General features: G+C 54.1%; 59 protein-coding genes and 1 other annotated feature (2 of these 60 running past the window's edge). Of the genes, 30 read left to right on the forward strand and 29 right to left on the reverse strand.

Translation table 11 applies throughout. From position 1 onward, the window contains the following. On the forward strand, window positions 1-316 hold the final stretch of the coding sequence (locus tag IM294_RS03285) for an ATP-grasp fold amidoligase family protein (RefSeq protein ID WP_126818523.1). The gene continues 599 nt to the left of window position 1, outside the view; the window shows 316 of its 915 coding nt (coding positions 600-915); its start codon lies off the left edge, out of view; the stop codon is at window positions 314-316. 14 nt (window positions 317-330) lie between these two features. Here the strand turns inward: IM294_RS03285 and IM294_RS03290 are convergent, their stop codons facing one another. Continuing rightward, window positions 331-1,395: an ATP-binding protein gene (locus IM294_RS03290; RefSeq protein ID WP_048959144.1), complete on the reverse strand. Its 1,065-nt coding sequence runs from the start codon at window positions 1,393-1,395 to the stop codon at window positions 331-333. Next, the gene (locus IM294_RS03295) at window positions 1,392-2,096 is read right to left on the reverse strand and encodes a response regulator (protein WP_028013388.1); all 705 of its coding nucleotides are present in this window, start codon (window positions 2,094-2,096) and stop codon (window positions 1,392-1,394) included. The genes IM294_RS03290 and IM294_RS03295 overlap by 4 nt, the downstream gene beginning before the upstream one ends. 271 nt (window positions 2,097-2,367) lie before the next feature. On the opposite strand from IM294_RS03295, the gene IM294_RS03300 reads away from it, so the two are divergent. From IM294_RS03300 to osmB, 9 genes are all read left to right on the forward strand, one after another. Continuing rightward, on the forward strand, window positions 2,368-2,754 hold the full coding sequence (locus IM294_RS03300; RefSeq protein WP_041909660.1) for a hypothetical protein: 387 nt from the start codon (window positions 2,368-2,370) through the stop codon (window positions 2,752-2,754). A gap of 136 nt (window positions 2,755-2,890) precedes the next feature. After that, window positions 2,891-5,986 carry a multidrug efflux RND transporter permease subunit gene (locus IM294_RS03305; RefSeq protein ID WP_126818524.1) on the forward strand — a complete coding sequence of 1,032 codons (3,096 nt, stop codon included), beginning with the start codon at window positions 2,891-2,893 and terminating at the stop codon, window positions 5,984-5,986. 270 nt (window positions 5,987-6,256) lie between these two features. Further along, window positions 6,257-7,045: an enoyl-ACP reductase FabI gene (gene fabI, locus IM294_RS03310; protein WP_003856831.1), complete on the forward strand. Its 789-nt coding sequence runs from the start codon at window positions 6,257-6,259 to the stop codon at window positions 7,043-7,045. Between the two features lie 154 nt (window positions 7,046-7,199). After that, window positions 7,200-8,186 (forward strand): CMD domain-containing protein, encoded by a 987-nt coding sequence (locus tag IM294_RS03315; RefSeq protein WP_126818525.1) that lies wholly within the window; start codon window positions 7,200-7,202, stop codon window positions 8,184-8,186. A gap of 88 nt (window positions 8,187-8,274) precedes the next feature. Next, window positions 8,275-10,209, forward strand: a complete 1,935-nt coding sequence (locus IM294_RS03320) for an exoribonuclease II (protein WP_045260657.1) — start codon at window positions 8,275-8,277, stop codon at window positions 10,207-10,209. Window positions 10,210-10,529: 320 nt separating this feature from the next. After that, entirely contained in the window at window positions 10,530-12,521 is a 1,992-nt protein-coding gene (pdeR, locus tag IM294_RS03325; protein WP_028013393.1) for a cyclic di-GMP phosphodiesterase, read from the forward strand. Window positions 12,522-12,639: 118 nt separating this feature from the next. Further along, window positions 12,640-12,822, forward strand: coding sequence for a hypothetical protein (locus IM294_RS03330; RefSeq protein WP_126818572.1), 183 nt, complete (start codon window positions 12,640-12,642; stop codon window positions 12,820-12,822). Window positions 12,823-12,865: 43 nt separating this feature from the next. Then, complete coding sequence (locus IM294_RS03335) at window positions 12,866-13,618, forward strand: DNA-binding transcriptional regulator YciT (protein ID WP_041909650.1); 753 nt, start codon at window positions 12,866-12,868, stop codon at window positions 13,616-13,618. 260 nt (window positions 13,619-13,878) lie between these two features. Then, window positions 13,879-14,097, forward strand: coding sequence for an osmotically-inducible lipoprotein OsmB (osmB, locus tag IM294_RS03340; RefSeq protein WP_008501216.1), 219 nt, complete (start codon window positions 13,879-13,881; stop codon window positions 14,095-14,097). Between the two features lie 104 nt (window positions 14,098-14,201). On the opposite strand, the gene yciH is transcribed toward osmB, so the two are convergent. From yciH to pgpB, 5 genes are all read right to left on the reverse strand, one after another. Further along, the gene (yciH, locus tag IM294_RS03345) at window positions 14,202-14,528 is read right to left on the reverse strand and encodes a stress response translation initiation inhibitor YciH (protein ID WP_048959157.1); all 327 of its coding nucleotides are present in this window, start codon (window positions 14,526-14,528) and stop codon (window positions 14,202-14,204) included. Then, complete coding sequence (pyrF, locus tag IM294_RS03350; protein ID WP_045260660.1) at window positions 14,525-15,265, reverse strand: orotidine-5'-phosphate decarboxylase; 741 nt, start codon at window positions 15,263-15,265, stop codon at window positions 14,525-14,527. Before pyrF ends, yciH begins: the two co-directional genes overlap by 4 nt. A 186-nt stretch (window positions 15,266-15,451) precedes the next feature. Continuing rightward, window positions 15,452-16,621, reverse strand: coding sequence for a lipopolysaccharide assembly protein LapB (gene lapB, locus IM294_RS03355; protein WP_041909646.1), 1,170 nt, complete (start codon window positions 16,619-16,621; stop codon window positions 15,452-15,454). Between the two features lie 6 nt (window positions 16,622-16,627). Beyond that, on the reverse strand, window positions 16,628-16,936 hold the full coding sequence (locus tag IM294_RS03360) for a LapA family protein (protein ID WP_028013399.1): 309 nt from the start codon (window positions 16,934-16,936) through the stop codon (window positions 16,628-16,630). Window positions 16,937-17,084: 148 nt separating this feature from the next. Then, window positions 17,085-17,852: a phosphatidylglycerophosphatase B gene (gene pgpB / locus IM294_RS03365; RefSeq protein ID WP_063942362.1), complete on the reverse strand. Its 768-nt coding sequence runs from the start codon at window positions 17,850-17,852 to the stop codon at window positions 17,085-17,087. Between the two features lie 197 nt (window positions 17,853-18,049). Here pgpB and ribA point away from each other — a divergent pair, with 197 nt between their 5' ends. Next, window positions 18,050-18,640 carry a GTP cyclohydrolase II gene (gene ribA / locus IM294_RS03370; protein ID WP_028013401.1) on the forward strand — a complete coding sequence of 197 codons (591 nt, stop codon included), beginning with the start codon at window positions 18,050-18,052 and terminating at the stop codon, window positions 18,638-18,640. A gap of 37 nt (window positions 18,641-18,677) precedes the next feature. On the opposite strand, the gene acnA is transcribed toward ribA, so the two are convergent. From acnA to topA, 6 genes are all read right to left on the reverse strand, one after another. Next, complete coding sequence (gene acnA, locus IM294_RS03375; RefSeq protein ID WP_126818527.1) at window positions 18,678-21,353, reverse strand: aconitate hydratase AcnA; 2,676 nt, start codon at window positions 21,351-21,353, stop codon at window positions 18,678-18,680. 163 nt (window positions 21,354-21,516) lie between these two features. Then, window positions 21,517-21,615 carry a small membrane protein YmiC gene (ymiC, locus tag IM294_RS22045; RefSeq protein ID WP_032644994.1) on the reverse strand — a complete coding sequence of 33 codons (99 nt, stop codon included), beginning with the start codon at window positions 21,613-21,615 and terminating at the stop codon, window positions 21,517-21,519. Window positions 21,616-21,752: 137 nt separating this feature from the next. Beyond that, window positions 21,753-21,923, reverse strand: a complete 171-nt coding sequence (locus tag IM294_RS03380; protein ID WP_032644881.1) for a hypothetical protein — start codon at window positions 21,921-21,923, stop codon at window positions 21,753-21,755. A 2-nt stretch (window positions 21,924-21,925) separates the two neighbouring features. Continuing rightward, window positions 21,926-22,066: a YmiA family putative membrane protein gene (locus IM294_RS03385; RefSeq protein WP_213743510.1), complete on the reverse strand. Its 141-nt coding sequence runs from the start codon at window positions 22,064-22,066 to the stop codon at window positions 21,926-21,928. 338 nt (window positions 22,067-22,404) lie between these two features. Next, the gene (cysB, locus tag IM294_RS03390) at window positions 22,405-23,379 is read right to left on the reverse strand and encodes an HTH-type transcriptional regulator CysB (protein ID WP_028013403.1); all 975 of its coding nucleotides are present in this window, start codon (window positions 23,377-23,379) and stop codon (window positions 22,405-22,407) included. A 187-nt stretch (window positions 23,380-23,566) separates the two neighbouring features. After that, window positions 23,567-26,164: a type I DNA topoisomerase gene (gene topA / locus IM294_RS03395; RefSeq protein WP_041909639.1), complete on the reverse strand. Its 2,598-nt coding sequence runs from the start codon at window positions 26,162-26,164 to the stop codon at window positions 23,567-23,569. A gap of 399 nt (window positions 26,165-26,563) precedes the next feature. On the opposite strand from topA, the gene IM294_RS03400 reads away from it, so the two are divergent. Further along, entirely contained in the window at window positions 26,564-26,815 is a 252-nt protein-coding gene (locus IM294_RS03400; RefSeq protein WP_003856804.1) for a YciN family protein, read from the forward strand. Window positions 26,816-26,849: 34 nt separating this feature from the next. Here the strand turns inward: IM294_RS03400 and sohB are convergent, their stop codons facing one another. Then, window positions 26,850-27,896, reverse strand: coding sequence for a protease SohB (gene sohB, locus IM294_RS03405; protein ID WP_041909637.1), 1,047 nt, complete (start codon window positions 27,894-27,896; stop codon window positions 26,850-26,852). Window positions 27,897-28,147: 251 nt separating this feature from the next. Here sohB and IM294_RS03410 point away from each other — a divergent pair, with 251 nt between their 5' ends. Beyond that, complete coding sequence (locus IM294_RS03410; protein WP_028013406.1) at window positions 28,148-28,909, forward strand: YciK family oxidoreductase; 762 nt, start codon at window positions 28,148-28,150, stop codon at window positions 28,907-28,909. After that, on the forward strand, window positions 28,906-29,496 hold the full coding sequence (cobO, locus tag IM294_RS03415) for a cob(I)yrinic acid a,c-diamide adenosyltransferase (RefSeq protein ID WP_045630540.1): 591 nt from the start codon (window positions 28,906-28,908) through the stop codon (window positions 29,494-29,496). Before IM294_RS03410 ends, cobO begins: the two co-directional genes overlap by 4 nt. Before the next feature lie 35 nt (window positions 29,497-29,531). Here cobO and rluB read toward each other — a convergent pair whose 3' ends face one another. From rluB to rnm, 3 genes are all read right to left on the reverse strand, one after another. Then, window positions 29,532-30,407, reverse strand: a complete 876-nt coding sequence (rluB, locus tag IM294_RS03420) for a 23S rRNA pseudouridine(2605) synthase RluB (RefSeq protein ID WP_028013408.1) — start codon at window positions 30,405-30,407, stop codon at window positions 29,532-29,534. A gap of 97 nt (window positions 30,408-30,504) precedes the next feature. Then, window positions 30,505-31,125 (reverse strand): L-threonylcarbamoyladenylate synthase, encoded by a 621-nt coding sequence (locus IM294_RS03425; protein ID WP_003856793.1) that lies wholly within the window; start codon window positions 31,123-31,125, stop codon window positions 30,505-30,507. Beyond that, window positions 31,122-32,003: an RNase AM gene (gene rnm / locus IM294_RS03430; protein WP_028013409.1), complete on the reverse strand. Its 882-nt coding sequence runs from the start codon at window positions 32,001-32,003 to the stop codon at window positions 31,122-31,124. Before rnm ends, IM294_RS03425 begins: the two co-directional genes overlap by 4 nt. Window positions 32,004-32,142: 139 nt before the next feature. Between rnm and trpL the strand changes: the two genes are divergently transcribed. The 8 genes from trpL to yedF all read left to right on the forward strand — a co-directional run bounded on the left by trpL (window position 32,143) and on the right by yedF (window position 40,437). Next, the gene (gene trpL, locus IM294_RS22215) at window positions 32,143-32,187 is read left to right on the forward strand and encodes a trp operon leader peptide (RefSeq protein WP_106993556.1); all 45 of its coding nucleotides are present in this window, start codon (window positions 32,143-32,145) and stop codon (window positions 32,185-32,187) included. Continuing rightward, window positions 32,164-32,257: a sequence feature (Trp leader region), on the forward strand. (Overlaps the previous gene by 24 nt.) Window positions 32,258-32,282: 25 nt before the next feature. After that, a complete protein-coding gene (locus IM294_RS03440) occupies window positions 32,283-33,845 on the forward strand; it encodes an anthranilate synthase component 1 (protein WP_126818528.1) in 1,563 nt (520 codons plus the stop codon). Continuing rightward, a complete protein-coding gene (gene trpD / locus IM294_RS03445) occupies window positions 33,845-35,440 on the forward strand; it encodes a bifunctional anthranilate synthase glutamate amidotransferase component TrpG/anthranilate phosphoribosyltransferase TrpD (protein WP_028013411.1) in 1,596 nt (531 codons plus the stop codon). The genes IM294_RS03440 and trpD overlap by 1 nt, the downstream gene beginning before the upstream one ends. 3 nt (window positions 35,441-35,443) lie before the next feature. Further along, window positions 35,444-36,802 (forward strand): bifunctional indole-3-glycerol-phosphate synthase TrpC/phosphoribosylanthranilate isomerase TrpF, encoded by a 1,359-nt coding sequence (trpCF, locus tag IM294_RS03450; protein ID WP_047368706.1) that lies wholly within the window; start codon window positions 35,444-35,446, stop codon window positions 36,800-36,802. 10 nt (window positions 36,803-36,812) lie between these two features. Then, window positions 36,813-38,006, forward strand: a complete 1,194-nt coding sequence (gene trpB, locus IM294_RS03455; RefSeq protein ID WP_028013413.1) for a tryptophan synthase subunit beta — start codon at window positions 36,813-36,815, stop codon at window positions 38,004-38,006. Then, on the forward strand, window positions 38,006-38,815 hold the full coding sequence (trpA, locus tag IM294_RS03460; RefSeq protein WP_063437440.1) for a tryptophan synthase subunit alpha: 810 nt from the start codon (window positions 38,006-38,008) through the stop codon (window positions 38,813-38,815). The genes trpB and trpA overlap by 1 nt, the downstream gene beginning before the upstream one ends. A 180-nt stretch (window positions 38,816-38,995) precedes the next feature. Continuing rightward, window positions 38,996-40,207: a selenium metabolism membrane protein YedE/FdhT gene (gene yedE, locus IM294_RS03465; protein ID WP_126818529.1), complete on the forward strand. Its 1,212-nt coding sequence runs from the start codon at window positions 38,996-38,998 to the stop codon at window positions 40,205-40,207. Continuing rightward, window positions 40,204-40,437, forward strand: a complete 234-nt coding sequence (yedF, locus tag IM294_RS03470; protein ID WP_003856774.1) for a sulfurtransferase-like selenium metabolism protein YedF — start codon at window positions 40,204-40,206, stop codon at window positions 40,435-40,437. Before yedE ends, yedF begins: the two co-directional genes overlap by 4 nt. Before the next feature lie 156 nt (window positions 40,438-40,593). Here the strand turns inward: yedF and IM294_RS03475 are convergent, their stop codons facing one another. Together IM294_RS03475 and ompW are read right to left on the reverse strand one after the other, a co-directional pair. Next, window positions 40,594-40,803: a hypothetical protein gene (locus tag IM294_RS03475; protein WP_028013416.1), complete on the reverse strand. Its 210-nt coding sequence runs from the start codon at window positions 40,801-40,803 to the stop codon at window positions 40,594-40,596. 144 nt (window positions 40,804-40,947) lie between these two features. Next, window positions 40,948-41,580, reverse strand: a complete 633-nt coding sequence (ompW, locus tag IM294_RS03480) for an outer membrane protein OmpW (RefSeq protein ID WP_045260668.1) — start codon at window positions 41,578-41,580, stop codon at window positions 40,948-40,950. A 280-nt stretch (window positions 41,581-41,860) separates the two neighbouring features. Between ompW and IM294_RS03485 the strand changes: the two genes are divergently transcribed. The 4 genes from IM294_RS03485 to yciA all read left to right on the forward strand — a co-directional run bounded on the left by IM294_RS03485 (window position 41,861) and on the right by yciA (window position 44,130). After that, window positions 41,861-42,265 (forward strand): YkgJ family cysteine cluster protein, encoded by a 405-nt coding sequence (locus IM294_RS03485; RefSeq protein WP_126818530.1) that lies wholly within the window; start codon window positions 41,861-41,863, stop codon window positions 42,263-42,265. A 25-nt stretch (window positions 42,266-42,290) separates the two neighbouring features. After that, window positions 42,291-43,034, forward strand: a complete 744-nt coding sequence (locus IM294_RS03490; RefSeq protein ID WP_088205591.1) for a YciC family protein — start codon at window positions 42,291-42,293, stop codon at window positions 43,032-43,034. 56 nt (window positions 43,035-43,090) lie between these two features. Next, window positions 43,091-43,630 (forward strand): septation protein A, encoded by a 540-nt coding sequence (locus tag IM294_RS03495; RefSeq protein ID WP_028013419.1) that lies wholly within the window; start codon window positions 43,091-43,093, stop codon window positions 43,628-43,630. A gap of 104 nt (window positions 43,631-43,734) precedes the next feature. Continuing rightward, a complete protein-coding gene (yciA, locus tag IM294_RS03500) occupies window positions 43,735-44,130 on the forward strand; it encodes an acyl-CoA thioester hydrolase YciA (RefSeq protein WP_028013420.1) in 396 nt (131 codons plus the stop codon). Between the two features lie 37 nt (window positions 44,131-44,167). Here yciA and tonB read toward each other — a convergent pair whose 3' ends face one another. Beyond that, the gene (gene tonB, locus IM294_RS03505) at window positions 44,168-44,890 is read right to left on the reverse strand and encodes a TonB system transport protein TonB (RefSeq protein ID WP_049138284.1); all 723 of its coding nucleotides are present in this window, start codon (window positions 44,888-44,890) and stop codon (window positions 44,168-44,170) included. Between the two features lie 222 nt (window positions 44,891-45,112). Between tonB and IM294_RS03510 the strand changes: the two genes are divergently transcribed. Continuing rightward, the gene (locus IM294_RS03510; RefSeq protein ID WP_045260670.1) at window positions 45,113-45,409 is read left to right on the forward strand and encodes a YciI family protein; all 297 of its coding nucleotides are present in this window, start codon (window positions 45,113-45,115) and stop codon (window positions 45,407-45,409) included. 34 nt (window positions 45,410-45,443) lie between these two features. Here the strand turns inward: IM294_RS03510 and leuE are convergent, their stop codons facing one another. Both leuE and IM294_RS03520 read right to left on the reverse strand, forming a co-directional pair. Beyond that, a complete protein-coding gene (gene leuE, locus IM294_RS03515) occupies window positions 45,444-46,079 on the reverse strand; it encodes a leucine efflux protein LeuE (RefSeq protein WP_028013423.1) in 636 nt (211 codons plus the stop codon). A gap of 106 nt (window positions 46,080-46,185) precedes the next feature. Beyond that, on the reverse strand, window positions 46,186-46,359 hold the full coding sequence (locus IM294_RS03520) for a YciY family protein (RefSeq protein ID WP_086379783.1): 174 nt from the start codon (window positions 46,357-46,359) through the stop codon (window positions 46,186-46,188). Between the two features lie 144 nt (window positions 46,360-46,503). Between IM294_RS03520 and cls the strand changes: the two genes are divergently transcribed. Together cls and IM294_RS03530 are read left to right on the forward strand one after the other, a co-directional pair. Continuing rightward, complete coding sequence (cls, locus tag IM294_RS03525; protein WP_028013424.1) at window positions 46,504-47,964, forward strand: cardiolipin synthase; 1,461 nt, start codon at window positions 46,504-46,506, stop codon at window positions 47,962-47,964. Between the two features lie 33 nt (window positions 47,965-47,997). Next, a complete protein-coding gene (locus tag IM294_RS03530) occupies window positions 47,998-48,327 on the forward strand; it encodes an HI1450 family dsDNA-mimic protein (protein ID WP_006810881.1) in 330 nt (109 codons plus the stop codon). Between the two features lie 31 nt (window positions 48,328-48,358). Here IM294_RS03530 and IM294_RS03535 read toward each other — a convergent pair whose 3' ends face one another. The 7 genes from IM294_RS03535 to IM294_RS03565 form a co-directional block, all read right to left on the reverse strand. Continuing rightward, window positions 48,359-49,195: an ion transporter gene (locus IM294_RS03535; RefSeq protein WP_045260682.1), complete on the reverse strand. Its 837-nt coding sequence runs from the start codon at window positions 49,193-49,195 to the stop codon at window positions 48,359-48,361. A gap of 48 nt (window positions 49,196-49,243) precedes the next feature. Then, window positions 49,244-50,248: a murein tripeptide/oligopeptide ABC transporter ATP-binding protein OppF gene (gene oppF / locus IM294_RS03540; protein WP_041909608.1), complete on the reverse strand. Its 1,005-nt coding sequence runs from the start codon at window positions 50,246-50,248 to the stop codon at window positions 49,244-49,246. Next, the gene (locus IM294_RS03545; protein ID WP_028013427.1) at window positions 50,245-51,258 is read right to left on the reverse strand and encodes an ABC transporter ATP-binding protein; all 1,014 of its coding nucleotides are present in this window, start codon (window positions 51,256-51,258) and stop codon (window positions 50,245-50,247) included. The genes oppF and IM294_RS03545 overlap by 4 nt, the downstream gene beginning before the upstream one ends. Window positions 51,259-51,269: 11 nt before the next feature. Beyond that, the gene (gene oppC / locus IM294_RS03550; protein WP_028013428.1) at window positions 51,270-52,178 is read right to left on the reverse strand and encodes an oligopeptide ABC transporter permease OppC; all 909 of its coding nucleotides are present in this window, start codon (window positions 52,176-52,178) and stop codon (window positions 51,270-51,272) included. A gap of 14 nt (window positions 52,179-52,192) precedes the next feature. After that, window positions 52,193-53,113: an oligopeptide ABC transporter permease OppB gene (gene oppB / locus IM294_RS03555; protein ID WP_028013429.1), complete on the reverse strand. Its 921-nt coding sequence runs from the start codon at window positions 53,111-53,113 to the stop codon at window positions 52,193-52,195. 83 nt (window positions 53,114-53,196) lie between these two features. Continuing rightward, on the reverse strand, window positions 53,197-54,828 hold the full coding sequence (gene oppA / locus IM294_RS03560; protein WP_193360302.1) for an oligopeptide ABC transporter substrate-binding protein OppA: 1,632 nt from the start codon (window positions 54,826-54,828) through the stop codon (window positions 53,197-53,199). A 770-nt stretch (window positions 54,829-55,598) separates the two neighbouring features. Then, the gene (locus IM294_RS03565) at window positions 55,599-56,246 is read right to left on the reverse strand and encodes a YchE family NAAT transporter (RefSeq protein ID WP_047368710.1); all 648 of its coding nucleotides are present in this window, start codon (window positions 56,244-56,246) and stop codon (window positions 55,599-55,601) included. Between the two features lie 478 nt (window positions 56,247-56,724). Here IM294_RS03565 and adhE point away from each other — a divergent pair, with 478 nt between their 5' ends. Further along, window positions 56,725-56,928: the start of a bifunctional acetaldehyde-CoA/alcohol dehydrogenase gene (gene adhE, locus IM294_RS03570; protein WP_028013432.1), read on the forward strand. 2,475 nt of this gene lie beyond the right edge of the window; only the first 204 of its 2,679 coding nucleotides appear in the window; its start codon is at window positions 56,725-56,727; the stop codon falls past the right edge of the window.

Raw genomic sequence — 56,928 nt, forward strand, 5'->3', positions numbered from 1 at the left:
AGATGACCGCGGCAGAGAGTTTATCAACGTTTACGACCGACACTGGAATTTACAGCCCTTCCAGATGGAATATTCTAATACGCCGGTCGCGCCCGGCGAGCCGAAATTGTTCCGTGAGGCTCTGCTCGCCGCTCAGGAGCTGGCGAAGGGACTTGACTACTGCCGCATTGACCTCATGTTGAAAAGCGATGAAATTTACTTCAGTGAAATAACCTTAAGCCCAAAACGGGGCAAATTGCGAATTTCCCCTCTGGAATGGGATACAAAGTTAGGCGATATATGGCAGTTGCCGCTATCGGCAGGCAGGCCAGGCTGACCTGCCGCCAGGGCTCAGGCATCGGGCCAGGTCAGTTTGAATAGGGAGTGGTTTTGCTTCGATAAGGTATACGTTACATCGCCACCATGAGCCAGCATGATGGCTTTTACCACCGATAAGCCTAAACCACATCCTTCAGGATTCACATCTCTGGCACCATTATCCCGCTGGAAGGGTTGAAATAAGAAATCATGAAATTCCCTGGGGATGCCCGGCCCGCCATCCTCAATAAGGATATAATTGCCTTTATCAGAGACGCCATTTTTTACGATGAGTTTCCGCGAAGTTGAATAATGTAATGCGTTGTCAAACAGAACGGCCAGACACTGATTAATGCGCAACGGATCGAACACGCATCGCTGTTCCCTCAACTCTGTTTTAATTACAAACTGATTGTGCTTGAACTCGGGCATGAAAGTATCAAGCGCATCCTGGATTGTGCCTTTGAGGTCCGTTCTGGATTTATACAGCGTATAACCCGCCCCGCCGTCAGAGCTGATCACCCGAAGATCTTCAATCAAACGGGTTAACCCCTCAGTCTGCTTGAGAAGATTATTAAAAAGTAGCGGATCCGGCTCAAAAACGCCGTCAACCAGCCCCTGAAGCCGCCCGCGTAAAATCGTGACCGGGGTTCTCAGCTCATGGGCAATGGCGGCGTTCCAGGATTTCCTCTGAATATCCAGCGTCTGGAGTTTTTCCGCCATTTCATTGAAATCCGTGACCAGATGATTGACCTCTCCCAGACGGGAGCTGGCGCAATAAGCACGGGCATCCAGCTGGCCCTGAGAAATTTTTCTCAGGCTGGACGCTACCGCGTTTAACGGGGTGAGTATTCGTGAAGAAAGTTTTATCGTTAAAAATATCGCGATTATCAGACTGATTGTTGTCGCGGTCCCGATCCACACCCAGTCCCACATCGTCATTTGCTCGTCATCGCCCTCAACGGCACCGCCGGGGAGGTGATCGAGAATAAAAGAGTAAAAAAACCAGGAGCCCAGTACCGCAATGGCAATGATCATAAACGTCAGCAGCAGCATATACGTTAAGATCTGCCGACTCAGGACAGAATCTCTGTTCATTTTTTCTCCCCGAGTCGATAGCCCATCCCCCTGATGCTCTCAGGAACGCCATAAAGGCCTGCAAGCTCCAGCTTTTTACGCAGCTTGCTCATATGGCTGTCTACCGTTCTGTCGAGCGTATCGCCTTCCGGCAGACACGCGTTAAGTAACTCTTCCCGGGAACAGACCTTTCGCGGGTATCTCACCAGGTAAGTAAGAAGTTTAAATTCCGTCGTCGTTAATACTGGGGAGACTACCTCTTCGCCCACGGTGACCTCAACGTAGAAATCGTCCGGGTAGACCGTAATAAAAGGCGTCCTGAGAGGCACAGCACCCGCCTGCTGAAGAGCGGGTCTGGTTCTGCGCAGCACGGCTTCAACCCGCGCGACCACTTCGGAAGGGTTGAAAGGTTTGATGACGTAATCATCCGCGCCAAGCCTAAGCCCCATCAGCTTATCCACGTCCTGATCGAGTGCGGACACCATAATGACGGGCACAGAACTTTCCTGACGGAGCGTCGTGAGTACGCTCCAGCCATCGCATACGGGCAGATGGATATCCAGCAATATAAGATCCGGTTTATGGAGCCGATTAAGCGCTATCGCCTGCTCGCCCTGCCGGGCTCTCAGCGTTTTCATCCCAGAACGCTCTAAGTAACTCATCAGTATATCGGCAATTTCGTTTTCATCTTCAACAACAAGGATTAGAGTATTTTTGTTCATTTTATCTCCGCGGGTGAAATCCCTTTGAGCACGCTATCAGATATCTTTAGCACAATAAGACACAGGCTCCGGGAAAAAGTGCCGTGGCCGCGAAAATTTCCTGAATTAATTTAAGTGCCCGGCAATTTCTCCATACAGCCTACACATTCAGTCAATAAAGACTCGACAATGTCAGTCCACAATAGTTATTCGGAGTTAAACCGTCTTTCGTTTAACGTGGTAAATAACCCTGTCGCTTAAAGGCTTTCTGAATTTGGCTGAGATAATGAACATGGAACTTTCGAAATACTTCTCTCCTAAAAAAATCGGCATATTTTCTCTCTTCCTGCTGCTATCGTGGGGATTACTTTATACCTGGCTGGTATTGATGCATAAAATGGATGAGAAAGTCGCCGCAACGCTACTCTCTTCCCCCATGATCTATGGCTGCATTGCCTTGTCGGTTGTCTCTCTGATAATACAAAACAAAGCAGGCGCGTTCACTGAATTACTTCTCATCGCCTTCTGGCTAATGGTGATTTTTGTTTATCTCATTATTACGTTCACTGTGCTGCTGAACGCTACGCCAGATTTTAACGATTTGGTGTTTTACTATGAGTGTTATTTAATTCTCTTTTTTGGCGGTTCACCGTTGTACCTCATCGTGAGAATGATTTAAACAACCGTGTTGTTTCGCTCCACACTCTCTCCATAAACCGCCCATGTCCGCTAAACAGGCGAGTTGTAGACTTTCCATCACACCATCTTGAACAAAATAACTCACTGAAAGAGTCACGTATCTGGAAGTTAAATTAATGCCTCATTTCTTTATTGAACGTCCCATTTTCGCCTGGGTCGTGGCGCTTTTTATCGTCCTGTCGGGTGTATTGTCTATTCCCCGGCTGCCGGTTGCGCAGTATCCGGCGGTGGCACCGCCTGGGATTATTATTTCTGTCTCCTACCCGGGCGCCAGCCCCGATATTATGAATACGTCGGTAGTGTCGTTACTTGAGCGCGAAATATCTGGCGTCGATAATTTGCTTTACTTCGAATCATCCAGTGACACAACCGGTTCTGCGTCTATTACCGTGACGTTTAAGCCCGGCACGGACATCAAGCTGGCGCAGATGGACCTTCAGAACCAGATTAAAATTGTGGAGCCGCGTTTGCCACAGGCGGTCAGGCAAAATGGCATCAACGTCGAGGCGGCCAATTCCGGTTTTTTAATGATGGTGGGGCTGAAGTCCACAACCGGTAAATTTGAGGAAGCCGATTTAAGCGATTACTTTGCCCGGCATGTCAGCGACGAGCTTCGCCGCGTACCTGGAGTAGGGAAAATTCAGCTGTTTGGTGGCGAAAAAGCGCTGCGCATCTGGCTGGACCCGATGAAGCTTCATAGCTACGGACTTTCGGTGAGCGATGTGCTTACCGCCGTTGGCCAGCAAAATGCCCTGGTTTCGCCCGGCAAAACGGGAGATGAACCGGCATCTGAAGGGCAAGGCGTAACGTATCCGATCACCGTGAAGGGGCAACTCACTTCCGTAGAGGCTTTCAGGAATATTACTCTGAAATCAGAGGCGTCCGGCGCAAGGCTGAAGCTGTCCGACGTCGCGCGCATTGAGTCCGGCCTGCAAAGCTATGCTTTCGGTATCCGCGAAAATGGGGTTCCCGCAACGGCTGCGGCAGTCCAGCTATCGCCTGGCGCCAATGCGATGAGCACGGCTGCAGGCGTACGCGCACGCATCGACGAACTTTCTCAGGTGTTGCCGGAAGGAATGACGTTTACAGTTCCCTTCGATACCGCGCCTTTTGTGAAGCTCTCCATCATGAAAGTGGTGCAGACCTTTGTGGAAGCGATGGTTCTGGTCTTCCTCGTAATGCTGCTGTTTCTGCATAAGATACGCTGTACGCTTATCCCGGCGATTGTTGCCCCCGTCGCACTGCTTGGCACCTTCACGGTGATGCTATTGAGTGGATACTCCATCAATATTCTGACCATGTTCGGCATGGTTCTGGCGATAGGGATTATCGTAGATGACGCCATTGTGGTCGTGGAGAACGTTGAGCGCCTGATGGAAGAAAAACAACTCTCTCCGCGCGACGCGACCCGGGAGGCCATGAAAGAAATCACGCCGGCAATTATCGGGATCACGCTGGTGCTTACCGCCGTCTTTATTCCCATGGGTTTCGCCGAAGGATCCGTCGGGATTATTTATCGACAATTTTGTATTTCCATGGCGGTCTCCATACTGTTGTCGGCATTTCTTGCCCTCACGCTTACCCCCGCGCTATGCGCGACGCTACTTAAGCCTCACAGCGCAGCAAAGCACGTTGGTGGCAGGTTCGCGGCAGGGTTTAACGCCCGCTTTCGTACCCTCACGACGTGGTACGAATCCGGGCTGGGCGCGGTGCTGAGACGTACCGGGCGAATGCTGCTGTTGTACGTTGCGCTATGTGCTGCGCTATGTTTGGGGCTTTCTTCGCTGCCCTCGTCCTTTCTTCCGGATGAAGATCAGGGCTATTTTATGTCCTCAATTCAGCTGCCTTCCGATGCCACAATGCAGCGCACCCTGAAAGTGGTTAAAAAATTTGAAGAGGAAATTGCGGCCCGGCCGGATATTGAAAGCAACATTATGATTCTGGGATTTGGGTTTTCAGGCTCGGGACCGAATTCGGCCATGGCCTTCACCACGCTGAAGGACTGGAAAGATCAGCAGGGTACGACCGCACAGAATGAAGCCGACCATATACAGGCCAGCATGGCTAACGTCTCTGATGCCGTCACGATGAGCCTTCTCCCGCCGGCCATTTCGGATATGGGCACCTCCTCGGGCTTCACCTGGTACGTGCAGGACAGGGCGGGACTGGGCTACGAGGCGTTAAAGAGAGCGGCCGATGCGCTGGTTATGAAAGCTAATCAACGTCCTGAACTGAGTGACGTGTATATAGACGGTCTGCCGGAAGGAACAAGCCTGGCCCTTCAGATTGACCGGGAAAAAGCGGAAGCGCTGGGCGTCTCATTTGATGAAATCAACCAGACGCTCTCGGTCACCATGGGGTCGAACTACGTTAATGATTACACGAACAAGGGCCGCGTTCAGCAGGTCATTATTCAGGCCGACGCCCCTTACCGCATGCAGCCTGAGCAGATCCTGAAATTATCGGTAAAAAACCGTATGGGGCAGATGGTGCCAGTATCTACGTTTGCGACGCTTTCCTGGAACGTTGCGCCGCAGCAGTTGACGCGTTATCAGGGATATTCTGCTATCCGCATTACCGGCAGTGCGGCCCCAGGCAAATCCAGCGGCACTGCAATGAAAGCCATGGAGACGTTGTCACGGGATTTACCGCAGGGGATGGCCGGCGAGTGGGCCGGGAGCTCATTGCAGGAGAGAAAATCCGAATCTCAGCTCCCGGGTCTGATCGTTCTGTCGATACTGGTTGTGTTCATGGTGCTCGCCGCCCTGTATGAGAGCTGGTCAATTCCCTTTGCGGTCATGCTGGTCGTTCCCCTGGGGCTTATCGGTGCGGTGGTTGCCGTCTCCGTTGCGGGCATGACGAATGATGTTTTCTTTAAGGTCGGTCTTATCACCCTGATAGGCCTTTCCGCCAAGAACGCCATTCTGATTGTCGAGTTTGCAAGGCAGCTCCACCGGGAAGGACAACCCCTGCTTGCGGCCACGATACAGGCCGCAAGCCAGCGTCTGCGCCCTATTCTGATGACATCGTTAGCCTTTACGTTAGGCGTGGTGCCACTGATGCTGGCGCGTGGCGCGAGTGACAGCACGCAGCACGCTATCGGCACCGGGGTGTTTGGCGGCATGATCAGCGGCACGCTTCTCGCGATCTTTTTCGTCCCGGTATTCTTTATTGTCGTTGCGCGTTTCGTTGAGAACGCCAGGAAAGTGTGAATACCGCTGATGGATCGCGGAACCTTGCTGGTTGGATGAGGCGAAGCTGCTGCCGGGTGATATACTGGACGAATGCTGAAATTTTGAGCCCCCGCCAGCCCGCGCCTCACCTTTTGGGGCATTCCTCTTCGGAGATCGACGAGAAATATCGTGACACAAGGGGCCGTGAGTGGGCTATAATTTCGAGCTAATTTCGAATGATTTTGAAATACTGCCTGTAACGCTATGAATTACAAGGCAAAATAAGCAATGAATATAAGGATTAAAGCTATGGGTTTTCTTTCCGGTAAGCGCATTCTGGTGACTGGCGTTGCCAGCAAACTGTCCATCGCATACGGCATCGCACAGGCAATGCATCGCGAAGGCGCTGAGCTGGCGTTCACCTACCAGAACGACAAGCTGAAAGGCCGTGTTGAAGAGTTTGCCGCGCAGCTGGGTTCCAGCATTGTTCTGGAATGTGACGTTGCACAAGACGAAAGCATCGACGGCATGTTTGCTGAACTGGCAAAAGCATGGCCGAAATTCGACGGTTTCGTTCACTCCATCGGCTTCGCTCCTGGCGACCAGCTGGACGGCGACTACGTGAACGCGGTAACCCGTGATGGCTTTAAAATCGCGCACGACATCAGCTCCTACAGCTTCGTTGCAATGGCGAAATCTTGCCGCGCAATGCTGAATCCGGGCGCAGCGCTGCTGACCCTGTCCTACCTGGGCGCAGAGCGTGCTATCCCTAACTACAACGTTATGGGCCTGGCGAAAGCATCTCTGGAAGCCAACGTCCGCTACATGGCGAACGCAATGGGTCCAGAAGGCGTGCGCGTTAACGCCATCTCTGCTGGCCCTATCCGCACCCTGGCGGCGTCCGGCATCAAAGATTTCCGTAAAATGCTGGCACACTGCGAAGCGGTTACCCCGATTCGTCGTACCGTTACCATTGAAGATGTGGGTAACTCTGCTGCATTCCTGTGCTCTGACCTTTCCGCAGGTATCTCCGGCGAAGTGGTTCACGTTGACGGCGGCTTCAACATCGCTGCAATGAACGAGCTGGAAATTAAATAAGCTGTGGCTCTCTTCCCGCATGGGAAGAGAGCTTTCCCCCTCCGCACTCCTCTTCGTTATTCCGTTCTGCTATTTGTTATCACCTAACAATATTTTTCCCTTTATCTGCCTTACGCCAGGATATTGATCGCCATTTTGAGATCAAGGAACGCCCATGGAACAACGCCGTTTTTCCGGCAAAGGCCACTGGTATCACGAAACCCAGTCAAACCACGCGCAGCCGGATGTGCTGCCCCTGGTGCCCGAAGCCGCTAACGTCGACGATCGTTTTTTGCTCGATTTAGCCCTGCCAGATGAGATTGTCGCCGCCTGTACCGGCTGGCTCGCTCCTGCCAGATCCTTATGTCACCAGCTGTTCCCGCTCTCACTTCCCGTAAACCGCCTGCGAACGCTTAGCGCCTACGATCGGTTAAGTACCGCGCTGACCGTGGCGCAGGCCTGCGGCGTTCAGCGGCTGTGCAACCACTACGCCGCCCTCCTCGCCCCGCTGCCGGGCCCTGACTCCTCCCGCGAAAGTAACCGACGGCTGGCGCAAATCACGCAGTACGCCCGCCAGCTCGCCAGCTCACCTGACGTCATTGATGATAAGGCGCGTAACCAGCTTGATGAGGTAGGTCTGTCTATCTATGACGTTGTGGTAATTAACCAGATAATCGGCTTTATCGGTTTTCAGGCGCGCGTGGTCGCCGTCTTTCAGGCACTGCTCGGCCATCCCGTCCGCTGGCTGCCGGGCCATCATATTCAGCCGCACACCCTGCCAACGTCCTCCGACGCGTGGATCTCGCTTCTGCCCGTGGTCGAGCTTCGCTATGCCAGTGCGCATCAGCTTGAGTCCCTCTCCCGCTGGCAGGCAGAGCCCGCGCTTGACGCGCTGACGCCGGTCCTGTGCCATGAACCGACCTTGCTCGACCTGATGGGGGAGATCCTGATAAACAGCCGGGAAACCATTTCGCTGTCTCCTCCGGCGCTTTCGGCAGCGGCCGAATTGCTGACACGCTCGCCGGACCGCTTCAGCGCCGCACAATTTACCCCGCTCACTGAAGAAGGACTTACTGCCGTTCAGGCGATCAACCTGCTCAGCCAATGCGCGCTGGAGGGCTGGCTCAATCGACTAAAAGTCGCGTCCGGCAAAGCGGAATAACCACACTCTTTCCCCAAAGAGCGCTTGCTGTAGCAGTGAGAATCGCGTAAAACTGTCAGCCGCTCAATGGCTACGAAAATAGAACATTATGTTTCAGGACAACCCGCTGCTAGCGCAGCTTAAACAGCAACTGCATTCCCAGACGCCGCGTGCAGAAGGGGTCGTGAAAGCCACGGAAAAGGGCTTTGGCTTCCTTGAAGTTGACGCGCAGAAAAGCTACTTCATTCCGCCACCGCAGATGAAGAAAGTGATGCATGGCGATCGCGTCATGGCCGTCATCCATACCGAGAAGGAACGTGAATCCGCCGAGCCGGAAGAACTGATCGAGCCGTTCCTGACCCGCTTTGTGGGCAAAGTGCAGAGAAAGGACGATCGTCTTTCTGTCGTGCCGGATCACCCCCTGCTGAAAGATGCCATTCCCTGCCGCGCCGCCCGCGGCGTTGAGCATGATTTTAAAGAAGGTGACTGGGCCGTGGCAGAAATGCGCCGTCATCCTCTGAAAGGCGACCGCGGTTTCTATGCTGAACTGACCCAGTTCATCACCTTTGGCGACGACCATTTCGTCCCGTGGTGGGTCACGCTGGCGCGCCATAATCTTGAAAAAGAAGCGCCGAACGGCGTGGCAACTGAGATGCAGGACGAAGGCCTGGCGCGCCGCGATCTTACCGCGCTGGAGTTTGTCACCATCGACAGCGCCAGCACAGAAGATATGGACGATGCGCTCTACGCTGAAGAGAGCGCCGATGGCAAACTGCATTTGACCGTCGCCATTGCCGATCCAACCGCCTGGATTGTGGAAGGCAGCAAGCTGGACGAAACGGCGAAAATCCGCGCGTTCACCAACTACCTGCCGGGCTTTAACATCCCGATGCTGCCGCGCGAACTGTCTGACGACCTCTGCTCGCTGCGCCCAAATGAGGTGCGCCCGGTTCTCGCCTGCCGCATGACCATTGCCGCAGATGGCACGATTGAAGACGATATCGAATTCTTTGCCGCCACCATCGAATCCAAAGCCAAGCTGGCCTATGACAATGTCTCCGACTGGCTGGAAAACACCGGCAGCTGGAAACCTGAATCCGATGCTATCGCGGCACAGATTCGTCTGCTGCACCGCATCTGCCTGAACCGCGGCGAGTGGCGTAAGACTCACGCCCTGGTCTTCAAAGATCGTCCGGATTATCGTTTTGTTCTCGGTGAAAAAGGCGAAGTGCTGGATATCGTGGCCGAGCCGCGACGCATTGCTAACCGCATCGTCGAAGAAGCGATGATTTCCGCCAACATCTGTGCCGCGCGCGTGCTGCGCGACAGGCTGGGCTTCGGTATTTACAACGTTCATACCGGATTCGATCCGGCCAATACCGAAGCGCTCGCGGCCCTGCTGAAGAATCACGATGTGCATGTTGATCCGGAAGAAGTGCTGACACTGCCGGGCTTCTGCAAGCTTCGCCGCGAGCTGGACGCTCAGCCGTCCGGTTTCCTGGATAGCCGTATTCGCCGCTTCCAGTCCTTCGCGGAAATCAGCACCGAGCCAGGCCCGCACTTTGGCCTCGGTCTGGAAGCCTACGCCACCTGGACCTCCCCGATCCGTAAGTATGGCGATATGGTTAACCACCGCCTGCTGAAAGCGATTATTAAGGGCGAAACCATTGCCCGTCCTCAGGACGACACGACCCTACAGATGGCCGAGCGACGCCGTCTGAACCGCATGGCGGAACGTGACGTCGGAGACTGGCTATACGCGCGCTTCCTGCAGGATAAAGCCGGTACCGATACCCGCTTCGCGGCAGAAATTATTGATATCAGCCGCGGGGGAATGCGCGTACGTCTGGTGGATAACGGTGCGGTCGCCTTTATCCCTGCCCCGTTCCTGCACGCCGTTCGTGACGAACTGGTCTGCAGTCAGGAAAGCGGCACCGTGCAAATTAAAGGCGAGACGGTTTACAAAGTCACTGACGTGATTGATGTAACTATCGCTGAAGTTCGCATGGAAACCCGCAGTATTATTGCGCGCCCTGTCGCCTGATAACCTGCTCAATTGTCGGTCATTTCCGTTCAGAAAGGCCGACAATTTTCTCCCTGTCTTTCCCCTCGCAAAAGCATCATTTTTCTTACTTTTTCCGCCCCAGCCCGCCCAAAACAGCCATAATTATCTACAGTTAAAGAGTGCTGCCCTGTTCGGGCACGTGGATTTTATACGCTCAGCATTTTTATATGCCTGATGCGTTTCATTATAAAAAAGCTCAGAAAAACAATACTTTAAATGCGGCTTTGCCGCTATTTTCAACGGAAAAGTCGACGACTAATGAATAATTTGTTCGCTAATGCGTCGCGGCGGGAGAAATCATGATCGACGAACTTGAGCAAAATTTGCTGTTTCGTTACATGGGTACTCACAGCCCGTGGTGGCGATTGTCGGCTGACAGCAACGCTCTGCACCTTGCCGCCAGCGAAAATGCTGACGTGACTCAGGAGATCGTACTGGATGATGAACAGGCCGCACAGATCCGTCAGCTAACGGTAATGACCACCAGCATTTCCCTGAACCTCTCTCTTTACGGCGAGCAAGTTCCCGTCCATCTTGTCGGACGCAAAATCACCCGAAACGAGTGGGCCGGAACGGCTTCCGCCTGGAACGATACGCCCTCCGTGGCACGCGATCTGGCTCAGGGACTCTCCTTTGCGGAACAGGTTGTTTCTGAAGCGAATTCCGTCATTGTCATTCTCGATCAAAACGGCAATATCCAGCGCTTTAACCGCCTGAGCGAAGAGTATACCGGTCTGAAAGAACATGAAGTCATTGGTCAAAACGTGTTTGAACTGTTCATGAGCCGCAGCGAAGCGGCAGCCTCGAAGCGCAACATTGCGGGTTTCTTTCGCAACGGCAGCTCCTACGAAGTCGAACGCTGGATTAAAACGCGAAAAGGGCAACGCTTGTTTCTGTTCAGAAATAAATTCGTTCACAGCGGCAGCGGTAAAAATGAAATTTTCCTTATCTGCTCCGGGACCGACATTACCGAAGAACGACGGGCACAGGAGCGCCTGCGCGTGCTGGCCAATACCGATACCATCACCGGCCTGCCCAACCGCAATGCGATCCATGAGCTGATTTCAGACGCCATCAATAGCCGCGGCGACACGCAGGTTGGCGTGGTGTACCTCGACCTCGATAACTTCAAAAAGGTTAACGATGCCTACGGGCATATGTTCGGCGATCAGCTCCTGCAGGCGGTTGCACTTGCCCTTCTGAGTTGTCTGGATGAGGGGCAGGTTTTAGCGCGGCTCGGCGGCGATGAGTTTATCGTTATGGCCACCAATACCTCTCAGGGCTCGCTGGAAGCGATGGCGTCGCGTATTCTGACCCGCCTGCGCCAGCCGTTCAGAATCGGTCTCATTGAGGTTTACACCGGTTGCTCCCTGGGGATCGCCCTCGCGCCGCAGCACGGGAACGATAGGGAAAGCGTGATTCGCAATGCCGACATCGCCATGTACACCGCCAAGGAGAATGGCCGTGGCAAATTCTGCGTCTTCTCCCCCGAGATGAACCAGCGCGTGTTTGAGTACCTGTGGCTGGACACCAACCTGCGTAAAGCGCTGGATAACGATCAGCTCCTGATCCACTACCAGCCGAAAATGACCTGGCGCGGCGAAGTCCGAAGCCTTGAAGCGCTGGTCCGCTGGCAGTCGCCCGAGCGCGGGCTGATCCCCCCTCTGGAATTTATCTCTTATGCCGAGGAGTCCGGTTTGATTGTGCCGCTGGGTCGCTGGGTGATGCTTGATGTGGTTCGCCAGGTGGCAAAATGGCGTGACAAGGGAATTAACCTGCGCGTGGCCGTGAACGTCTCTGCACGTCAGTTGGCCGACCAGACGATTTTCAGCGAGCTAAAGCAGGCGCTTAAGGATCTGCATTTTGAGTACTGCCCTATCGACGTTGAATTAACCGAAAGCTGTCTTATCGAAAACGAAGAGCTGGCGCTCTCGGTGATCCAGCAATTCAGTCGGCTCGGGGCACAAATTCATCTGGACGATTTCGGTACCGGCTACTCTTCCCTTTCCCAGCTGGCGCGTTTTCCTATTGATGCCATTAAACTCGATCAGGCTTTTGTCAGAGATATTCATAAGCACTCTGTCTCCCAGTCTTTGGTACGCGCCATTGTCGCAGTGGCGCAGGCGTTAAACCTGCAGGTGATTGCCGAAGGGGTGGAGAACGCAAAAGAAGATGCCTTTCTGACCAAAAACGGCGTCAACGAACGGCAGGGTTTTCTTTTCGCTAAGCCGATGCCCGCTGCCGCATTCGAGCGCTGGCTAAAACGATATCAAGCGCGACAACAACGTTAACGTCATACAGAGGTTCACTTTCGTATAGGTAATTTCGTTATGGCGTTTTTTCCCTTCTCTTTTGAACCTATTTTCTGCATCATTGAAATTATTAACTTTTCGCTCCTGGGGAGAGATGATGTCTACTATTGATCCACAAGCTGTAGCACAACGTATTGATACCGTGCTGGATATCCTGGTGGCGGGTGATTATCACTCTGCAATCCGTAATCTCGAGATCCTGAAGTCTGAACTTCTCGCTCAGGATGGCTCTGACAATGCCCCCGAAAACCGACAGCCTAAAGCGCCGTGGGAAGTCTAATCCCACTGTCTCAGACCTCGTTTCGCTTTATTAATTGGATGCTATGAATTCCCGACAACAACTCATTTTGCAGATGGTCATCGATCAGGGGCGCGTAAGCGTCGTTGAGCTGGCTAAAACCACCGGCGTTTCAGAAGTGACCATCCGTCAGGATCTTAATCTGCTGGAAAAACAGAGCTACCTGCGCCGTGCGCATGGCTATGCCGTGCCGCTGGACAGCGACGACGTTGAGACGCGCATGATGAATAACTACGCGCTTAAACGAGAACTGGCAGAATTTGCCGCATCGCTGGTAAACCCTGGCGAGACGGTCTTTATTGAAAACGGCAGCAGCAACGCTCTTCTGGCACGTACGCTTGCCGAACAAAAAGACGTTACCATCATCACCGTCAGCAGCTATATCGCCCATTTGCTCAAAGAGACGCGCTGTGAGGTGATTTTGCTGGGCGGCATTTACCAGAAAAAAAGTGAGAGCATGGTAGGCCCGCTAACCCGGCAGTATGTCCAGCAGGTTCATTTCAGTAAGGCGTTTATCGGTATTGACGGCTGGCAGCCGGAGACAGGCTTCACCGGCCGGGATATGATGCGATCTGACGTTGTGAATGCCGTTCTGGAAAAAGAGTGTGAAGCCATTGTGCTGACCGACAGCTCTAAATTTGGCGCCGTCCATCCTTACACCATGGGTCCAGCCTCACGCTTTAGCCGCGTAATTACCGATGAAAGGTTAAGCGACGAACATCGTAATAAACTGGAAGATGACGGTCTCATTGTCGATATTATTAAAACGCCCGCCTGAGTCCATTTGCGCCCGTATTCCGGGCGCATATGCCCCTTCGTCTGAGAGGATTCCTATCCATCCTTTAAGAGTTTTTACCTGTTTAACCTGCCGTAAAGTCGTAAAATTAATGTTAGCGATATAACAGGAAGTGACTATCACCTGCGTGATTACGTAACGCCTGCGCGACCAGCTTTCACGGAAAAAAGAATTGAGTATTCATTTTGACTATACTTAATGTGTACATCTTTCCGTGAATCGATAATTCAGGAGAAAGTATTATGACCTTAACCAGCAAAAAATTAGCCGCCGCTGTTCTGGCAATCACTGTAGCAATGTCCCTGAGCGCGTGCTCTAACTGGTCTAAACGTGACCGTAACACCGCAATTGGCGCCGGTGCTGGTGCGCTCGGTGGTGCAGTATTAACGGATGGTAGTACGCTGGGTACATTAGGCGGCGCTGCTGTCGGTGGTATTATCGGTCACCAGGTTGGCAAATAATTATTCTATCAGCCTTCCCGTTAAGGCGATTTAGCATCGCATTTCAGGTCTGACTAACGCACGTATATAACACGAGCCACGGCATTTGCCGTGGCTTATTTATTTTAGCCGCCTGCCAGTTTAACTTTCATGCCTTTGGCTTCAAGGAGCGTTTTAATTAAATCGCGTTTATCACCCTGAATTTCGATAATGCCGTCCTTCACGGCGCCGCCGCAGCCACATTTTTTCTTCAACTCTGCTGCCAGCTTGTTCAGCTCCGCATCATCCAGATCAATCCCGGAGATCAGGCAGACCCCCTTTCCTTTTCGCCCGCTGGTCTGACGCTGGATACGAACAATACCGTCACCTTTCGGACGTTCTGCTTTCGTTTTCGGTTCGTCTATGCGCCCGCTTTCCGTCGAGTAGACCAGCCGACTGTTGGAATCAGTCATTGCGCCCCCTTTTTCAGTGATGCGTTGATAGCCTTAAGCGTCTCCGCCGGGTTCGCAGACTGCGTCACCGGCCGGCCGATAACCATGTAGTCAACGCCTGCTGCCAACGCCTGCTCAGGCGTCATAATGCGTCGCTGATCGCCCACGTCGCTGCCAGCAGGACGAATGCCTGGCGTGACCAGTTTAAAATCTTTGCCCAACTCTGACTTAAAGCGTACCGCTTCCTGCGCGGAGCAAACGACGCCATCGAGACCACAGCTCTGCGTCAGACGCGCGAGACGCTCGGCGTGCCCGGCAGGTGACAACGTCACGCCAAGGTCGCGCAAGTCGCTGTCGTCCATGCTGGTCAGCACGGTAACCGCAATCAGTAATGGCGCATCGTTGCCGAACGGCAGGAGTGCTTCGCGAGCGGCTGTCATCATTCTCGCCCCGCCCGACGCGTGGACGTTGACCATCCATACACCCAGTTCCGCAGCGGCGGCAACCGCGTGCGCCGTGGTGTTCGGGATATCATGGAATTTGAGATCGAGGAAGACATCGAAACCGCGCTGCTGCAGATCGCGGACGATTTGCGGTCCAAACAGCGTGAACATCTCTTTACCAACTTTCAGACGACAATCGCGAGGATCGATACCGTCGACAAAGGCCAGCGCTGCGTCACGCTTATTGTAATCAAGCGCAACAACAACAGGAGAATCCGTAATAACGCGGGAAGTGGAGGAAGTAACAGACGTCATGACCAGCCCTTTTCGTCTATGGGCGCGCAGCGGCGCGGAACAGATAAACGGCCTGCATTCTACCTGCCGTCGCCGCAAATTGACAGGATCCATTTATGCCCCTGCCAGGCCAGCAAGCCGCACGGTGTTGAGAAAGCGGTAAAAGCCATCAGTATGTTGTAACTAAAATGAAGGCTTTTTAAAAAATTACTGCCCATCCAGGCCGCGAATTGGCTTGATGGTGGACCAGGCCCGGCAGGACGGACAATGCCAGTAGAGCGTGTAGGCGGTAAAACCACACTTCTGGCAACGGTAGCGCGGCTTGCTGCGCACCTGCTCGCCAACCATGTCGCGCAGCACCATCAGGCTCTCTTTCGCGCGCCCTTCTTCCGCATCGTTCAGATGGTAGTCCATCAGCTTGTGGAATACGCGCATCGTGGGATGACGTTGCAACTGACGGGTAATATAAACCTGTGCGGTGTCGCTCCCCTCATACTGCTCAACCACGTCAGAGAGCATCAGCTCAGCGGTCGCGCCGGTATTCTCTTCCACGCAACGGCGCAGAAATGCCACCCACTCTTCCTGCTTGTCCAGCTGCTGATAGCAGGTTTGCAGCATTTCAAGCGTTTCGCTGACCAGCTCTTTGTCCTGGTCAATCACCCGCATCAGGCTTTCAACGGCTTTAGCGTAGTCGCCGCTGGCCATAAAAACGCGCCCCATCATGATAGAGATACGCGCACTATTGCGGTCTGCGGCGGCGCCTTTCTTGAGCAACGCCATGGCTTTATCCATGTCGTCGTTGCCCATCTGCTGAAGGGCAAGCTCGCAGTAGAAATGCGCAATTTCAACGCGCTGCTTGTCTTTGCCCAGCTTCACCAGACGCTCTGCCGTATCAATGGCTTTCTGCCAGTCGCTGGTGGCCTGGTAAATCTGCAGTAACTGCTGCAACGCGCCGATACGGAAATCCGTTTCATCCACCAGCTGTGTGAACATATCTTCAGCGCGATCGTACAGCCCCGCGGCCATATAGTCTCGGCCCAGCTGTTGTACCGCCAGGAGACGTTGTTCGTAGGTCAGGGAGGCGCTTTCCATCAGGGTCTGGTGGATACGGATAGCGCGGTCAACCTCGCCGCGTGAGCGGAACAGGTTACCGAGAGTGAGGTGGGCTTCGACGGTCCCCGTATCCTCTTTCAGCATATCGAGGAACAGGTCTACCGCTTTGTCCTGCTGATTGCTCAGGAGGAAGTTCACCCCCGCAACGTAGTCGCGGGAGAGTCGGTTAGCCTCATCCTGTTTCGTTTGTTGCGCACTTCTGCGGCCCATATACCAGCCATAGGCTGCGGCTACAGGCAAAAGCAGAAACAACAACTCCAGCATAGTCGATTATTCCTTCACGACCGGCACACCTGAACTTTCCGGCATGTCGGACGCAGGCGCAATGTGCTGTTCAAGTCGTTTAATTTTACGTTCAGCGCGCGCAAGAGAAACACGAACTTTCAACCAGAAAAGACCGCAAACCAGCCAGCCGATGGCAAAGCCTGCAGCAAATAAGACCGCCAGCAGGCTGGAGACCCGATACTCACCCTGCGCCAGCAGATAGTTAAACGTCACCTGTTGATCGTTTTGTGCACCCAATGTGACTGAAATGACAAAAATCGCCAATACCAGTAAGAAAATGAGTAAATATTTCACATTACTTCCCGTTATGTGGTTCAAGCGAATAAAGTGTGTTCAACTCACCGCAATCAGCCTTATAAACTACCATTTTAGCGACGGGCGCGAAACGGAAAAAGTAACGCGCACGTCATGGATTTATGGGCAAAATGCACAATATCAACCGTCAGGCGTCGCTTTGCTCCCTTTCGGCGATCTCTTCTTTCTCTTCAGGTGGTGGCGTGAGCGGGCCGCAGAACCGTTCTGCAAGCCAGGTTGCCAGCGTCACCAGCATCCAGGAGATCAGCGTAGCGACCACCAGATCCCGCGGCCAGTGCATTCCCAGCAGCAAGCGGCTGCCCATCACCCCTGTCGCCCAAACCAGTAAAATCGCGATGGTCATGGTGCGACGTCGAGGCCAAAGCAGCCCAACGCCCAGCAACGCCCAACTGGCTGCAAACATCGTATGGCCGGAAGGAAACGCGAATCCCGTCTCTTTTTGCCAGTGCTTACGCAGGAACTTTGGAATATCTTCCTGTTCTGAAAGCTGTTCTTTCACCAGCGCGCCGCGATCTTTACGCTTTAAATTGTAGAACTCATCCACCGGAACATGGTGCGCTTTTTCCAGCCAGACGACAAAAGGTCTTGGCTCCTGAACGTGATCCTTCACCCAGGACTTCACGCCCTGTCCAATAACGATCGCGCCACCGAGGATAGCAAAGAGCATCAACGCCGCGCGCAGTCGAAAGCGCAGGCACCACAAGAACCAGCCGCAGAGGATAACGTGGGTAATAATTCCCCACGGCTGCGTGACCGTCTCCGTTACCCAGTATAACGTTTTCAGCAACGTGGCATTCTGCCCCGGCTGCCACATCCAGCCGGAGACCCACACGGCCAAAGGCATAATCAGTAAAATGGCCGCGCCTGCTGCCGTACGTCTGGCGATTGAAAGCATGTCTTCTCCTTTTTCGCTAAGCCTCACAATCATAACTGAAATTCATTCGATGGGTGGATATGTCGGATCGTGCGTTTAACGTTCATATAGCATGGCGCCCATTAGGCGAACGTGCTGAGCTTGTGGCAAAATGGACAAATACAGAAAGCAAAACAGGCGCAAGGCACGAAACGTGTCAGCCTACTCTGGAGAATCACATGCAGCTTAAACGTGTGGCAGAAGCCAAACTGCCAACCCCATGGGGCGATTTCCTGATGGTGGGGTTTGAAGAACTGGCAACCGGACAGGATCATGTCGCGCTGGTCTACGGCGACATTTCAGGGCAGACGCCGGTGCTGTCCCGCGTCCATTCGGAGTGTCTGACCGGCGACGCGTTGTTCAGCCTGCGCTGTGATTGCGGTTTCCAGCTCGAAGCTGCCCTTACCCATATTGCCGAAGAAGGCCGCGGCGTGCTGCTCTATCACCGTCAGGAAGGTCGTAACATTGGTCTGCTGAATAAAATCCGCGCTTACGCGCTGCAGGATCAGGGCTACGATACGGTGGAAGCCAACCACCAGCTCGGTTTTGCCGCCGATGAACGTGATTTCACCCTCTGCGCCGATATGTTCAAGCTGCTGGGCGTGGACGAGGTTCGCCTGCTGACCAATAATCCCAAAAAGGTGGAAATCCTCACCGAAGCCGGGATCAACATCGTCGAGCGTGTACCGCTGATTGTCGGCCGCAACCCGAAAAATGCCCACTATCTTGATACCAAGGCGGCCAAAATGGGCCATCTTCTGAAAGAGTGAAAGTAAAAAGCCCGGCACAGATGCCGGGCTTTTTTTATCAATCCAGCATTTTACGAATCACATAATGTAAAATGCCGTCGTTCTGGTAGTAGGTCAGTTCGGTTGCCGTATCAATACGACACCGGCATTCCAGTACCTCGCTTTTCCCGTCTGCTCGCGTAAGCTTCACCGGCACCGTTTTGCCCGGCTGCAGGTTTTGCAGGCCGCTAATATCAATCTGCTCTTCCCCCGTCAGGCCCAGCGTTTTGCGCGTGACGCCCTGCGGGAACTCAAGCGGCAGGATCCCCATGCCAATCAGGTTCGAGCGGTGAATACGTTCAAACGACTCGGCGATGACCACGCGAACGCCAAGCAGTCGCGGACCTTTCGCCGCCCAGTCACGACTGGAGCCGGAACCGTACTCTTTCCCGGCGATCACCGCCAGCGGCGTACCTTCCTGCTGATATTTGACGGCTGCGTCATAAATCGACACGACTTCCGTCCCCGGAAGATGGCGCGTCATCCCCCCTTCCACGCCCGGAACCATTTCGTTACGAATGCGGATGTTGGCAAACGTCCCGCGCATCATCACTTCATGGTTACCGCGGCGCGATCCGTAGGAGTTAAAATCGCGGCGCTCCACGCCCCGGCTTTGCAGATAACGGCCCGCCGGGCTGTCGGCTTTGATGCTCCCCGCCGGAGAGATATGGTCAGTGGTGACGGAATCTCCCAGCATCGCCAGTATGCGCGCCCCGTGAATATCCTGAAGCGGTGCAGGCTCGGCCAGCATTTCATCAAAGAACGGCGACAGGCGGATATAGGTGGAATCGTCCTGCCAGTCATAGGTGTCCGAGCCCACAACGTTGATGGCTTTCCATTCCGGCGTGCCTTCAAACACTTCCGCATACTCTTTGCGGAACATCTCGGTGGAGACCTTTTCAACGGCCATCGCAATTTCACGTGAGGACGGCCAGATATCTTTCAGATAGACCGGCTCATTCTTGCGGTCGTGACCAATAGGATCGGTAGCCAGGTTGATATTCATGTTCCCGGCGAGCGCGTAGGCCACCACCAGTGGCGGCGAAGCGAGCCAGTTGGTTTTCACCAGCGGATGAATGCGTCCTTCAAAGTTACGGTTACCGGAAAGGACTGCGCCAACCGTCAGATCGCCCTGCTTGATCGCCGTTTCAATAGGTTCAGGCAGCGGGCCGGAGTTACCGATGCAGGTGGTACAGCCATAGCCCACGAGGTTAAAGCCCAGCTCGTCAAGATACGGCGTTAGCCTGGCCTGCGCCAGGTAATCCGAGACCACTTTGGAGCCCGGTGCCAGAGAGGCTTTGACCCAGGGCTGTGGTTTCAGCCCCAGCTCAACCGCTTTTTTAGCCAGCAGGCCGGCCGCCATTAATACGCTGGGGTTTGAGGTGTTGGTGCAGGAGGTAATGGCGGCTATGACAACCGCGCCGTCCGGGAGCTGATACTGATGTCCGTTCAGAACATAGTCGATTGGGCGATGGTCCTTCTTCGCCACGTTAACTTCCAGCTCGTTGCTTGCGGCAAACGCTTTTGGCACGTCGCTTAACGCTACGCGATCCTGCGGACGTTTCGGACCGGCGAGGCTCGCCTCAACGTTTCCCATGTCAAGCGCAAGCGTACTGGTAAATACCGGCTCATCCCCCGGATTGCGCCACATGCCCTGCGCTTTGGTATACGCCTCCACCAGCGCCACCTGCTCTTCGCTGCGTCCGCTAAGGCGCATGTACTCCAGCGTGACGTCATCAATGGGGAAAAATCCGCAGGTTGCGCCATATTCTGGCGCCATGTTGGCGATGGTCGCGCGGTCAGCCAGCGGCAGCGAATCCAGCCCGTCACCGTAAAATTCAACAAATTTTCCCACCACACCATGCTTACGCAGCATCTGGGTAACGGTGAGCACCAGATCGGTGGCGGTAATGCCTTCAGACAACTTCCCGGTGAGCTTAAAGCCCACAACATCAGGGATAAGCATGGAGACCGGCTGACCGAGCATGGCGGCTTCCGCTTCGATACCGCCGACACCCCAACCCAGCACGCCGAGGCCGTTAATCATGGTGGTGTGGGAATCTGTACCCACCAGTGTGTCCGGATAAGCCACCCACTCTTTGTCCTGCAATTCACTCCAGACGGCTTTACCGAGATATTCAAGGTTAACCTGGTGACAAATACCGGTGCCGGGTGGAACCACGCTAAAGCGGCTGAACGCCTGCTGACCCCACTTCAGGAAGACATAACGCTCGTGATTTCGCTCCATCTCGAGACGCACGTTCTCGCCAAAGGCATCGTCATCACCGAAGTGGTCAACGGTTACGGAGTGGTCAATCACGAGGTCGACGGGTGAAAGCGGGTTCACTTTAGCCGTATCGCCGCCGAGGCGTTTAACCGCCTCACGCATGGCGGCGAGATCCACCACGGCAGGAACGCCGGTGAAGTCTTGCATCAGGACCCTTGCCGGGCGGTAGGCAATTTCTCTGTCGGCATGGGCATTCTTAAGCCACCCTGCCAGCGCCTGAATATCGTCGAGGGTCACGGAGTCACCGTCCTGCCAGCGCAAGAGATTTTCCAGCAAAACTTTCAAGGACTTGGGTAAACGCGAAATGTCCCCAAGCGTCCTGGCAGCCAGCGGCAGGCTATAGTAGTGCCAGGTTTTATTATCTGCCTGTAACGTGTCCTTACTGGCTTCGCGTAGGGTTAACGACATAAGCTCCTCCTTAATTACAGAGATGTCCTGACAATCATCAGGGCCGTAATTAAAGATAACACAAAGATGTCGTAACGTTTTGATAACAACCCAAATTGATAAATTTAGGAATGGTCCAGAGGAGGGTAAAACAAAAAACCCCGCCGCAGCGAGGTTTTATGATTTAGTGGACGGCCAGCCAGATGAGCTGACTCCAGAACAGAATCGACAGGGTAAAAACGCCGATCCATGACCAGTATTTTTGAGACATCATGTTATTCATCATAGGGACACCAGGCATTATTTATTAAACATTCCGAGGCAGGTCCTCGTGCTATATTGCTGATGTGTATTTATTAAAGAGTACAAAGGCGCATAGTCATTATTCAGACTAACTGCATCATTACGCAATAAACTAAATTATTGTTTTTTGGGTTCGTCTTCCGCGAACACATCAATAAAAGCCTGCTGCTGCGGCGTCAGTTTCCAGGATGCTGGCACTGCTGTTGCAGGCGCTTTGCGTCCCTTGTGAACAGTGTCATGATGCTGACACATCCGCTTTGCCGTTTCTGTACGTACCGTCACTGCCATATTCAACCCCAATATTTCCAGGCCAGGAGAGCAACCATCACCCAGAACAGGGCGGAAACGAGAAAGACCGCCAGCCAGGCTTTACGCTTGAGCGCAGGATCCCTTTGCGGTTCTTCACTTCCTGAAGGCATTGCTAACCTCATACAATCGATATCGCTTATCATTTAGGACCAAACAATTGGTACAATTAATCATCTGTTGAGATAAATCCTAAAGAAACTTTAGCCGAAAAGCCAGTGAATTTACGCATCAAGAGGCATGAAATATTCAATCTTTTGACCAGAAATAAATATTTGAAAAGAAAAATTTGCGTAGCCGTTAATTAGTTTCTATTTTTGTCGCCAATTCACGACATTAAAACCACACAAATTAAAAGGATGATGACAATATATGGCAGGGGAAGTGCAGATGATGATAATTCTAATTTAGCTTTAAGCCGATATTTCGGTATCTTTCCCTCAGGGAAAGATACCGGGTGTGATTATTTTTCGGGGAGTTTGATATCTTTAAACATCTCTTCGATATCTTCATTTGATCGTAATGCCACGGCGGTATCCACCACGTCACGCGTTAAATGCGGTGCAAAGCGCTGAATAAAATCATACATATAGCTTCGCAGGAAGGTACTGCGGCGGAAGCCAATTTTTGTCGTGCTGTGGCTGAAAATATCATGCGCATCAAGACGCACCAGGTCAGGGTCTGACACCGGGTCGACCGCCATGCTGGCGATCACCCCTACCCCCAGGCCAAGCCGTACATAGGTCTTTATGACGTCGGCATCGGTGGCGGTAAAGACAATCCGCGGCGTTAACCCGGCCCGGTTGAAGGCGGTATCAAGCTCAGATCGTCCGGTGAAGCCAAACGTGTAAGTGACCAGAGGATATTGCGCCAGCTCTTCGATTGACACCGACCCTTTGCCCGCCAGCGGATGATCAGGGGTCACCACAATGGAGCGGTTCCAGTGATAGCACGGCAGCATGACCAGATCGTCATAGAGATGGAGCGCTTCCGTTGCAATGGCAAAATCTGCATTGCCCTTCGACACCGCCTCCGCAATTTGCGTCGGCGATCCCTGGTGCATATGCAGGGAGACGCGCGGATAACGCTCGATAAAGCCCTTGATAACGCCCGGTAGCGCATAGCGCGCCTGGGTGTGCGTCGTGGCAATATACAGCGAGCCTTTATCCGGCCAGGTATGTTCCCCCGCCACAGACTTAATCGCATCGACTTTGGAAAGGACTTCCCGCGCAATACGGATGATTTCCTGCCCCGCTGGCGTCACCTGGGTAAGGTGCTTACCACTGCGGGCGAAAATCTGAATACCTAATTCATCCTCCAGCATGCGAACCTGCTTGCTGATGCCCGGTTGCGAGGTATATAGCCCCTCGGCGGTGGAAGAGACATTAAGGTTGTGATTCACCACCTCAACGATATAACGAAGCTGTTGTAATTTCATGCCAGACCATCCGATTTAGCGCACGCGGTCAATCGCTTAAGACGATTTGATAATAAAAAAAGGGTTAACTATAACCACTATATCACTTATAGCCTGACTGTATAGTACGGAACAAAAAATAATAATAAGGTAATAAAAAAGGGCCGGAAGTCCGGCCCTTTCACGGGTAAGTTACGGTTAAGAAAGATTATTTCTTGCCTTCAACCCATTTGCCATCGACAAAGAAGGCGGACCATCCGGTCGCTTTACCCTCTTTCTCTGCCGCAACGTACTGCTGCTTCGTTTTACGGCTAAAACGGACCACCGTCTTATTGCCTTCAGGATCCTGCTGTGGCGCATCGGCCAGATAACGCAGCTTCTCAGGCAGACGATCGCGGAAGCGATGCAGCTCTTCCACCAGCGGGGCGCGCGTTTCACGCGATTTCGGGAAGGTGTTGGCGGCCAGGAAGACACCTGCGGCACCATCACGCAGCACGAAGTACGCGTCGGATTTTTCACACGGCAATTCTGGCAGCGGAACCGGATCTTCCTTCGGCGGAGCAACCTCACCATTGCGCAGAATTTTACGCGTGTTCTTACACTCGTCGTTGGTGCAGGCCATGTACTTACCGAAACGCCCCATTTTCAGGTGCATCTCAGAGCCACACTTCTCGCACTCCACAATCGGACCGTCATAGCCTTTGATGCGGAACTCACCCTCTTCGATCTCATACCCGTCGCACGTTGGGTTGTTACCACACACGTGCAGCTTGCGTTTAGGATCGATCAGATAGCTGTCCATCGCCGTGCCGCATTTTTTGCAGCGGCGTTTCGCGCGCAGGGCGTTGGTTTCCGCATCATCACCTTCCAGCACGTTGAGAACTTCGTTCTCCGGCACCAGGTTGATGGTTGTTTTACAGCGCTCTTTTGGTGGCAGCGCATAGCCTGAACAGCCAAGGAACACGCCCGTTGTCGCAGTACGGATCCCCATCTTGCGGCCGCAGGTCGGGCAGTCGATGCTGGTCAGAACCATCTGGTTAGGCAGCATGCCGCCCTCTTCAGGATCTTTCTCCGCTTTCTCAAGCTGGTTGGTAAAGTCGCTGAAGAAGCTATCGAGAACCTTCTTCCACTCCGCCTTGTGACTGGCCACTTCGTCGAGGCTGTCTTCCATCTGCGCGGTGAAGTCGTAGTTCATCAATTCGCGGAAGTTAGCTTCCAGACGGTCAGTGACAATCTCACCCATTTTTTCGGCATAGAAACGGCGGTTCTCTACGCGAACGTAACCGCGGTCCTGAATGGTCGAGATGATTGACGCGTAGGTTGACGGACGGCCAATCCCGCGTTTTTCCAGCTCTTTAACCAACGACGCTTCACTAAAGCGCGCAGGCGGCTTGGTGAAGTGCTGGGCCGGAACCAGGTCGACAAGCGACAACTCGTCGCCTTTGTTTACCGCAGGCAGCGTACGGTCTTCATCACCTTTACGCAGTGCAGGCATCACTTTCGTCCAGCCGTCGAAGCGCAGGATACGACCGCGTGCTTTCAAACGGAAATCGCCCGCACCGACGGTCAGCGTAGTGGAATCATATTTCGCTGGCGTCATCTGACACGCGACAAACTGACGCCAGATCAGCTGATACAGCTTCTGGGCGTCGGCTTCCATATCCTTCAGCGACTCGGCTAAAACAGAGACATCAGAAGGACGAATCGCTTCGTGCGCTTCCTGAGAATTCTCTTTGCTGGCGAACTGGTTGGCGCTTTCCGGCAGGTATTTTTTACCGAAGTTGTCGCTGATGTAGCCGCGCACCATGTTCACCGCGTCCTGGCTCAGGTTGGTGGAGTCAGTACGCATGTAGGTGATGTAACCCGCTTCATACAAGCGCTGGGCCATCATCATGGTTTTCTTCACGCCGTAACCCAGACGGGTGCTCGCCGCCTGTTGCAGTGTGGACGTGATAAACGGCGCGCCAGGCTTGCTGCTGGTCGGCTTATCTTCGCGTTCCAGTACCTGATAGCGCGCTTTTTCCAGCAGCGCCACGGCGGCCATGGTCTGATCGCGGTTTTCAGGACGGAAAGGCTTATCGTTGTGATGGCTTACCTGCAGCGGCAGCGCATCACCGCCCGGGGTGGTGACATTGGCGTCAACTTCCCAGAACTCTTCCGGCACGAAGGCTTTAATTTCGCGTTCACGCTCAACGACAAGACGCACGGCTACAGACTGCACGCGTCCTGCAGACAGGCCGCGGGCAATCTTTTTCCACAGCAGTGGAGAAACCATGTAGCCCACAACGCGGTCCATAAAGCGACGCGCCTGCTGAGCGTTCACACGGTCGATATTCAGCTCGCCCGGCTTCTCAAACGCCTGACGAATCGCATTCTTTGTAATTTCGTTAAACACTACGCGGCTGTAGCGTTTGTCATCCCCGCCGATCACTTCCCGCAGGTGCCACGCAATGGCTTCCCCTTCGCGGTCAAGGTCGGTTGCGAGATAGATGTGGTCTGCTTTTTCAGCAAGCTGCTTCAGCTCGTTAACGACTTTTTCTTTCCCGGGCAGCACTTCATATTGTGCATCCCAGTTGTGCCATGGGTTAACACCCATGCGGTTGACAAGCGCGCTACGTTCATCCTTTTTAGGCTTTTTAGCCCCTTTGGTGGAGGTAGAGTCTGCGCTCTTTTTGCTGGCTGAGCCACTGGTCGGCAAATCGCGGATGTGACCAACGCTGGACTTAACCACGTAGTCATTACCCAGATACTTATTGATCGTTTTGGCTTTTGCCGGGGACTCAACGATGACGAGAGCTTTACCCATATTCACCTTTACCTAATTTAATTCTTCCAGGAATACGCCGCACGTTGATTTCCCTTCCGCTGACGACGAGCCAATGATATTGCGACTGCGTCAGGGGATATCAACCCCTATGTCTTACCGAACGTCAGAATGGCGACATCCAGGTCATTGAGTTTTCGGGTATTTTTCTCACATCTCGTATAATTCGTGACGAATTCCCGGTCGAATGTCAAGCAATTCTGTTGCCAGAATGACGAAAGCGCACACTCTACCTGATAAAATTCGTTACGCAACTTTATTAGCATGCAAAAGCAAATCCCGCCAACCTGCCCTCTGCATCTTATCCCCTCACATTACAGGGAAAATTTGCCCCCAAAGCGCCCCCGGCGTAGACTATTGTCACTGTTTAAGGAGTGGATTATGCAGAATACGACCCAACCCATTGACCGAGCCTCTCTGCTTATCGAAGCAAACAAGCTTATTCGTGACCATGAAGATACGCTGGCAGGCATTGAAGCCACCGGCGTTGAGCAACGTAATGGCGTGCTGGTTTTCAGCGGCGAATACTTCCTTGACGAGCAGGGGTTACCGACCCCGAAAAGCACTGCCGTGTTTAATATGTTTAAATACCTGGCGCATACGCTTTCAGAGAAATATCACCTGGTCGATTAATGCAAAACGCGAGGCATATGCCTCGCGTTTTTGTTTACAGCAGCGGTTTTTGTCCGCGCTGTAGCCAGCGAAGCAGCAGGCGGTCCGCGCTTTCCGCCGCACTGTTGGTAAAGCGGTCCATCAGCCGTTTGCGCTGTGTAAAGCGCACGCCTACCAGTTCCCTGCCTTCCATCAGGTTGAGCAGCAGGTCATCACTGGTACCTACTTCATCCACCAGCCCTTTTTCCTGCGCCTGGATGCCGTACCAGTGCTCACCGGTCGCCACCTGTTCAATATCCAGCGTTGGGCGCATGCGATGTACGAAGTCTTTAAAGAGATGGTGAGTTTCATTCAGATCTTCACGGAATTTTTGGCGCCCCTCTTCCGTGTTTTCCCCCAGCAGCGTCAGGGTGCGTTTGTACTGACCCGCCGTGTGAAGTTCGATATCAATCTCTTTATTTTTCAGGAAGCGGTTAAAGTTAGGGATCTGTGCGACCACGCCAATGGAACCTATGATGGAAAACGGCGCCGCAACGATTTTGTCCGCCACGCAGGCCATCATATAGCCGCCGCTCGCCGCGACTTTATCTACCGCCACGGTAAGTGGGATCTGCTTCTCGCGCAGACGCTGCAGCTGTGAAGCGGCCAGCCCGTAACCGTGTACCACCCCGCCCGGGCTCTCAAGACGCACCACCACCTGATCCTGCGGCGTTGCCACGGCCAGAACCGCAGTCACCTCTTCGCGCAGCGAAGCGACTTCATGCGCATCCATGCTGCCTTTAAAATCGAGCACATAGACGCGGGGTTTTGCGTCGCCCTGCGGCGTCGCGAGCTTTGCCTTCGCCTTCGCGGCTTTGGCTTCCTGCTTATGTTTTTTCTTCTGGGCTTTCAGCCACAGCTTCTGCTGATGGCTATCGAGCAGCGAGAGGGACATCTCTTCCTGCATCTCTTTATACTGCTCGCTCAGGCGGGTGATGCGTAACTCCCCACGCTGACGCTTGCGCTGCGTCAGGTTGACAATCAGAACGGCAACCACGGCAATGGCAATCACCACCGTCGCGATTTTGGCCAAAAACAACCCATATTGAGAAAGTAATTCCACGCGTTCCACCTTGATTTAACCACGAATCTTTCACGGCAGTGTACAACAGCCCTGCCCCTGCGTCTCGCCCGTGACATTACCTCTGCGAGCCGTCTTCAGGAATCCCCGCGCTGCGGTTTAAATATTTGCAAATTGTTAATTTTGCAGCAATGCGTCCTGTAGACTGATTGAATTCTCACGCTAATTCGGGCATAAAGCCGAAAAGTCATTATGAAGGCGTGATTGAGACCCCGTGCGCCTGAGGAGTCACCGTGCATTATCAACCGCAAAAAAACCTGCTGCAGAACCGAATCATTCTTGTCACCGGCGCCAGCGATGGTATTGGTCGCGAAGCGGCCCTGACGTACGCTGAATATGGCGCAAGCGTAATTCTGATTGGGCGTAACGAAGAAAAGCTCAAAGGGGTCGCTCAGGAAATTGAGGCCGCAGGCGGGACACCTGCCCCCTGGTACACGCTCGATTTGCTGACATGCACCCCAGCGCTCTGCCAGGAGCTTGCTCACCGTATCAGTACCCACTACCCACGTCTTGACGGCGTACTGCACAACGCCGGTTTGTTAGGTGAAGTGCGTCCAATGGATGAACAGGATCCTGAAATCTGGCAGCAGGTGATGCAGGTTAACGTTAACGGTACTTTTTTCCTCACGCAGGCCTTGCTTCCTTTATTACTCAAATCCGAGTCTGGATCTCTGGTCTTCACCTCTTCCAGCGTAGGCCGCGAGGGACGCGCAAACTGGGGGGCTTATGCTGTCTCAAAATTCGCGACCGAGGGCATGATGCAGGTGCTGGCGGATGAGTATCAGAGCCGCCATCTGCGCGTAAACTGCATTAATCCGGGGGGGACGCGCACCAGCATGCGCGCCAGCGCGTTCCCGACGGAAGATCCGCTGAAGCTGAAAACCCCGGCAGACATTATGCCGCTCTATCTCTGGCTGATGGGCGACGACAGCCGCCGCAAAACCGGAATGACCTTTGATGCCCAGCCGGGCCGCAAACCGGGAATTTCGCAATGAGTGAAGAACGTCATCAGCAGCGACAGCAGCGTTTGAAGGAACAGGTTGACGCGCGCGTCGCGGCAGCCCAGGACGAGCGAGGGATCGTCATCGTTTTTACCGGCAATGGTAAAGGCAAAACTACTGCCGCATTTGGCACCGCTACGCGCGCCGTCGGCCACGGGCAAAAAGTGGGGGTCATCCAGTTTATCAAAGGGGAATGGCCCAACGGTGAGCGTAATTTGCTTGAACCTCACGGCGTTGAGTTTCAGGTGATGGCGACCGGGTTTACGTGGGATACGCAGAACCGGGAAACCGATACCGCAGCCTGCCTTGCCGTGTGGAAGCACGCAAAAAGGATGCTGGCTGACCCGACGTTAAATATGGTGCTGCTGGATGAGATCACCTATATGGTCGCCTACGACTACCTGCCGCTGGAGGAGGTGCTGGATGCACTGAAGAGCCGCCCTGCGCACCAGACGGTTATCGTTACAGGTCGTGGGTGTCATCGTGAGATTATGGAGCTGGCAGATACCGTCAGCGAGCTGCGTCCGGTCAAGCATGCGTTTGATGCAGGCATCAAAGCACAAATTGGCATTGATTACTAAAGAAAAAGCCCGGTGAGTTCACCGGGCTTTTTCAATTAACCGTTGTTATTCCGGCTGCCAGAGCGACGATTGCTGTTCACCTGGCTGTGGCGTTTCACCGCACGACGGATCTGATTCGCCTTCATACGACGACGATCTTTCTCCACCGCCACTTTAGAGGTGGTTTCCGGCGTCAGGCCAACCAGCTCGCGCAGGTAGTTAGTCTGGGTAAGATCCAGCTCGGTATAACCACCGCGCGGCAGACCTTTCGGCAGCAGAATGTCGCCGTAGCGAACGCGGATCAGGCGGCTAACCTGCACGCCTACCGCTTCCCACAGACGACGCACCTCGCGGTTACGGCCTTCGGTCAGGGTCACGTTGTACCACTGGTTAATCCCTTCACCACCGGTAAATTTGATGGTTTTGAACGCCGCAGGGCCGTCTTCCAGCTGCACGCCACGCGACAGGTCGCGCAGTTTATTTTCGTCGACCTGGCCGAAGACGCGAACGGCGTATTCACGCTCAACTTCACGGCTTGGGTGCATCAGACGGTTTGCCAGTTCACCATCAGTGGTGAACAGCAGCAGACCGCAGGTGTTCACGTCCAGACGACCCACCGCAATCCAGCGGGCGCCGCGCAGTTTTGGCAGACGGTCAAACACCGTTGGACGACCTTCCGGGTCGTTGCGCGTACACAGCTCGCCTTCCGGCTTGTAATACGCCAGCACGCGGCAGATCTGTTCCGCGGACTCTTTCACGGAGATAAGATGACCGTCAATGCGGATCTTCAGCCCCGGTACGATTTCTACGCGGTCACCCAGCGTGGCGATTTTACCGTCCACACTCACGCGGCCCGCTTCAATAATGGCTTCGATTTCACGGCGCGAACCGTGGCCGGCGCGCGCCAGCACTTTCTGTAACTTCTCGCTCATTGAGCTTCCTCAGGTGTCGCCTTCACAGGCGTCGAATCAGGTCAAAAGCAGAGCCGAGCCCTGCTTTGATGGCCGCGTAGTATATCTGCTTACACCTTTACAAGAAAGGCTTAACATCACCCACGCCTTCACGAATCACTTCAGGCGCGTCTTCGGTCAGATCCACAACGGTAGTCGGCTGCTGGCCGAGATAACCGCCGTGAATAATCAGCTCCACCACCTTCTCCAGACGATCTTTTATCTCCTCCGGATCGGACTCGGTAAACTCGCTGCCCGGCAGCATCAGTGAGGTAGAGAGCATCGGCTCTCCGAGGGTTTCCAGCAGCGCCTGGGCAATCGGGTTCGACGGCACGCGCATGCCGATAGTCTTACGCTTTTCCTGCAGCAGGCGACGCGGCACCTCCTTCGTCCCTTTCAGAATGAAGGTGTAGTTACCCGGCGTGTTGTTCTTGATCAGGCGAAACGCCACGTTGTCGACATAGGCATAGGTCGACAGCTCAGAGAGATCGCGGCACATCAGGGTAAAGTTATGGCCGTCCGGCAGCTGACGAATACGGCAAATGCGTTCCATCGCTCCTTTATCTTCAATTTTACAGCCCAGCGCGTAGCCGGAATCGGTCGGGTAGACTATCACGCCGCCTTTGCGGACGATCTCCACGGCCTGGTTAATCAGACGTGGCTGCGGGTTGTCCGGATGGATATAGAAAAACTGACTCATACTTCCCTCTCTTCAATTTGCTGCGGCTGCTCCCAGAGCTGCCAGACCGGCTCAACGCCAGCGGGTAGCCAGAGCTTGCGTCCCAGCTCGATCCACGCGCAGGGCTGGTGGAAATCAGAGCCCTGTGACCCTAGCAGGCCAAACTGGCGGGCGTAAGTCGCGAGCTGCGCGCGCTCGTTGGGCGCCTGCTGACACTGGGCGACTTCCATCGCCTCGCCACCGCATTCGGCAAAGTGCGCCAGCAGCCGTTTCAGCCATTTAGCAGAAAGATTATACCGTCCCGGATGGGCCAGCACGGCCTTACCGCCAGAATGATGAATGACATCAATAGCTTGTTTTATTGTACACCACTGTGGCGGAACGTATCCGGTTTTCCCGCGCGCCAGATACTTTTTAAAGACATCCGCCATGGTCGTCGCTTTGCCCGCTTCAACCAGAAAGCGGGCGAAATGACCGCGGGTGACCGCCCCGCCGTTCGCCAGCTTTTGCGCACCTTCCAGCGCGCCCGGAATATGCGCCTTCTCCAGACGCTCGCCGATCATCTCCGCGCGCTGGTTGCGGCGCGTTTTTTGTTCTTGCAAAAAGGCAAGAAGTGCCGGATGTTCTATATCAATGTTCAGGCCAACGATATGAATCTCATGGTTTTCCCAGACGGTCGAGATCTCGACGCCGGGCACCAGATTCAGCGCCAGCCCGCTGCGGGCAATCTCGGCGCGCGCTGCCGGAATGGCGTCGGTGGTATCGTGATCGGTTATCGCCAGCGTGCCGACACGCATTTCAACCGCGCGATGAACCAGGGCTTCGGGTGTCAGCAGGCCATCAGAGGCCTGAGTATGGCTGTGTAAATCATAAATAATCGCGTAGGTGGTATCGCTCAAAGCACTTCCCATAACAGGTTGGAGACATCCGAAAACGCCATGATACCGACTTAACGTGAAATTCTGAAATCAAGGGTTGACAACACGCCATCGAACTAGTTAACTAGTACGCAAGTTCACACGAGAAAGGTATCTGAAAATGACAGCACATTTCACTCTGCACGGTTGGTGGCGCACTTCCTGATCTTCGGGCAGTGTCACGCATCTGCGAAATGCAAACAGATACCCGCCCGCTACCCAGCGGGCTTTTTTTTGAACAGAATAAATGAGAATCACAACATGCAAACAGCCAAACCTCATCTCGAACTGTTGACCTGCGAGGCGGTCTATCGCCACAACCCGACCGCGCTGTTTCATCAGGTGTGCGGCGCGCGTCCGGCGACGCTGCTGCTGGAGTCTGCGGATATCGACAGCAAGGACGATCTGAAAAGCCTGCTGCTGGTCGACAGCGCGCTGCGCATTACCGCGCTAGGTGACACCGTCACCATTAAGGCGCTCTCTGATAATGGCGCATCGCTGCTGCCGCTGCTGGATGCGGCTCTGCCCGCGGGCATCGACAATGAACGTCACCCGGACCTGCGAATTCTGCATTTCCCGCCGGTAAGCCAGCTGCTCGACGAAGATGCGCGCCTCTGCTCGCTGTCCGTGTTTGATGCCTTCCGCCTGCTGGAAAATCTGGTCACCGTGCCGGAAGATGAGCGCGAAGCAATGTTCTTCGGCGGGCTGTTTGCTTACGACCTGGTCGCCGGTTTTGAAGATTTGCCGGAAACCGAGCAGGGCAACCGCTGCCCGGACTACTGTTTCTACCTGGCCGAAACCCTGTTGGTGATCGACCATCAGAAAAAATATACCCGCATCCAGGCAAGCCTGTTCACGCCGTCTGCGTCTGAGAAAAACCGCCTTGAGCATCGCATCGCCCAGCTCCGGCAGCAGATGACGGAAGCGCCGCCTGCGCTGCCGGTACAGCACGTGGAAAAAATGACATGCGACGTTAACCAGACCGACGATCAATACGGGGCCGTGGTTCGCCAGATGCAAAAGGCTATTCGCGCCGGGGAGATTTTCCAGGTTGTGCCGTCCCGCCGTTTCTCGCTGCCCTGCCCGTCACCGCTGGCGGCTTACGACGTGCTGAAGAAGAGCAACCCGAGCCCATATATGTTCTTTATGCAGGACAATGATTTCACGCTGTTCGGCGCCTCGCCGGAAAGCTCGCTGAAGTACGACGCCACCAGCCGCCAGATTGAGATCTACCCGATTGCGGGCACCCGTCCGCGTGGCCGTCGTGCCGATGGCTCGCTGGACCGCGATCTGGACAGCCGCATCGAACTGGAAATGCGAACCGACCACAAGGAGCTCTCCGAACACCTGATGCTGGTTGACCTGGCGCGTAACGACCTGGCGCGCATTTGCACCCCGGGCAGCCGCTACGTGGCAGACCTGACCAAAGTTGACCGTTACTCCTTCGTGATGCACCTGGTCTCCCGCGTGGTGGGCGAACTGCGCAGCGACCTCGACGTGCTGCACGCCTACCGCGCCTGCATGAATATGGGCACCCTGAGCGGCGCGCCGAAGGTGCGTGCCATGCAGCTTATCGCCGAAGCGGAAGGACGTCGTCGCGGGAGCTACGGCGGCGCGGTAGGTTACTTCACCGCACACGGCGACCTTGATACCTGCATCGTGATCCGCTCCGCCTACGTCGAAGACGGTATTGCCACCGTTCAGGCCGGCGCCGGGATTGTTCTTGACTCTGTTCCGCAGTCTGAAGCTGACGAAACCCGCAGTAAAGCACGCGCGGTATTGCGCGCCATCGCTACCGCACACCACGCACAGGAGATTTTCTGATGGCTGACATTCTGCTGCTCGATAACATCGACTCCTTTACCTATAACCTGGCAGATCAGCTGCGTGCGAATGGTCACAACGTCGTTATCTACCGCAACCACGTTCCGGCTCAGACCCTGATTGACCGTCTGGCGACCATGCAAAACCCGGTGCTGATGCTCTCCCCGGGGCCGGGCGCGCCGAGCGAAGCGGGCTGTATGCCCGAACTGCTGACCCGCATGCGCGGCAAGCTGCCGATTATCGGTATCTGCCTTGGTCACCAGGCAATCGTGGAAGCTTACGGCGGTTACGTCGGCCAGGCGGGCGAGATCCTGCACGGTAAAGCCTCCAGCATTGAACATGACGGCCAGGCAATGTTTGCCGGGCTGCCGAATCCGCTCCCGGTCGCGCGCTATCATTCGCTGGTCGGCAGCAACATTCCGGCCGGGCTGACCATCAACGCCTCGTTTGAAGGGATGGTGATGGCGGTACGCCACGATGCGGATCGCGTCTGCGGGATGCAGTTCCACCCGGAATCTATTTTGACCTCCAATGGCGCCCGCCTGCTGGAGCAGACCCTTGACTGGGCGTTACAGAAGCTGGAGCAGACCAACACCCTGCAGCCGATTCTGGAAAAACTGTATCAGGCCCAGACCCTGAGCCAGCAGGAGAGCCACCAGCTTTTTTCTGCCGTGGTGCGCGGCGAGCTGAAGCCTGAGCAGCTGGCCGCTGCGCTGGTGAGCATGAAAGTGCGCGGCGAAAGCCCGCAGGAGATCGCCGGTGCGGCCACCGCGCTGCTGGAAAATGCCGCCCCGTTCCCGCGTCCGGACTATCAGTTTGCGGATATCGTCGGGACTGGTGGCGACGGCAGCAACAGCATCAATATTTCGACCGCCAGCGCCTTTGTGGCGGCGGCCTGCGGCCTGAAGGTGGCCAAGCACGGTAACCGCAGCGTCTCCAGCCGTTCAGGCTCGTCCGATCTGCTGGCCGCGTTTGGCATCAATCTGGAGATGAATGCCGAGCGTTCGCGTGAAGCGCTGGACGATTTGGGCGTTTGCTTCCTGTTTGCGCCGAAATATCACACCGGTTTCCGCCACGCGATGCCGGTTCGCCAGCAGCTTAAAACCCGGACGCTGTTTAACGTGCTCGGCCCGCTGATCAACCCGGCCCATCCGCCGCTGGCATTAATTGGCGTTTACAGCCCTGAGCTGGTCCTGCCGATTGCCGAGACGCTGCGCGTGCTGGGTTACAAACGCGCCGCCGTGGTGCACAGCGGCGGAATGGATGAAGTTTCGCTGCATGCGCCGACGCTGGTGGCCGAGCTTAACGATGGTGAAGTACTCAGCTATCAGCTTGAGGCATCTGATTTCGGCTTAACGCCGTACCATCAGGAAGCGCTGGCAGGCGGTACGCCGGAAGAAAACCGTGACATTCTGACGCGCTTACTACAAGGTAAAGGTGAGGCCGCTCATGAGGCCGCCGTGGCTGCCAACGTCGCCATGCTGATGCGTTTGCACGGTGAGGAAGACCTGAAGGCCAATGCTCAAAAAGTTCTGGATGTACTGCGCTCCGGTGCAGCTTACGATCGCGTTACCGCACTTGCGGCAAGAGGGTAAAGAATGCAGACCGTTTTAGCGAAAATCGTTGCCGATAAGGCCATCTGGGTGGAAGCACGCAAAGCAGAGCAGCCGCTTGCCAGTTTCCAGAATGACGTCGTCCCAAGCAGCCGTCGTTTCTATGACGCCCTGCAGGGTGCACGTACCGCCTTTATTCTGGAGTGCAAAAAGGCCTCTCCCTCAAAAGGCGTTATTCGTGACGATTTCGACCCGGCGCGTATCGCCGGTATTTATAAGCATCATGCGTCGGCAATCTCCGTGCTGACGGATGAGAAATATTTCCAGGGCAGCTTCGATTTTCTGCCGATCGTCAGCGGCATCGCACCGCAGCCGATCCTGTGCAAAGACTTTATTATCGACCCGTATCAGATCTGGCTGGCGCGTTTCTACCAGGCCGATGCCTGCCTGCTGATGCTCTCGGTACTGGACGACGAACAGTATCGCCAGCTTGCTGCCGTGGCGCACAGCCTGAAAATGGGCGTGCTGACCGAAGTGAGTAACGAAGAAGAGCTTGAGCGCGCCATCGCGCTGGAAGCCAAAGTGGTCGGCATCAACAACCGCGATCTTCGCGACTTGTCGATTGACCTGAACCGTACCCGCCAGTTGGCGCCGCGTCTGGGTGCGGGCGTCACGGTGATCAGCGAGTCCGGCATTAACAGCTACGCCCAGGTGCGCGAGCTGAGCCACTTCGCCAACGGTTTCCTGATTGGCTCCGCCATGATGGAACATGACGACCTCAATGCGGCTGTGCGTCGCGTGCTGCTGGGTGAAAACAAAGTCTGCGGCCTGACCCGCGAACAGGATGCGCTGGCCGCGTATGAGGCTGGAGCAATCTATGGCGGTTTAATCTTCGTCGACACCTCTCCTCGTGCAGTCAATGAGGAACAGGCCCGCAAGGTAATCGCGGCGGCCCCGCTGAGCTATGTTGGCGTGTTCCGCAATGCGGATGTCGCGGACGTTGTGGCAAAAGCCGACGCGTTATCCCTGCGTGCCGTTCAGCTTCATGGAGATGAAGATCAGGCGTACATCAATGCCCTGCGCGACGCGCTGGCACCGCAGGTTCAAATCTGGAAAGCACAAAGCGTGGGCACCACCCTGCCCGCACGTAATCTTCACCACGTTGACAAATACGTGCTCGACAACGGCCAGGGCGGCACCGGACAACGTTTTGACTGGTCGCTGCTGAACGGCGAAAAGCTGGACAACGTCCTGCTGGCCGGCGGACTAAGCCCGGATAACTGTGTGGAAGCCGCGAAAACCGGCTGCGCAGGCCTCGATTTCAATTCAGGCGTAGAGTCGCAACCGGGTATCAAAGATGCCAGCAAGCTGGCCTCGGTGTTTAAAACTCTGCGTGCATATTAAGGAAGAGAAGATGACGACATTACTTAACCCGTATTTTGGTGAATTCGGCGGGATGTACGTTCCGCAAATCCTGATGCCCGCGCTGCGCCAGCTGGAAGAAGCGTTCGTGAGCGCGCAGAAAGATCCTGCGTTTCAGGCGGAGTTTACCGACCTGCTGAAAAACTACGCCGGGCGTCCAACCGCGCTGACCAAATGCCGCAACCTGACCGAAGGCACCAAAACCACGCTGTATCTTAAGCGTGAAGATCTGCTGCACGGCGGCGCGCATAAAACTAACCAGGTGCTGGGCCAGGCGCTGCTCGCGAAGCGTATGGGTAAAACCGAAATCATCGCCGAAACCGGCGCGGGCCAGCACGGCGTGGCTTCTGCGCTCGCCAGCGCCCTGCTCGGCCTGAAGTGCCGCATCTATATGGGTGCTAAAGACGTTGAGCGTCAGTCGCCGAACGTGTTCCGTATGCGCCTGATGGGTGCGGAAGTGATCCCGGTGCACAGCGGTTCTGCGACGCTGAAAGATGCCTGTAACGAAGCGCTGCGCGACTGGTCCGGCAGCTACGAAACCGCGCACTATATGCTCGGCACCGCGGCAGGTCCTCACCCGTTCCCGACCATCGTGCGCGAATTCCAGCGCATGATCGGTGAAGAGACCAAAGCGCAGATCCTTGAAAAAGAGGGTCGCCTGCCGGATGCAGTCATTGCCTGCGTCGGCGGCGGGTCTAACGCCATCGGCATGTTTGCCGATTTTATCGACGAAACCCGCGTAGGGCTGATTGGCGTCGAGCCTGCCGGTCATGGGATTGAAACTGGCGAGCACGGCGCGCCGCTGAAGCATGGCCGCGTGGGGATCTACTTCGGCATGAAAGCCCCGATGATGCAGACCGATGAAGGGCAGATTGAAGAGTCTTACTCAATTTCTGCCGGACTGGACTTCCCGTCCGTTGGTCCACAGCACGCGTTCCTGAACAGCACGGGGCGCGCGGACTATGTCTCCATTACCGATGACGAAGCGCTGGAAGCCTTCAAAACGCTGTGCCGCAGCGAAGGGATCATCCCGGCGCTGGAGTCTTCTCACGCGCTGGCGCACGCGCTGAAAATGATGAAAGAGAACCCGGAAAAAGAGCAACTGCTGGTGGTGAACCTTTCCGGTCGCGGTGACAAAGATATCTTCACCGTTCACGATATTTTGAAAGCACGAGGGGAAATCTGATGGAACGCTACGATAACGTATTTGCAGAACTGAAATCCCGCCAGGAAGGCGCGTTCGTCCCCTTCGTTACCCTGGGCGACCCGGGCCCTGAGCAGTCTCTGAAGATTATCGACGCCCTGATTGAAGCCGGCGCCGATGCGCTGGAGCTGGGTATTCCGTTCTCCGATCCGCTGGCGGATGGCCCGACCATCCAGAACGCCACCCTGCGCGCCTTTGCGGCAGGCGTGACCCCAACCCAGTGCTTTGAAATGCTGGCGGCGATCCGCCAGAAGCACCCGACCATTCCGATTGGTCTGCTGATGTATGCCAACCTGGTGTTCAACCGTGGTGTTGACGAGTTCTATGCAGAATGCGCGCGCGTGGGTGTCGACTCGGTCCTGGTAGCAGACGTGCCCGTGGAAGAGTCCGCGCCGTTCCGCCAGGCTGCGATGCGTCACAATGTCGCCCCTATTTTCATCTGTCCGCCAAACGCCGATGATGAACTGCTGCGCCAGATAGCCTCTTACGGACGCGGGTATACCTATCTGCTTTCCCGCGCGGGCGTGACTGGCGCCGAAAATAAAGCTGCACTGCCGCTGCATCATCTGGTGGAAAAGCTGGCCGAGTACCATGCCGCGCCGCCGCTGCAGGGCTTCGGGATCTCCTCTCCGGATCAGGTCACCGCGGCGATTGACGCGAAGGCGGCGGGTGCCATCTCCGGCTCCGCGATTGTGAAGATCATCGAGAAGAACGTGGACAAGCCCGAGCAGATGCTGAGCGAATTGAAAGCGTTCGTGACCGCAATGAAAGCAGCGACGCGTAAAGCATAATCCCTCCACCGTCTGGCAACCCTGCCAGACGGTTACTCCTCCTTCTCCATCCTCTCCAAAGGATTACGTCAAAATTGATCCCGTCGATATTTTCGGTGTGAATAGCTTTTCAAACTTTCGCGTAAGCGTATGATCTGGACTCTTTTTAGCACTAATCCTTCTGAGTTCAGAGGCTTATTCATGTCATGGCAATCCTTCAAACAGACTTACCTGGTTAAGTTCTGGTCACCTGTTCCGGCCGTCATCGCGGCAGGCATTCTCTCTACTTATTATTTCGGCATTACCGGCACCTTCTGGGCCGTCACCGGTGAATTCACCCGCTGGGGTGGGCAACTGCTGCAGCTCGCAGGCGTGCACACCGAAGAGTGGGGATACTTCAAACTTATTCACCTGGACGGCACCCCGCTTACCCGCATCGACGGAATGATGATTATCGGCATGTTCGGCGGCTGTTTCGCTGCGGCGCTGTGGGCAAACAACGTTAAGCTGCGCATGCCCAAAAGCCGCGTTCGCATCATGCAGGCGGTAGTCGGGGGTATGATTGCCGGGTTTGGCGCCCGCCTGGCGATGGGCTGTAATCTGGCCGCGTTCTTTACGGGGATTCCGCAGTTCTCCCTTCATGCCTGGTTTTTTGCCGTAGCCACGGCGATTGGCTCTTACTTCGGAGCAAAATTCACCCTTCTGCCGCTGTTCCGCATTCCGGTGAAAATGACAAAAGTCAGCGCGGCGTCCCCGCTAACCCAAAAACCGGAGCAGGCAAAGCGCCGTTTCCGCCTGGGTATGCTGGTCTTTTTTGCTATGATCGCATGGGCCATTTGCACGGCGATGAATCAGCCGAAGCTTGGCCTGGCGATGTTGTTCGGCGTCGGCTTTGGCCTGCTGATCGAACGCGCGCAGATCTGCTTTACCTCTGCGTTTCGCGATATGTGGATCACCGGAAGGACGATGATGGCGAAGGCAATCATTGCCGGCATGGCGGTGAGCGCTATCGGCATTTTCAGCTATGTTCAGCTCGGTGTTGAACCGAAGATCATGTGGGCTGGCCCGAACGCGGTGATTGGCGGTCTGCTGTTTGGCTTCGGGATTGTGCTGGCGGGCGGGTGTGAAACCGGCTGGATGTACCGCGCGGTTGAGGGACAGGTGCACTACTGGTGGGTGGGTCTGGGAAATGTGATTGGCTCGACGATCCTGGCGTACTGCTGGGATGACGTGTCTCCCGTCCTGGCCACCAACTGGGACAAGGTCAACCTGCTCAACACCTTCGGGCCTCTCGGCGGCCTGCTCGTTACCTACGCCCTGCTGTTGGTTGCTTTTTTACTGGTCGTCGCACAGGAGAAACGTTTCTTCCGCCGTGCGAGCGTTAAAACAGAAACGCAGGAGAATGCAGCATGAAGGAGATCGTGCCTGATTATCGTCTGGATATGGTTGGTGAGCCCTGTCCTTATCCGGCGGTTGCTACGCTTGAAGCCCTGCCGCAGCTTAAAAAAGGGGAAATACTGGAAGTGGTCAGCGACTGCCCGCAGTCCATCAACAACATACCGCTGGATGCTAAAAACCACGGTTATACGGTGCTGGATATCCAGCAGGATGGCCCAACCATTCGCTATCTGATTCAAAAATGATCGCTAAGGGCCTCGCAAGGGGCCTTTATCGTATTGAATTATAAGCCATGTTGATCCACGGCAAAAACGCGATTTTTGACTCAAGTAAAATCTCATTTCCCTTTTGAAGGAGGTTTTCGCGGTTTGATGTATTTACGAGCTTTACTGGTTTTCGCCTTATTGATTCCCTTCCACGCGCTGTCCCTGAATTTTTCTTCGACCTTCCTGCGCCTTAATTGCCCGGAAAGAGGACTTGTCGACGTTATTCTGCACGTCTATGACCATACTCAGGAACGATGGCGCGGTCATTTTGAAACCGGCGCGGGTCATAAACGTGTGGGTGATACCGAAATTATCCCGTTTGCCAACGGTGATATTCTCTTCCATTCCCTGTCCAGCGACGCTTTCAGCTATTTATATGATGGGGAAAAGATCCTGAGGCACTGCGTAAAGCTTGACGAGCGGCCGGTTTATCCGTCGTTTTGAAGCGAGCAAAGCAAACTGGCCACCCTGTGGCCAGTTTGACGGGGATCAGAAACGATAACCCGCAGAGAACATGAACACCCACGGATCCAGACGCGTATTGATGCTTTGCTGCTCGCCGCCCGCCTTGAAGCGTACGTCCGTATCAATATCCATATACCAGACCGAGGCGTTGATCAGCCAGTCGCGGTTAATCAGATAGTCCAGACCAACCTGCCCAGCCATACCCCACGAGTCTTTCAGGCTGAGATCCGAGAGCCCTGCTTCTTTGCCGGTATCGTTGAATTTCTCATCGAAGAAGGTGGTGTAGTTCACACCCGCGCCAATATATGGACGCACCTTGCTGCTGGCATCGCCAAAGTACCATTGCGCCATCAGCGTTGGCGGTAAATGGTGAACCGTGGCGATATCACCGGTCGCACCAAGACCGACACGGTGACGGAACGGCGTTGCCGCCAGAAGCTCAACCCCAACGTTATCCGTCGCCATCCAGGTGAATGTTAAACCTAACTGGGTGTTGTTACTGACGTTAAAACCGCCCATCCCCAGCACGTTATCCGATCCTTCAGTTGGGCGAACCGTAGCCGAACCGGCACGAATAAAGAATTCGCCTGCTTCATGCGCATACGCGCCGCCAGAGAGACTGCTTAATACAAGGGCTGCCACCGCTAATTTTTTCATATCCGCTCCATCGTTGTGGTTTTAATCGCGGGTGAGAATATACTCACAAAAGAGTAATAAGTGATCTGCCACAGATCACATTAAAACCAGTAAGTTAACATTCATTGATCTGGGTTAATTTTTTGTGGCGCTTTGAAAAGCAATAAGTTGTTTCTATGTCAATTTTTGGCATTTCACAGTTACAAAATTTTCTCTTTTCCCCCTCTTGCTCTTCCTCTGTCGGCTGGATAATTTATCGCTCTCACAAGTTGATTTGATGCGTTCTTTTTGCAGGTGTGCCATGAGTGAAGTTAACCCGTGCATGACGTGCGGAGCCTGTTGTGCGTATTTTCGAGTCTCTTTCTACTGGGCTGAAGCCAGCGATGGCGGCGGTACCGTTCCGGTTCATCTAACTGAGCCGTTAACCCCCTTTCTGCGCTGCATGAGCGGCACCAATCAAAAGCAGGCCCGCTGTGTCGCGCTGCAGGGTGAGCCCGGGGTTTCGACCCGGTGCGCGATCTATGAGGATCGCCCCAGCCCGTGCCGGGAATTTGCCCTGTCGGGGGAAGATGGGCAGGTCAACGAAGCTTGTAATCGCGCCCGCGCGCGCTTTGGATTACCGCCGCTTTACAAAGATATGCTTTTCCATACAAGCCTTGATGCTGCCACAGCAGGTTCATCCGGTGTACAATTGCCGGCTAATTAACACCTGCAATACGCAAGGAGAGTGCATGTCTATCACGGCGAAGTCTGTCTACCGTGACACGGGAAATTTTTTCCGCAATCAGTTCATTACCTTTTTACTGATCGCGTTGCTTTGCGCCTTTATCACTGTGGTGCTGGGTCATGCGTTCTCACCGAGTGAAGAACAGATTGCCAGCCTGAGCCAGGGCGACCATCTTGCAGGAAGCGTGGGGCTATTTGAACTGGTGCAAAACATGACGCCAGAGCAGCAACAAATTCTGCTCCGGGCGTCTGCCGCATCCACGTTTTCTGGCCTGATTGGTAACGCCATTCTGGCGGGCGGCGTTTTGCTGATGATCCAACTGGTGTCGGCGGGCCACCGGGTCAGCGCCTTGCGGGCGATTGGCGCCAGCGCGCCGGTCTTACCTAAGCTGTTTATCCTGATCTTTTTAACCACCATGCTGGTGCAGATGGGAATTATGCTGGTTGTGGTGCCGGGCGTGTTACTGGCTATTGTGCTCGCTTTTGCCCCAGTAATGGTCGTGCAGGATAAAATGGGAATTTTTACCGCGATGCGCAGCAGCATCAGGCTGGCATGGGCGAACATGCGTCTGGTTGCTCCTGCCGTGATGGGCTGGCTGCTGGCAAAAACGCTCCTGCTCCTGTTTGCTCCGAATTTTGCGGTATTAACCCCGAACGTCGGCGCGGTGGTCGCGAATACACTGAGCAACCTGATTTCAGCGGTGCTGCTTGTCTATCTGTTCCGCCTGTATATGTTAATTCGTCAGTAACCCTGATGCCGGGTGCATGACAGGGCCCGGCTCAACAAAGAAGATGGAATCACAGAATGAAGCAGTTTCTTGATTTTTTACCGCTGGTGGTCTTTTTCGCGTTTTACAAACTGTATGACATTTATGCTGCCACCACGGCGCTGATTATTGCGACAGCGGTTGTGCTGATCTACAGCTGGGTGCGCTACCGTAAAGTTGAAAAAATGGCGCTGGTGACGTTTGTCCTGGTCGCCGTATTCGGTGGGCTAACCCTCTTCTTCCACAATGATGAATTTATCAAGTGGAAAGTGACGGTGATCTACGCGCTATTTGCGGGTGCGCTGCTCATCAGCCAGTGGGTGATGAAAAAGCCGCTGATCCAGCGCATGCTCGGCAAAGAGTTGACGCTGCCTCAGGAGGTCTGGTCGCGCCTGAATATCGCCTGGGCCGTGTTCTTTATCCTTTGCGGTCTTGCCAATATCTATATCGCTTTCTGGCTGCCACAGAATATCTGGGTCAACTTTAAGGTCTTTGGCCTGACGGCCCTGACGCTGATATTCACCCTGCTAAGCGGCATTTATATATATCGCCACATGCCGCAGGACGACAAGCACTGATTGCTGACTGACCAGAACGTGTTCGACAGGCGTTCTGGTCTATTCTCTCCGCTGTGAAATCATAGTAGCATCCCGCCTGAAGTCTTCCGTTATGAGTTAAAACAATGACAACAAATAACGCCCCTCAGGGCGAACTGGTTTTACGCACACTGGCAATGCCCGCTGACACCAATGCCAATGGCGATATTTTTGGCGGCTGGCTGATGTCGCAGATGGATATGGGCGGCGCAATTCTGGCAAAAGAGATTGCTCACGGACGCGTGGTGACCGTGCGGGTGGATGGAATGACCTTCCTGCGCCCGGTTGCGGTAGGTGATGTGGTTTGCTGTTACGCCCGCTGCGTAAAGCGCGGCAATACATCCATCTCCATCAACATTGAAGTCTGGGTGAAGAAAGTCTCTTCTGAACCGATTGGACAGCGCTATAAAGCAACTGAAGCGCTGTTTATTTATGTCGCTGTCGATAGCGAGGGTAAACCTCGTCAGCTTCCGCCAGCCTGAATGGCAGGCAAAAAAAGCCTCCTTTCGGAGGCTTTTCTTATTCCATCTGCGCCCCGCCATTCAGGCGGAAAACAATGTTCACGATCAGTCCGCTTCCCGGTTTACCGGGTTCGTAGCGCCATCTGCGCATCGCCGACTTCACTTCGCGCTCAAACATATTTGAAGGTTGCGCAGACAGAATTTCCACGTTATCCACGCGGCCATCCGCAGTCACGTCAAATTTCACCCGTACGCGACCTTCAATACGCAAGGCCTGAGCCCGCGCCGGATACTGAGGCTGATTACGGCTCAACGCACGTGGGCCCGCTGGTGCGGCAACCGTCGGCTTTGCCGCCGGTGCGCTGTTATTCATGACCGGACGCGAAGGCGCTGTATTCTCGACCGGCTGGGTCGCGCGCGGTTCAACCGGGCGTTCTTCACGTTTCGGACGCTCCTCGACCTTCTTCACCGGCTTTGGCTTCGGCTTAGGTTTTGGCTTCGGTTCAGGTTTGTGGATCACCACCGGTGCCTCCTTCGGTGGCTCCGGTACAGGCTCGGGTTCCGGTTCAGGCTCAGCAACCGGCTGTGGCGGTGGTGGCGCAACCTGCGGCGGTTCGAGATCCGCTGGCGAGACCATGGTTACCGAGATCGGCTGGGCGGGTGCGGGCATTTCAATAACCTGATGAACCGAGGTGTAGAGCAAACCCGCCACGACGGCACCGTGAATCACGACGGACAACAGCGTCGGCCAGGGAAAGCGGCGAGGTAAATCAAGGGTCATCGAAGTCATAATCATCAACGTTAAAAAACCGGACCCTGATTTTAAATGCAAATAGCAATCATATTCAATAAGACACTTTGTTCTGGCGCAATTAAAGCGCAGGAGTGGTCAAAAAAAGGACATCCAGATCGGGGTATTAACGTTGTTTTTATCTTTACATTGCAGTCAATTGCCCTTTCACATAACGTAACTGACACTTTATAACGCTTAAGGAGCTTCACCGTGCTTTACGTGATTTACTCTGAAGATGTCGCTGATTCCCTCGAAAAACGCCTCTCTGTTCGCCCTGCCCATCTGGCTCGCCTGCAGCTGCTCCAGGACGAAGGCCGTTTGCTGACCGCGGGTCCAATGCCTGCTGTTGACAGCAATGACCCGGGAGCCGCCGGTTTTTCTGGCTCCACGGTTATTGCTGAGTTTGAGTCTCTTGAAGCGGCGCAGGCCTGGGCTGACGCAGACCCATACGTTGCGGCGGGTGTGTATGCAAAAGTGACGGTGCGACCGTATAAGAAAGTGTTCTGATGTAAAAAGGCTCCCTCAGGAGCCTTTCTTCACATTAATGCAGTGACGCTAACCGCGCCGCAAACCCGACAAACAGCAGCCCTATCAGCCCGTTCCCCAGCTTTGCCAGTTTCTTTTTGGTTTTCAGATAACGCGTAACAAACGCCCCAGAGAAGATCAGGAAGCTCATGTACATAAAGCTAATCAGCTCAAGCGTGGTAGCGAGGATCAGGAAAGAGGTCCCGGTATTTTGCGCATTCACGTCGATAAACTGCACAAAGAACGAAACGTAGAACAGAATCGCTTTTGGATTGGTCAGGCTCAGGACGAGGGAGCGTTTCATGATCGTGCTGGCAGGCTCGGTTCCGCTCTCTTGAGCATTATTCTGACGTGTGATCACCGACCAGAGCATTTTTCCGCCCAACCACAGCAGATAGAAAGCCCCGAGATAGCGCACGATATTAAAGAGTACGGGGGTCGTCTGGATCAATGCCGCAACACCCGCCCAGGCCAGGAACATCAATACCGCATCACCGATAAACACGCCGGTCGCGGCAAGATACCCTTTTTTCACACCGTGACCGATCCCCGTTTTCAGCACAAACAGGGTGTTTGGCCCGGGAACCAGCACGATAAAAAATGCGCCAACAACATACGTCCAGAAATTCAGTACACCAAACTCCGCAAACACCTCTCCCTCCTTTTGCTAAAAATAACCAGAATATCGCCGCAATAACGATATTCGCAAAATAAGACACAATATAATCAGCGGGCACCTTGCGGTGCCCTCATGGGTTTCAGATATCCTGGACTGCGAACAGCAACGCATTGCGGTGCCGGGTCAATCCACATTTTCTGATGGCGTGGATACGCATATTGCGGCGGGATTGTGCTTCCAGCCAACGAGCCTTGCGACGACTCACCTGTCGCAACATACGCCAGCGCCCTACTTCTGTTCTACTGCGCTTCATGTCTACAACTCTTTCTCAAACAGAGCCGCCATTATAAACCCAACCCGACAGCAAACCAGCGCTTTTACCTGGCGTTTTTATTTGCCAGATGAATCCTGATGCGTACACTCATAACAATACGCTTTCAAAAGGATTTTTTTAACTATGACAACCTTCTACACCGTGGTGAGTTGGCTGGTCATTCTGGGATACTGGCTGTTAATCGCGGGTGTGACGTTACGCATCCTGATGAAGCGCAGAGCCGTACCCTCTGCCATGGCCTGGCTTCTGATCATTTATATCCTCCCACTGGTGGGAATTATTGCCTATCTCTCTTTCGGTGAGCTTCATCTTGGTAAACGCCGTGCCGAGCGGGCGCGCGCAATGTGGCCTTCCACCGCGAAGTGGCTAAACGATCTCAAAGCCTGTAAGCATATCTTTGCCGAGGAGAACAGCAGCGTCGCCTCCTCGCTGTTTAAGCTCTGCGAGCGCCGCCAGGGGATTGGCGGCGTTAAGGGCAATCAGCTCCAGCTTCTGACGTCGTCCGATGATGTCATGCAGGCGTTAATCCGCGATATTCAGCTGGCTCGCCATAATATTGAGATGGTGTTTTATATCTGGCAGCCCGGCGGCATGGCTGACCAGGTCGCTGAATCCCTGATGGCGGCCGCACGCAGGGGGATCCACTGCCGTCTGATGCTGGACTCCGCGGGCAGCGTGGCATTTTTCCGTAGCCCCTGGGCGGGCATGATGCGTAACGCCGGTATCGAGGTGGTTGAGGCGCTGAAGGTGAATCTCCTGCGCGTGTTTCTGCGCCGGATGGACCTTCGCCAGCACCGTAAAATGGTCATGATCGATAACTATATTGCCTACACCGGCAGTATGAACATGGTTGACCCGCGCTTCTTTAAACAGGACTCCGGCGTCGGGCAATGGGTGGATCTGATGGCGCGAATGGAGGGGCCGATTGCCACCTCGATGGGGATCGTTTACTCCTGCGACTGGGAGATAGAAACCGGCAAGCGTATCCTGCCGCCACCGCCGGATGGCAATATTATGCCGTTTGAAGAGGCTAGCGGTCATACAATTCATACCATCGCTTCCGGACCGGGCTTCCCGGAGGACTTGATTCACCAGGCGCTGCTGACGGCAACCTACTCCGCGCGTGAATATCTGATCATGACGACGCCCTACTTTGTCCCCAGCGATGATCTGCTGCACGCGATTTGTACCGCAGCGCAGCGCGGCGTCGATGTCAGTATCATTCTGCCACGCAAAAATGACTCCCTTCTGGTGGGCTGGGCCAGCCGTGCCTTCTTTAGCGAACTGCTTGCCGCCGGGGTGAAAATTTACCAGTTTGAAGGCGGGCTCCTGCATACCAAGAGCGTGCTGGTCGACGGCGAATTAAGCCTGGTGGGCACGGTTAATCTTGATATGCGCAGCCTGTGGCTAAACTTTGAAATCACCCTGGTGATTGATGACGCCGGCTTTGGCGGTGACCTGGCGGCGGTTCAGGATGACTATATCTCCCGCTCGCGGTTGCTGGATGCCAGGCTGTGGGTAAAACGTCCGTTATGGCAGCGAATAGCTGAACGACTGTTTTACTTCTTTAGTCCGTTGCTGTAAAACGTGCCCAACGATGTTAAACAGGTAGTCATCATGGAAATGGATCTGAACAATCGCCTGACCGAAGACGAAACGCTCGAGCAGGCCTATGACATTTTTCTCGAACTGGCGGTTGATAACCTCGATCCCGCAGACGTGATCCTCTTTAATCTGCAGTTCGAAGAGCGCGGCGGTGCCGAATTGTTCGACCCTTCAGAGGACTGGGCCGAACATGTAGATTTCGACCTGAACCCTGACTTCTTTGCCGAAGTGGTTATTGGGCTGGCTGATGAAGACGGCGGTGAAATTAACGACATTTTTGCGCGCGTCCTGCTGTGTCGTGAGAAAGACCACAAGCTGTGCCACATACTCTGGCGCGAATAATAAAAAAGGCTGCGATAGCAGCCTTTTTTATTTAATCCGGTAACGCGCTTCCGCAGCGGTTGCAAAACCGCGCGCTGTGTTCATGATCGGCCTGGTGGCAGTTCGGACATTTGCGCCGCTGTTTATGGTTCTGAAACGCGCTGCTCATGTGCGTGGTAATAAGCCCCGTCGGAATGGCAATTACCGAATACCCAATCAGAATCAGCACGGATGCCACAATCCGCCCCAGCGGCGTATGGGGCGTGATATCGCCATACCCCACGGTCGTAACGGTCACTATCGCCCAGTAGACGGAAGCGTTGAGCGTCGTGAAGCCATATTTCGGCCCTTCGATCAAATACATCAGCGCGCCAAAAACAATCATCACGATGGCAATAAACGAATAGAACAGAATAAGCTGATGGCGTGCGCTGACGATCGCGCTCCAGAATACGCGCAGCGACGGCATAAAGCGCAGTAACTTCAGAATGCGCAAGACCCGAATAACGCGCATCGCTCGCCAGGCGAAAACATAGTTGAGGCTGATCTCCGGCCACAGCCACATCACATAGAGCGGCAGGATCGTCGCTAAATCAATAAAGCCCCAGAAGCTAAAGACGTACTTTGCCGGGTTGGGCCAGCAAACAACACGCAGAATATACTCAGCGGTAAAGACCAGGGTAATAATAAGTTCCAGCCAGACAAACGCATGCCATTCCTCAAATGTCAGGTGATATTGCGTCCCCACACCCGATTCAATAAAGATGACCACTACGCTCAGTAGCGCAAACAGTGCACACAGACCTTCAAAACGGCGTCCCGATACCGTTTCAGGATCGAATAAAAGATGATAGAGCCGCCGACGGGCTGAAGTGAATAAACGCGACACGATAACCTCGCAAAAAAATAAGGGCTGACATCATGTCAGCCCTTGCGATTATAGCGGGTCTACTTTCAGGCAGGAAACCGCATGTCGGAAACTGCCCTCCAGCACCGGTCGCGTTTTCGCGCATTCCGGCCCGGCCATCGGGCATCGCGTGCGGAACACGCAGCCCGACGGCGGATTGATCGGCGACGGCAATTCCCCTTCCAGAAGCTGAATCGTTTTATTCTTTTCCAGATCCGGATCGGGGATCGGCACAGCCGACATCAGCGCTTTGGTATAAGGATGCAGCGGGTTATGGTACACCTCGTCATAGGTTCCCAGTTCCACGGCATGGCCCAGATACATCACCAGCACGCGGTCGGAGATGTGTTTTACCACCGCCAGGTCGTGCGCAATGAAGATCAGCGACAGCCCCATTTCGCGCTGCAATTTCTGAAGCAGGTTAACCACCTGCGCCTGAATCGACACGTCCAGCGCGGAGACCGGTTCATCACAAATAATCAGTTTCGGCTCAAGGATAAGCGCACGCGCAATGCCAATACGCTGACACTGGCCGCCTGAAAATTCATGCGGGTAACGGTTAATGAGGTTAGGCAACAGCCCGACTTTCAGCATCATCGCCTTCACGCGGTCACGGACTTCCTGACGCGGCATCTTTGGATGATAAGTGCGCAGCGGTTCGGCGATAATCTCACCGATGGTCATACGCGGGTTTAATGACGCCAGCGGATCCTGGAAAATCATCTGGATATCGCTGCGCACGTCGCGCCACTCGTCAGGCTTCATGCCCAGCAGATCTTTACCCAGCCAGGCCACTTTGCCGCCGGTGGCTTTCACCAGACCGATAATCGCACGCGCAAAGGTGGATTTACCGCAGCCGGATTCGCCCACCACGCCCAGGGTTTCCCCCTCATACAGACGCAAGGTGACGCCATCTACCGCTTTCAGGGTCTTCGGCGGCTGCCAGAACCACTGCTTGCCATCTTTGATATCGAAATGCACCTTGAGGTCGGCGATTTCGAGCAGCACGTTGCGTTTTTCATCTACTGCGTTCATACCAGCTCCTCCTGCGGCTTAAAGCAGGCGCGCAGACGGCCTGGGGCAAATTCTTCCAGCGGCGGCGCGCTGTTACAGATTTCCATCGCGTGCGGGCAGCGCGGCTGGAACGGACAGCCTTTCGGCAATCGCAGCAGGTTTGGCGGGTTGCCCGGAATGGTGAGCAGGGATTCCCCTTCCGCATCAAGACGCGGTACCGCGTTCAGCAGGCCAATCGAGTACGGATGGGCTGGCTGATAGAATACGTCGCGCGCTTTGCCGTATTCCATGGTGCGCCCGGCGTACATCACCAGCACTTTGTCACAGATACCGGCAACCACGCCCAGATCGTGGGTGATCATGATAATCGCCGTGTTGAACTCACGTTTAAGCTCGTTCAGCAGGGTCATGATTTGCGCCTGCACGGTGACGTCCAGCGCGGTAGTCGGTTCATCGGCAATCAGCAGTTTTGGCCGGCACAGCAGCGCCATGGCAATCATCACGCGCTGACGCATACCGCCAGAGAACTCGTGCGGGAACATGCGCATGCGCTTGCGCGCTTCCGGCATTTTTACCGCATCCAGCATTTTAACGGATTCCTCAAAAGCTTCCGCTTTGCCCAGACCTTTGTGCAGCATCAGGACTTCCATCAGCTGCTCACCGACGCGCATATACGGGTTCAGGGAGGTCATCGGATCCTGGAAAATCATTGAGATCTGTTCGGCGCGAAGCTTGTTCAGCTCGAGCTCCGGCAGGTTAAGAATTTCGCGACCGTTGAATTTCGCCGAACCGCCAATAACGCCGTTAGCGGCCAGCAGGCCCATTAACGCAAAAGCCGTCTGGGATTTTCCGGAGCCGGATTCACCCACGATCCCCAGCGTTTCCCCTTTGCTCAGGTTAAAGTTGAGATCGTTGACCGCAGTAACATCGCCGTCCGGGGTTTTAAAGGTCACGCGGAGGTCTTTAACATCCAGCAGTAGATTGCTCTGCTGCTGCGCCTGTGGCGCGGTGGCCGTTTCAATAATTGTCATGACGGCGCTCCTTAACGGTCTTTCGGGTCGAGGGCATCACGCAGGCCATCGCCGATAAAGTTAAAACAAAACAGGGTAACGACCAGGAAACCCGCCGGATAAAGCAGCAGCCACGGTGAAACTTCCATCGAGTTTGCGCCGTCGCTCAGCAGCGCGCCCCAGCTGCTCAGTGGCTCCTGCGTGCCCAGCCCCAGGAAGCTGAGGAAGGATTCAAACAGAATCATGCTTGGCACCAGCAGTGAGGCATAGACCACCACCACGCCCAGCACGTTAGGCACGATATGGCGAACCACGATATTACTGGTTGATACACCCCCTACCTGCGCCGCTTCGATAAACTCTTTGCGTTTGAGGCTCAGCGTCTGGCCGCGCACGATACGCGCCATATCCAGCCAGGAAACCATCCCGATGGCCACGAAGATCAACAGGATGTTCTGGCCGAAGAAGGTCACCAGCAAAATCACGAAGAACATAAACGGGAAGGAGTTCAGGATTTCCAGGAGACGCATCATCACCGAGTCTACTTTGCCGCCAAGGTAGCCGGAAAGCGCGCCGTAAAGCGTCCCCACGATCACCGCCACCAGCGCGGCGGCGATACCGACCATCAGGGAAATACGGCCACCAATCGCCACGCGTACCAGCAAATCACGGCCGGATGAATCGGTACCGAAATAGTGGCCGGACTCCATATCAGGCGCGCTGGACATCATGCCCCAGTCCGTATCGAAATAGGTAAATTGCGACAGCATCGGCGCCAGGGTGACAAACAGCGCGATGATCACCAGCACAACCAGGCTGGCGACCGCCGCACGGTTATGCATAAAGCGACGGCGCGCGTCCTGCCAGAGGCTACGACCTTCTACTTCCAGTTTTTCACTGAAGTTTTCCAGCGCCTCGCTGTTTTTCTTACTCAACATCATGGCGTGCTCCAGCGTTAGTAACGAATTTTCGGGTCGATAACGGCATAAAGCACATCGACAACGGCGTTAAAGAGAATGGTCAGTGCGCCCACGAGGATCGTGAGGCTCAGAACGAGCGAGTAGTCACGGTTAAGCGCCCCGTTTACGAACAGTTGACCAATACCCGGCAGGCCGTAAATTGTTTCGATAACCATTGAACCCGTAATGATGCCGACGAATGCCGGTCCCATATAGGAGAGCACAGGCAGCAGCGCCGGCTTGAGCGCGTGGCGGAAGATGATCCGGCGCATCGGCAGCCCTTTCGCGCGCGCGGTGCGGATGAAGTTTGAGTGCAGCACTTCGATCATTGAACCACGGGTAATACGCGCGATACTGGCGATGTAGGCCAGCGATAATGCCACCATCGGCAAAATCATGAACTTCAATGCCCCGCCGTTCCAGCCGCCCCCGGGCAGCCATTTCAGCGTGATGGCAAATATCATCACCAGCAATGGCGCGACAACGAAGCTGGGTATGACTACCCCGGTCATTGCCACCCCCATTACGGCATAATCCCATTTGGTATTTTGTCTGAGCGCGGCGATAACGCCTGCAGTGACCCCGAGAACGACGGCCAGAATGAATGCTGCAGCACCCAGTTTTGCCGAGACCGGGAAGCTGGAGGCCACCAGATCGTTAACGGAATAGTCTTTATATTTAAATGACGGTCCAAAATCACCGTGCGCCAGCTGCTTCAGATAATTGAAGTATTGGGTGGTGATGGGATCGTTTAAGTGATACTTCGCCTCGATGTTGGCCATGACTTCTGGCGGCAACGTACGTTCACCGGTAAATGGACTTCCCGGCGCGAGACGCATCATAAAGAAGGAAATCGTAATTAGAATAAATAACGTTGGTATCGCTTCTAAACAGCGACGCAGGATAAATTTCAACATTGCCCGTACCTTCTGGCGTGTGCCTGATGAATGTTACAAAGTAGACACAGTGGGGCAAGCCAGGCTCGCCCCACGTATTGCCATTAATGCTTGATAATATAAAGATTCTTAACGGAAATATTATCCAACGGGTCTTTACCGGTATAACCCCCTACCCACGGTTTCACCAGACGGGCGTTAACGTAGTAGTAAACCGGTACAATTGCAGAGTCTTTATCGAGCTGTTCTTCTGATTTCGCGTACAGCTCTGCGCGCTGCGCATCGTCAGACACTTTCAGGGTTTCAGCGATGATCTTGTCAAACGCCGGGCTCTTATAGTGCGCCGTGTTGTTTGAACTGTCGCTGAGCATGGTGTTCAGGAATGATGTCGGTTCGTTATAGTCCGCACACCAGCCCGCACGCGCCACGTCGAAGGTCCCCTGATGACGCGTATCGAGGAAGGTTTTCCACTCCTGGTTTTCCAGCTTAACGTTCACGCCCAGGTTTTTCTTCCAGATAGACGCGACGGCAATCGCCAGTTTTTTATGCAGATCTGATGTGTTATACAGCAGGTTGAACGTCAGCGGCTTGTCTGCGGTGTATCCTGCTTCAGCCAGCAGTTTTTTCGCTTCTTCGTTACGTTTTTCCTGCGACCATTTGAACCACTCAGGCTCAACCAGTTTCATCCCATCGGTATACGGAGGCGTGTAGCTGTACGCCGGCAGATCGCCCTGGTTTTTCACTTTGTTCACGATGATATCGCGATCCAGTGCCAGCTTCAGCGCGGTACGAACGCGCACGTCGGTGAACGGTGCTTTCTGGTTGTTGATTTCGTAATAATAGGTGCACAGATATGGATCGACGTGAACTTCTTTCGGGATCTCTTTCTTCAGCTTCTGGAACAGTTCAATCGGCATGTTGTTATAGGTCATGTCGATTTCACCGCTGCGGTAGCGGTTAACGTCGGTCACTTCGGAAGAGATTGGCAGGTAGGTGACCTGATTAATTACGGTCTTCGCATTATCCCAGTACTGCGGGTTACGCTCCAGCACCATACGTTCGTTGACCACCCAGTCTTTCAGCTTATAGGCGCCGTTGGTCACGATATTGGCAGGCTGCGTCCATTTTTCACCAAATTTTTCCACGGCGGATTTTGGTACCGGCGAGACGGATGGGTGAACCAGCAGCTTATAGAAGTACGGAACAGGTTCGCTCAACGTCACTTCAAAGGTATTAGCATCGATCGCCTTCACGCCCAGGTCGGTGACCGGCTTTTTACCGGCGATAATGTCATCGATATTGGCGATGTGGCCATACTGCAGATAGCTCGCATATGGAGAGGCGGTATTTGGATTCGCCAGGCGCTGCCAGCTATACACGAAATCTTCGGCGGTAACCGGTGTACCGTCGGACCATTTGGCATCTTTACGCAGATGGAAGGTCCAGACCTTGAAATCTTTGTTTTCCCACTTTTCTGCCACACCCGGTGCCGGGTGGCCGTATACGTCAGTCACCAGCAGACCTTCGAACAGGTCGCGGTTAACGTTTGACTCAGGAACGCCTTCAATTTTATGCGGATCGAGAGACTGCACTTCCGCACCGTTGTTACGCACCAGCGTCTGTTTTTCCGCCAGTTGAACACCTGCAGGAACGTCCGCAGCCATTGCAGCGTTTCCCGCGATTAGCGCAGTTAAAATCCCCGCCGCTACCAGATTTTTTTTTGTGATGATGGACATTGTGTTGGTACTCCACTCATTATAATTACTGGCTTTCGCCAGCTGTCTAATCCCCTGTTGGGGCCTGTACAGCGCAGGAGTTTTTTTTGCTGCTGTCAGGTTCTTTTTTTACTGCTTGCTATCACCGACTTTTTTATTACTGACCGCTCGTATGGCCGTCTTGCGTCGATTCTTGCCAGGCCTCCCCTGTTTGAGACCTGTGCTGGATATCTGAGAAGAGGATTATATGAAAATAATTCTCATCTACTTGTTTTAGGCTGCAAAATAGTAGGCCGGAAAGTATCAAATGGCGTAAACACGCGCCAATACATTTTGCAAATTTGTTAAGCAATTCTCTTTTACGGCCCAGGTCGTATCGTCCTGCCCAGCCCTTCCATACGTTAATCATCCTAAAAAATACTTAAAATTCAAACCAATATGGAAGATTTTCCCTTCAGGCGCGTCGCTGCATTTTCATCGCGTAGTTTTGTACGAAAATTTAACAATTGATTATTATTTAGCACATTCATCTAACGAAATGTTGAAATTACTAATATCATTTCGGTTATCCCGCAGCAAGCCCAAGACTATCGTGTGAGTAAAATAACAGTGCGTTCGAAGATTTTCTGTGCAGGCAGGCTTGAGATGAATTCATAACTCTATGAAATATATGAGATGAACATTATTAGTAGAATTTATTATGACAGGTAAGCTTTTCAACTTTATTTATATGATTTGCTGATATTGATACAAAAAAACGGCGCCGAAGCGCCGTTCTTTCATATGAAATATCAATGTAACAAGCCGGGGAAAATGCTTTTAATACCCGTGACAATGAATTCGATCCCAAGTGCCATTAACAGCAGCCCCATGATACGCGTAATAACGTTGATGCCGGTCTGCCCCAGCAGGCGCACCAGCCACGGCGCCATGCGGAATACGCCCCAGCAACAGAGTGCGAAAACGGCAATCGCGACAGAAAAGCCAATCAAATGCATGAGGCTATGGTAACGCGTGCCCCAGACAATGGTTGAACTGATGGCACCCGGCCCGGCCATGAGGGGCAATGCCAGCGGAACCACGCCGATACTTTCGCGGATGGCGGTTTCTGACTTTTCCTGCTTGTTCTGCTTATCCTCACCCAGCTTACCGCTGATCATGGACATGGCAATGGTCACCACCAGGATCCCGCCCGCAATGCGGAAGGAGTCAATCGAGATGCCAAAGAGCTGGAGAATGGCATCACCCAGGAAAAGCGAGGTGAGCAAAATGATTGCCACAGACAGGTTAGCGGTAAGATTGGTTTTGTTCCGGGCCGCCGCCGTCTGGTAACTGGTCATACTAATGAAGACAGGAATGATCCCCACCGGGTTGACCAGGGCAAACAGACCAATAAAAAATTTGAAATACGTTGGAAAATCAAAGAGCGTTTGGATCACGTTTTGCTCCGCTTTTGCGCATGCCCGGGACAGTTACATTGTTAGGAAAAATCGCGCTGAAGATACGCTTTTTATTAGCATACTTCACCAGAAATCTGTGCCAAAACGTTAGCATTTCAGAATGTTAAACATATGTTGAGACAATGATAGCGTCACTTCCAATAGTTACTTAATTAATTAACAGTGGAAATATATCCATTAAATAACCCTGCTGAAAGGTATCAGCTTGGTGGAAAATTGACGCAGATCATGATTTCCGTACTCAGAAGTGAGTAATCTTGATTACGCCCCCAGGGAGGTCACCTGACAAAAAGGGATGATGCTAAGGTAAGGCTCTTTTAGTAAATTAGTGTACTGGAGCATAAAGTAACCCTTTGTTTTACTTTATGTAACGCAAGTCGTATTGGCACTGTCTATACTGTCTGACGTATCGAGCGCTGGTTTACTAAAAGAGTTTAAACATTATCAGGAGAGCATTATGGCTGTTACTAATATCGCTGAACTGAACGCCCTCGTCGAGCGCGTTAAAAAAGCCCAGCGTGAATATGCCAATTTCACCCAAGAACAGGTTGATAAAATCTTCCGCGCGGCCGCTCTGGCTGCTGCAGATGCTCGAATCCCTCTCGCTAAAATGGCCGTTGCCGAATCTGGCATGGGTATCGTTGAAGATAAAGTGATCAAA

It is taken from the genome of Enterobacter cloacae complex sp. P43RS (genome assembly GCF_014930585.1).
Lineage (GTDB): Bacteria > Pseudomonadota > Gammaproteobacteria > Enterobacterales > Enterobacteriaceae > Enterobacter > Enterobacter bugandensis.

Bases quoted from the DNA above. Each gene is read 5' to 3' on its own strand.
- IM294_RS03290 (WP_048959144.1), bottom strand. From the start codon at position 1,395: ATGAACAGAGATTCTGTCCTGAGTCGGCAGATCTTAACGTATATGCTG.
- IM294_RS03295 (WP_028013388.1), bottom strand. From the start codon at position 2,096: ATGAACAAAAATACTCTAATCCTTGTTGTTGAAGATGAAAACGAAATT.
- IM294_RS03300 (WP_041909660.1), top strand. From the start codon at position 2,368: ATGGAACTTTCGAAATACTTCTCTCCTAAAAAAATCGGCATATTTTCT.
- IM294_RS03305 (WP_126818524.1), top strand. From the start codon at position 2,891: ATGCCTCATTTCTTTATTGAACGTCCCATTTTCGCCTGGGTCGTGGCG.
- fabI (WP_003856831.1), top strand. From the start codon at position 6,257: ATGGGTTTTCTTTCCGGTAAGCGCATTCTGGTGACTGGCGTTGCCAGC.
- IM294_RS03315 (WP_126818525.1), top strand. From the start codon at position 7,200: ATGGAACAACGCCGTTTTTCCGGCAAAGGCCACTGGTATCACGAAACC.
- IM294_RS03320 (WP_045260657.1), top strand. From the start codon at position 8,275: ATGTTTCAGGACAACCCGCTGCTAGCGCAGCTTAAACAGCAACTGCAT.
- pdeR (WP_028013393.1), top strand. From the start codon at position 10,530: ATGATCGACGAACTTGAGCAAAATTTGCTGTTTCGTTACATGGGTACT.
- IM294_RS03330 (WP_126818572.1), top strand. From the start codon at position 12,640: ATGTCTACTATTGATCCACAAGCTGTAGCACAACGTATTGATACCGTG.
- IM294_RS03335 (WP_041909650.1), top strand. From the start codon at position 12,866: ATGAATTCCCGACAACAACTCATTTTGCAGATGGTCATCGATCAGGGG.
- osmB (WP_008501216.1), top strand. From the start codon at position 13,879: ATGACCTTAACCAGCAAAAAATTAGCCGCCGCTGTTCTGGCAATCACT.
- yciH (WP_048959157.1), bottom strand. From the start codon at position 14,528: ATGACTGATTCCAACAGTCGGCTGGTCTACTCGACGGAAAGCGGGCGC.
- pyrF (WP_045260660.1), bottom strand. From the start codon at position 15,265: ATGACGTCTGTTACTTCCTCCACTTCCCGCGTTATTACGGATTCTCCT.
- lapB (WP_041909646.1), bottom strand. From the start codon at position 16,621: ATGCTGGAGTTGTTGTTTCTGCTTTTGCCTGTAGCCGCAGCCTATGGC.
- pgpB (WP_063942362.1), bottom strand. From the start codon at position 17,852: ATGCTTTCAATCGCCAGACGTACGGCAGCAGGCGCGGCCATTTTACTG.
- ribA (WP_028013401.1), top strand. From the start codon at position 18,050: ATGCAGCTTAAACGTGTGGCAGAAGCCAAACTGCCAACCCCATGGGGC.
- acnA (WP_126818527.1), bottom strand. From the start codon at position 21,353: ATGTCGTTAACCCTACGCGAAGCCAGTAAGGACACGTTACAGGCAGAT.
- ymiC (WP_032644994.1), bottom strand. From the start codon at position 21,615: ATGAATAACATGATGTCTCAAAAATACTGGTCATGGATCGGCGTTTTT.
- IM294_RS03380 (WP_032644881.1), bottom strand. From the start codon at position 21,923: ATGGCAGTGACGGTACGTACAGAAACGGCAAAGCGGATGTGTCAGCAT.
- IM294_RS03385 (WP_213743510.1), bottom strand. From the start codon at position 22,066: ATGAGGTTAGCAATGCCTTCAGGAAGTGAAGAACCGCAAAGGGATCCT.
- cysB (WP_028013403.1), bottom strand. From the start codon at position 23,379: ATGAAATTACAACAGCTTCGTTATATCGTTGAGGTGGTGAATCACAAC.
- topA (WP_041909639.1), bottom strand. From the start codon at position 26,164: ATGGGTAAAGCTCTCGTCATCGTTGAGTCCCCGGCAAAAGCCAAAACG.
- IM294_RS03400 (WP_003856804.1), top strand. From the start codon at position 26,564: ATGCAGAATACGACCCAACCCATTGACCGAGCCTCTCTGCTTATCGAA.
- cobO (WP_045630540.1), top strand. From the start codon at position 28,906: ATGAGTGAAGAACGTCATCAGCAGCGACAGCAGCGTTTGAAGGAACAG.
- rluB (WP_028013408.1), bottom strand. From the start codon at position 30,407: ATGAGCGAGAAGTTACAGAAAGTGCTGGCGCGCGCCGGCCACGGTTCG.
- IM294_RS03425 (WP_003856793.1), bottom strand. From the start codon at position 31,125: ATGAGTCAGTTTTTCTATATCCATCCGGACAACCCGCAGCCACGTCTG.
- IM294_RS03440 (WP_126818528.1), top strand. From the start codon at position 32,283: ATGCAAACAGCCAAACCTCATCTCGAACTGTTGACCTGCGAGGCGGTC.
- trpD (WP_028013411.1), top strand. From the start codon at position 33,845: ATGGCTGACATTCTGCTGCTCGATAACATCGACTCCTTTACCTATAAC.
- trpCF (WP_047368706.1), top strand. From the start codon at position 35,444: ATGCAGACCGTTTTAGCGAAAATCGTTGCCGATAAGGCCATCTGGGTG.
- trpB (WP_028013413.1), top strand. From the start codon at position 36,813: ATGACGACATTACTTAACCCGTATTTTGGTGAATTCGGCGGGATGTAC.
- trpA (WP_063437440.1), top strand. From the start codon at position 38,006: ATGGAACGCTACGATAACGTATTTGCAGAACTGAAATCCCGCCAGGAA.
- yedE (WP_126818529.1), top strand. From the start codon at position 38,996: ATGTCATGGCAATCCTTCAAACAGACTTACCTGGTTAAGTTCTGGTCA.
- yedF (WP_003856774.1), top strand. From the start codon at position 40,204: ATGAAGGAGATCGTGCCTGATTATCGTCTGGATATGGTTGGTGAGCCC.
- IM294_RS03475 (WP_028013416.1), bottom strand. From the start codon at position 40,803: ATGGAAGAGAATATCACCGTTGGCAAACGGGATAATTTCGGTATCACC.
- ompW (WP_045260668.1), bottom strand. From the start codon at position 41,580: ATGAAAAAATTAGCGGTGGCAGCCCTTGTATTAAGCAGTCTCTCTGGC.
- IM294_RS03485 (WP_126818530.1), top strand. From the start codon at position 41,861: ATGAGTGAAGTTAACCCGTGCATGACGTGCGGAGCCTGTTGTGCGTAT.
- IM294_RS03490 (WP_088205591.1), top strand. From the start codon at position 42,291: ATGTCTATCACGGCGAAGTCTGTCTACCGTGACACGGGAAATTTTTTC.
- IM294_RS03495 (WP_028013419.1), top strand. From the start codon at position 43,091: ATGAAGCAGTTTCTTGATTTTTTACCGCTGGTGGTCTTTTTCGCGTTT.
- yciA (WP_028013420.1), top strand. From the start codon at position 43,735: ATGACAACAAATAACGCCCCTCAGGGCGAACTGGTTTTACGCACACTG.
- tonB (WP_049138284.1), bottom strand. From the start codon at position 44,890: ATGACCCTTGATTTACCTCGCCGCTTTCCCTGGCCGACGCTGTTGTCC.
- IM294_RS03520 (WP_086379783.1), bottom strand. From the start codon at position 46,359: ATGAAGCGCAGTAGAACAGAAGTAGGGCGCTGGCGTATGTTGCGACAG.
- cls (WP_028013424.1), top strand. From the start codon at position 46,504: ATGACAACCTTCTACACCGTGGTGAGTTGGCTGGTCATTCTGGGATAC.
- IM294_RS03530 (WP_006810881.1), top strand. From the start codon at position 47,998: ATGGAAATGGATCTGAACAATCGCCTGACCGAAGACGAAACGCTCGAG.
- oppF (WP_041909608.1), bottom strand. From the start codon at position 50,248: ATGAACGCAGTAGATGAAAAACGCAACGTGCTGCTCGAAATCGCCGAC.
- IM294_RS03545 (WP_028013427.1), bottom strand. From the start codon at position 51,258: ATGACAATTATTGAAACGGCCACCGCGCCACAGGCGCAGCAGCAGAGC.
- oppC (WP_028013428.1), bottom strand. From the start codon at position 52,178: ATGATGTTGAGTAAGAAAAACAGCGAGGCGCTGGAAAACTTCAGTGAA.
- oppB (WP_028013429.1), bottom strand. From the start codon at position 53,113: ATGTTGAAATTTATCCTGCGTCGCTGTTTAGAAGCGATACCAACGTTA.
- oppA (WP_193360302.1), bottom strand. From the start codon at position 54,828: ATGTCCATCATCACAAAAAAAAATCTGGTAGCGGCGGGGATTTTAACT.